A 57,671-nucleotide genomic window follows, 5' to 3' on the forward strand; every position below is an offset into this window, starting at 1 on the left:
AATGTCAAAGAACCACCAAATCCAACCCAAACCCTAAGGCCAGAGACAGACATTGGCGGACAACCAATGCTCCCCGTTTCTATCCGGGGGACTGAGTGTCCGTCTATGTTGGCGACCGCTGCCAGGCTGCAGAGCAACTCCGCTGCGGTGAGAGGCCCTCTAAACACCACTCCGATTCGCGTCAACACCATCTTGTCTCTTTTTTGAAATTTGTTGGTTTTGCCCCGGAAATCAGTGGCCTTCCGTGGGTGTACCAGTCTGCCGCAGGGCCTCTCCCAGTGCCAGCGCACTGGCGATTGCGAGGTTGAGCGAGCGTACTTGCGGGCGGATGGGGATACGTACCAAGGCATCGCAGGCCTGCGCCACCGCTTCCGGGACGCCTGCGCTTTCCTTGCCGAACAGCAGCACGTCATCGGGCGCGAACCGGAAATCGTGGAGCGATTGGCGGCCCTTGGTGGTGAAGAGAATCAGGCGGCTTGGCGTGACGGCCTGATGGAAGGCCTCGAAGCCAGCGTGGCGCACGACGCTTACATGATCGATGTAGTCCATTGCGGCGCGGCGCACGCGGCGATCGTCCCATGCAAAGCCCATCGGCTCTACCAGATCGACATCGACGCCAAAGCACGCGCCAAGACGCATGACGGCACCGACGTTTCCGGCGATCTCGGGTTCATAAAGGGCCAGACGCATCAGACTTTGCCGTTCACTGCAGAAGGGATGCCCGGCGCTTACTGTCCTGCAGGCGTGGCGGCAAGGTCATCGATCCCTGCGTTGCCGTGGACGCTGACCCGGTTTCTGCCCGCTTGCTTGGCCCGGTACATTGCCTCGTCTGCACGGCTGATGCAGGCGTGGAGGGCTAGACCTCTGTCCCACGAAGCTACGCCCAGCGATCCGGTTGCAATCATATCCTCGGGCCAATCAAGCCCGCGCATCGCGGCAAGTCCCCGGCGCAGATCGTGCGCGACCTGCACGGCCCGTTCCACCGGGCAATTGCCGAGCAGGACGATGAATTCCTCACCGCCCCAGCGGGCAACGGCACCATCACCGCGACCGACCAGATCATGCGGGCCGGCATGGCGCGCGATCACTTCTGCGGCCTTGACCAGCACCGCATCGCCGATCCCGTGCCCAAAGCGGTCATTGATCGCCTTGAAATGATCGAGATCGATCAGGATCAGGGTAAGCGGCGCCAACGCATCGTCATCGCGCACTTCCAGCGCCAGTTCCTCGAAGGCGCGGCGATTGTAGAGGCCGGTCAGGCTGTCGCGGCTCGCCAGATACTCCGCTGCTGCCAGAGCGTCAGACAGGCTGTTGGCGAGGTGCTGTTTTTCCAGCTGCGTGCGGACCATCAAGTGGTTCTGGTTGCGCACGGCACTGGCCAGCCCGATCAGCGCAGGGCCGAGCCCGAGCGTGGCGACCAGCGGGATCGGGCCGATTTCTGCCATGTGCAGTATTGTTTGCGGGATCAGACAGACCAGCGCGCCGAACAGGAAGTACCCAACCAGCCGCCGCTCTGTCGCCACGACCATGCATGTCACCGCGATCGAGACAATAATCACGACGCAGACGAACATCGAGGCGATGTTGCGGCCCAGCGTGTCGATGACCGGCAGCATGCAGGCCGACCACAACACGCCCGACAGCATCGCCAGCGCCTCGTACATGCGCCACCAGCTTATGGACTGTGCGGGGTGCTTGCCGCGCCGGATCGCACGGCTCACGAGATTCATCGCCACCAGCGTTGCGGCGTTCAGTACAAGGAACAGCGTCAGCAACCTCGCGCCTGGCAGATAGGCGCCGCACAGCCCGATAAGGCCGAGCGGGACGATGTTGGTGACCTGGTAGTGCGTTATGTTTTCAAGGAAATGCAGCCGTGAAAGCCGTGCCACGTCTGCATCGGACACGGTGGCTGGCCCAGCACCCTGCGCTGCCTTGATCGAGCGTGAAGCGGCCAACATCTCCATAATGGGGCAGTTTACCTGCCCATGCTGAAGAAATGCTTAGCAATAGTGCGCGTACGCTATTCGACCGTGACCGACTTTGCCAGATTGCGGGGCTGGTCCACATCGGTGCCCTTGGCCACGGCGACGTGGTAGGCCAGCAACTGTACCGGCACGGCATAGACCAGCGGCGCGATCAGCGGGTGGACCTTGGGCATCTCGATCGTGGCGAGGCAGCCCTCGCCCGCTTCGGCGATGCCTTCGGCGTCCGAGATCAGCACGACCTTGCCGCCGCGTGCGCGGACTTCCTGCATGTTGCTGACGGTCTTTTCGAACAGCGGGCCTGACGGCGCGAGGACGATGACCGGAACCAGTTCGTCAATCAAAGCGATGGGACCGTGCTTCATCTCGCCGCTGGCATAGCCTTCGGCGTGAATGTAGCTGATTTCCTTGAGCTTGAGCGCGCCTTCGAGCGCCAGCGGATAGTCCGCGCCGCGCCCGAGATAGAGCACATCACGCGCAGGAGCGATCAGGTGCGCCATGCCTGCGATCTCGTCATCATGGCTGAGTGCAGCGTTGAGTGCGGCAGGCACTTCGACCAAGTGCTCTACAATCGCAGCCTCTTCGGCGCGGTTCATACGCCCGCGCTTGACCGCAAGGTGCGCCGCGAGCGCTGCCAGCACGGCGAGTTGGCAGGTGAAAGCCTTGGTCGACGCGACGCCGATTTCCGGGCCGGCGTGAGTGGGCAGCAGCAGATCCGCCTCGCGCGCCATCGTGCTGGTCGGCACATTGACGACGACCGCGATGGTCTGGCCCGCCGCCTTGCAGTGGCGCAGCGCGGCCAAGGTGTCTGCCGTCTCGCCGCTCTGCGAGATGAACAGCGACAGGCCGCCGGGTTCCAGCACGGGGTCGCGATATCGGAATTCCGAGGCGACATCGATGTCCACCGGCAGGCGCGCGAACTGTTCGAACCAGTATTTGGCGACCATCGCGGCGTAGAAGCTGGTGCCGCATGCGACGATAGTGACGCGGTTGATGCTGGCGAGGTCAAAATCGATCTGCGGCAGTGCGACCGTCTGCTCTACCCGGCGAAGGTAGCTGCGCAGCGTTTGCGCTACGACCACAGGCTGTTCGAAGATTTCCTTCTGCATGAAGTGGCGGTAATTGCCCTTCTCGATCGCAGCGGCGGTTGCGCCCGATGCGACGACGGGGCGCGTCACCGCGTTGTTATCCGCATCGAAAATCTGCGCGCCGGTGCGGGTGATGACGACCCAGTCGCCCTCTTCGAGATAGGTGATGCGTTGCGTCAGCGGGGCGAGCGCAAGCGCGTCGGAACCAAGGTAGGTTTCGCCTTCGCCATAGCCCACGACCAGTGGGGAGCCGAGGCGCGCGCCGATCAGCATGTCATCGTGCTGGCGAAAGGCGATGGCGAGCGCGAAGGCTCCGCGCAATTGTGGGAGCACGGCCTTTACCGCGTCGTGCGGTGACTGCCCTGCCTCGACCAGTTCGGACACGAGGTGCGCGACGACTTCGGTGTCGGTCTCGCTTTCAAACTTGCGGCCGCGCGCGATCAGGCCTTCGCGCAGGGGTTTGAAGTTTTCGATGATGCCGTTGTGGACCAGCGCGACTTCGCCGGTGGCGTGAGGGTGGGCGTTGCTGGTGGTCGGCGCGCCGTGGGTGGCCCAGCGCGTGTGGGCAATGCCGATCAGGCCGGAGGCGGGATTGCGTTCGAGTTCCAGCACGAGGTTGTTGAGCTTGCCCTCGGCGCGGCGGCGGATCAGTTGGCCGTTTTCAACCATGCAGACACCGGCCGAGTCATAACCGCGATACTCCATCCGGCGCAGGCCATCGACCAGCCGGTCTGCCACCTGTTCCTTGCCAACGATTCCGATGATTCCACACATGGTTCTGGCTTGATCCTGAAATGTCTATTCGCACGCTGTCGCACGAAAACCTTGGGATTGTCTTTCCAATCGCGAGCAAGCGGCGGTTTGTCCAGCGAGGAATGAACCGGGGTTGAAGGAGCCGTTCCGTTCAGGTTGGCAGGGGTTTTCCTGAAGGGGTTTACACAGTTTACACAGTCCAGAGAAAGACACTCATGGGCCGGTTTGCGTTGGAGAAATCGCTTTGAGAAGGGCGCTACGGCAGGCACGGCGCAGCCCTCGGAGCGGGATTGGCAAGGGCATTGAAGGGGGTGGCAGGTCACACCAGAACCCTGCCACCTTTGCAGGGCTGTAGGAAAATGGTTTGTCGGGCAGCCGCTCGCCCCGTTCAATCGCCTGAAAGCCAGCCGCCAAGCGCGCCCAGAATGCCACCATCGGATTCAAGCCCGCCTGCGGCTGAATGAATGGTCTCGCCAAAGCCCTCTGCCGAATGCCCGCCCAGGCCCGCACCGGCGGCCCCGGCCGCAACCCCTGCCAGTCCGACAGCGCCCACGACACCGGCTGCGCCCATCGCCGCCAACCCGCCAAGACTGGTTTCGCCGCCATAGCCGACGCCCTGTGCCACGCCCATTATGTTCAGTGCCAGCCGCGCAAAGGGCACGGACTGAATCCACACCGTGCCAGGCCCGGTCAGCGCCGCATAGAACATGCCCTCGCCGCCCAGTAGACGGTTGCGGATGCCGCCACCGGCCATGACCACGCGGAAGTCCACGCCTTCGGTATAAGCGGCAACGCAACCAGTATCGATATGGATGCGCTCTCCGGCCGCAAGCTGGCGTTCAATCACTGCGCCGCCCATGTGGACGAAAGCCCAGCCATCGCCTTCGAGCTTCTGCATCATGAAGCCTTCACCGCCGAACATGCCGGTGATACCACCCCGGATCATGCCCGATAGCCCCCCACCGCGCATGCCTGGAATAAGCGTGACGCCGACAGACACGCCGCGCGCCGCCGCTAGAAAGCTCTCTCGCTGACAAATAACCTTGCCGCCATAGTCCGACAGGCGCAGCGGCAGGATATTGCCCGGCATCGGTGAGGAAAAGGCGATTTTCGCGCGTTTGGAAATCCCCACGCCATCGTTGGTGAACATTGCCAGAAACAGGTTTTCGCCCGAAAGCATGCGTTTGCCGGCATTGAGCAGCTTGCTGCCCAGCCCCTGCCCCGGCCGGTTATCGGCATCGAGCACGGTGGACGGTTCGATATCGAAGTCCTTCCAGACCATCGCACCCGGCTCTGCAATAACGCTTTCGCCCGGATCGAGTTCGATCTCGACGAACTGGAGATCGTTGCCGAGAATCTGGAAATCGATGTCATCGGCAACACCAGCCGCGCGCTCGTGCCCATAGCGCGGCTGCGCCATGCCAAAGCCGCCGGCAGAGGGCATGGCGGCAGCTGTTGGCTGGCCGGGAACCGGCGCAGTGCGCCTGCCGAATCCTCCCGGTCGTTCATTCATCGTGCAAATCCCTGCTTCCTGCCAACGCCTAGGGCTACATTGTGGCAGCGACGCCTTTCAAAAAGATTGATCGCGAAAAGCAACGAACAGTCTGCTTCCGCAACAACTGGCCGGCCGCCGTCACAAATGCGGAACACAATGGAGCCACTGCCCGTTGCCACTGGTGACCCATGCGCAGGAGCAACAGATGAGCATTTTCAGCAAGATTATGGACGCCATTTCGTGGAAGGGCACGCGCCCGACACAGACCGGCCAGACACCCAAGCCTGCTCCCGCACCGGCCCCTGCACCGACCGCACCGAGCACCCCGCCGGTCCAACATGCGCCCGCGCCCGCTGCAGCGCCAGCCGCACCTGCAGCCCCAGTTGATGTAGAAGCCAACCTCACGGAAATGGCGCAAGGCAAGTCGCTCAACTGGCGCACCTCGATCGTCGATCTGATGAAGCTGCTCGACATCGATTCCAGCCTCGCCAACCGCAAGGAACTGGCGCAGGAACTGGGCTATACCGGCGTGCTCGATGGTTCGGCGGAGATGAACATTTGGCTGCACAAGGCCACCATGCGCAAGCTGGCCGAGAATGGCGGGAAGGTTCCGGCTGATTTGATGGATTGACGAGTGATGGTGGGGTGGCGTGATCGCTGCCCCGCAACTCCGACAAGACGCAGGTTGGGCACTCCCGGACGACCTGAAACCGCAAGGCAAGCCGTACTGCCTCAGATTTTGGGAGGCATGCGTGATCTCCGACTTGCGCATGTGTCAAAGTCTCTGCACGTTTGCCCGGTGTCAGGGCGGAGATGTTGATGCGTTTGTTGGCTGTGGTTCTGGGTGTGTTGGCGTCGTCGGGAACGGTTGACTTTGCGCAGGCGGAAACCATGCCTGTGGAGACAGCGCGCAGTGCCATCGACCAAGCGGGGACGGCCATCAGAGGTGGGAAACCAACGGACGCGATTGTTGCAGTGGAGCCGGTGATTGCCGCGTTAGAGGAGCAGCAGAAGGCGCAGACCGTCCAGTGCGCTGACGGCGGTTCCCAAACGATCATGCTTCTGCTGATGCAGGCGGCGGCTTCGGAAAAGCTGCCCAAGGCGGAGCAGCGAAATGCGGTCGTGATCGACAGCGCCTTTTGCACCGCACTGTTCTTGAAAGGCTTTGCGCTGATCGACCTTCAGCGCTGGGATGATGCCGAGCCATTCCTGCGCCGCGCGCACGACGCAGCACCGCTGAACGCACAGTACCTCAACGAATATGCCGAATGGCACAATTCGATGAAGCAGCGCCAAAAGTCGCATGACCTGTTCGAGCAGGCGTTTGACCTTGGCGAATTTGACACGAACAAGGAAACCAAGACGTTCAATCAGGCCCGCTCGTTGCGTGGCATGGCTTATACCGAGATCGAGATGGGACAGCTAGACAAGGCCGAAAAGAACCTGCGCAAATCGCTGAAGCTCATCCCGAACCATCCGGGGGCCAAGTCCGAGCTGGAATATATTGCCGAGTTGCGCAAGAAGGCGAAGGAATGATGGGGTCGCAAACCCAAGGAAGCGGTTGAGAGCCTCGACTGCCTGTGATCGCATGCCTGTGATCGAAGTGGGTCTCGTGTCCCAGCCTCTCCGACAGAAGCAGGGACACTGAACCTAGAGCAGCAGCTACTAACCTCAGATCAGAACGATATCGTCTGCCTGAAGCGCCGGAAGCCCCGTCAGCACGGCGATACGCACTTGTGCGCCGCTTCCGCTACCGTCAGCATCATAGAACAACGCGCCGGTTGCCTGATTGTAGATCAGGTGCTGGGCAGCCGTGGTTGCTCTGGTCCCGAAGGCGAGTTCGCTGGTGTCGAGTGCGCCAAGGCCGAAATCGGCAAGCGCGGTGAATGCCGAGATCGACAGTTCGATACGGTCCTCGCCCGCTGTGAAATCCTGCACGGTGTCAGAATTTGCCGTCAGTTCCAGCGCAGTAAACTGGAAGGCGTCAGCACCCAAGCCACCGCGCAGTGTGTCCTTGCCGCCGCCGCCATTCAGCACGTTGTCCCCCTCGTTGCCGAGCAGCGTGTTGGCCAACGTGTTGCCAGTACCATTGATATTGCCTGCACCGCTTTCCAGCGTCAGCTTTTCGACATTGGCGGTTAGTGCGTAGCTGACCGTGGCGGTGACGAGATCGATGCCGCCGACTTCCTTGCCGGTGCCCGCATCGATGACCCGCGCCTCGATGACGACATCGCCCGCATTGTCGACCCAGTAGCTGTCTGCGCCGAGGCCACCGATCATGGTATCGGCACCCTCGCCGCCCCTCAACTGGTCGATGGCGTCGCCGCCAAGCAGCGTGTCATCGCCAAGGCCGCCGAACAGCTTGTCAGCGCCAGCGCCACCTTCGATACGGTCATCGCCTTCGCCGCCATCGAGCGTATCGGCGCCGCCGTTGCCGATCAGCACATCGCCCGATGCGGTCGATCTTTCGAGGCCGTTCAACGACGTGGTTGGCGTGATGGTGTCATTGCGGTCGGTGCCGGTAATGATGAGGCCGTCGGTCAGATCAAGCACGGTGACGGCGATTTCCTGTTCGCCGAACAGACCGCCAGCGTCGCTGGCGCGCACGACGACATCATAGACGTTGTCGCCATCCTGATCGGTGGGTACCTCGAAATTCGGCGCGGACAGGAAGGTCAGCACGCCGGTCGTCTCGTCGATGGCGAAGAGCGCGGCGTCGGTACCGCCTGCGATGGCGAAGGTGGGCGTGTCACCGTCGTCGTCGGTGGCGGTGACCGTGGTCACGTCGGTGATGTTTTCCGCGATGCTGATGGCGACGACCTCGCTCCCGCCATTGGAGGTGATGACTGGTGCGTCGGCGACCGGATCGATTACGATCTGTCGGGATGTCTGCGCGATCAAACCGCGCCCGTCGGTCACACCGTAATTTAATGTCACCGTTCCGCTGAAGTTTTCGCCCGGATTAATTGTGTAAATTCCGTTATTTAATGAAACGGAGCCAAGTCCGGGAGTGAGGCTGATGAACACTGAAAGCGGATCGCCATCGACCTCGTAAAAGCCAGCCAGCAAGTCTGCCATGCTGACGCTGTAGGGGGTTCCTTCTGAGCCGTGCGGCAGGACCAGAACCCCGTCGTCCGGGTTGAACCGTGGAAAGTCGTTGACGGGACTGAAATGGATCGTGGCCGATTCCGTGGCGCTGTTCCCCTGGCCGTCAACAACAGTGTATTCGAAAGTCACAGGTCCGTTGAAATCATCGCTGGGGGTGAGGTACAGTCGTCCGTCCGCTGACGCACCAACGTTACCCCCTGCCAGCTCGACTTCCGCACTGCCCGGAAAGATTTCGATGCCGTTGATATGGGTTACCTGCAGGGTGTCGATGGTGACATCGTTGGCGCGAACATCGAAGAAGAAGCGCTGGTCCTCTGTGCCAAAGAAAAGGTCTTCACTGGTGCGCGGGCGTGTGTAGACCGAAAGGATCTGCGCCTTGATGTCCGGTTGGGCGAAGTTGTCGGTCTGCGGTCCGAAATCGGACCAGCTTATCACGATGTCACCATTGGTCAGCGTGTCGATCGAGGGCGTGACCTGCTTGTTCAACGTCTGCGTATTGACCCGGACTTCCGTGCCGATCCTGACGCCCGTGGCGCTGAATGCTTGCACTCTGATGCCGGCGCTGCTGGTATCGCCAAGGGTGTTGCTTTCATCTTCCCAGCTGACCGCGAACCCGCCGTTCTGCAGCGCGGTGACGGCTGGAAATTGCTGATTCCTGATGGTGTCGGTGTTGATGAGGAAATCGCCGCCTCGCCGATTGCCATTGGCGTTATAGATTTGCGCTCTGATGCTGAAGCCGTCTGCGTCTTCAGTCGGGGTGCGCAGATTGCCGCCACGGTCCTGCCAGGTGATGACGAAACCGCCATCAGCCAGACCGGTGACAGAGGACTGATCCTGCGGGAAATCAACATTCGAGTTTACCGAATTCATGAAGAGTTCAAGGCTGGCCCGGCTGCCATCGGCGTTGAGGATGATCGCCCTGATATCCTTGTCGCTGCCACTGCCGACGCCTTGGGTCCAGCTGATGACAAAACGGCCATCGGCAAGTGATGCGACAGCAGGAAACGTAAGATCGTAACCCGAAGCGACATTGGCCACGAATTCGTTACCAACCTTGACACCGCTTTCGGTGTAGATCTGCGCTCTGATCGTACTGTTGATTGTGCCGAAAAAGTCGGTGCGATCGGCCCAGGTGACCACGAAATTGCCATTGTTCAACGCCGTCACGGCGGAGAACTGCTGATCACCTTGCACATTGGTGTTTACGCGGAATTCGGCACCGACCCTGCTTCCGGTAGCGTCAAAGACTTGCGCCTTGATTCCGTAGGCAACCTCACCCAGCAAACCGCTGTTGTCCGACCAGGTCACGACAAACTTCCCATCGGAAAGTGCCGTGATCGCTGGATTGACTTGCGTGCCAAGCGCAGCGGTATTTACCTGAAACTCGCCACCGACCGGGGTTCCCGAGGCATCGTAAATCTGTGCGCTGATGTTCTGGTCGATAGTTGCGCCGACCTGCCGGCCCTGATCATGCCAGGCAACTACGAACCCGCCGTTGGAGAGCGCGGTCACGCTCGAGTTGATCTGCGTGCCCCCCGTCAGCGAGTTTACAAGCAGTTCCGTGCCGACCGGCGCAATGATATCAACCACAGATCATCCCCTAACAAGTGGACGATACCATGATGCGTCCATTCTCGAGGGATATGTGGATCAAAGTGGAGTTACTGACAAGCCTGACTCTTTTTCGCCATTGAATATAGCCGTTTCAAACTGACGCAGGACTCCGCGAGCGGGCACGTTGTTGATATATATTACTTTAGTTATAGTAGTCGCTACTGGCCGCACCACAAAAAGTCTGCGCTTAATCAATAAGATAAGCACTTCGCGTCAGGCCTTCTTCTCCGCCTTCTTCTTTTTCATCGCATCGTGGAAGCGGTCGGCCCAGCCTGGTTTTACCAGTTGCTCTGCCCGCACCATGCGCAATTCGCCGTCCGCCACATCGCGCGAAACGGCGCTGCCAGCCGCCACGATGGCGTCTGCGCCGATCTTGACCGGGGCGATCAGGGCGCTGTTCGAGCCGATGAAGGCGCGTTCGCCGATGACCGTCTTGTGCTTGAAGTAGCCGTCGTAGTTGCAGGTGATGGTGCCTGCGCCAATGTTGGCACCTGCGCCCACGTCGGCATCGCCGAGGTAGGTGAGGTGGTTGGCCTTGGCGCCCTTGTGCAGGACGGCGTTCTTGATTTCGACGAAGTTGCCGACCTTGGCCTTTTCGCGCAAGTCCGCGCCGGGGCGCAGGCGGGCGTAGGGGCCGATCTGGACTCCGGCGGCGAGCGTTGCGCCTTCGAGGTGGCTGAAGGCGTGGATCGTCACGTGGTCCGCCACAGTCACGCCGGGGCCGAAGACGACGTTGGGTTCGATCATGACATCGCGGCCGATCTGCGTGTCCCATGCAAACCACACGGTTTCTGGCGCGATCAGGGTTGCGCCATCGGCCATCACCTGAGCGCGGCGGCGCTGTTGCCAGCGGTGTTCGGCCTGCGCGAGTTCGGCGCGGGAATTGATGCCAGCCACTTCATCGGCATCGTCGGTCACCACCACGGCGCAAGTGCGGCCATCGGCGATGGCGATGTTGACCACGTCGGGCAGGTAGTATTCGCCCTGCGCATTGTCGTTCCCCACGCGGGCGAGCAGGCCGAACAGGTCGGCGCTGCGCAGCGCCATGAGGCCCGAATTGCAGGTGCGGCACTGGCGCTCGGCCTCGGTCGCGTCCTTGTGTTCGACCATTTTGACGATGCGGCCATCCTGAGCGATCACGCGGCCATATTGCAGCGCGTCTGCAGGTTCGAAGCCGAGCACGACGGCGGCGGGGCTATCAGCCTCGTGCAGGCGGGCGATCATGGCTTGCATCGTTTCGGTGCGCACGAAAGGCACATCGCCATAGAGGATCAGCACATCGCCATCGAATCCTGCCAGCGCGTCTTGCGCCTGCTGCACGGCGTGAGCGGTGCCAAGCTGCGGGTCTTGCACGGCAATGTTGGCGGTGGCTCCCAGCGCCTTTTCCAGCTGATCGCGCCCGTGGCCTGCGACGACAACCTGGTGCTCCGGCGCAAGCGCTGCAGCGCTGGCCATCAGGTGCATCAGCATGGGGCGGCCTGCGATGGGGTGGAGAACCTTGTGCAGGTCGCTCTTCATGCGGGTGCCTTTTCCGGCGGCGAGGACGATGATGGCGAGAGGCGTGGTGTCAGTCATGCGGGCACCTTTGCCAGACAATTCTTGCGCTTTCCAGAACGGGAGGTCACTTGCGCACATGATGGCAAGCTTTCCTTACAACATCGTCGGATTCGATCTCGACGGGACGTTGCTCGATACCAGCCGCGATCTGTGCGTGGCATTGAATCATGCGCTGGCGCTGGCGGGGCGTCCGCCGGTGCCCTTTGCCGACGTGACGCGCCATGTCGGCGGCGGGGCTGCGCAGATGTTGCGGTCCGCGCTGACGGAATCGGGCGGGGTGGACGAGGCGGCGTTCGATGGACTGCAGGCCGAATTGGTGGCGTTCTATGCCGACAACATAGCGCACCACACCACGTTCTTTCCGGGCGGAGCGGCCATGCTCGATGCGCTTGATGCGCGCGGGGTGAAGATCGCGATTGCCACGAACAAGAAGGAAGCGCTTGCGGTTCGGCTGTTCGAGGAACTGGGCATTCTCCACCGTTTTGCCTGCGTGATCGGCGGAGACACGCTGGGGCCGGGCCGGGCCAAGCCGAAGCCCGACATGCTGCACGCAATGGTGGCGCGGTGCGGTGGCGGGGCGGCGGCGTTTGTGGGCGACACGACGTTTGATGTGGGCGCGGCCAAGGCGGCTGGACTGCCGGTGGTGGCAGTGCGCTTTGGCTTCAACGATCTGCCCGCCGACGATCTGGGGGCCGATGCAGTGATCGATCACTTCGAAGAACTGGTGCCTGCGCTGGAACGCCTCGGCTGTGTTAAGGACGCGGCATGACCGATCTTCCCCCGTTACGCGATGTTATCAACCGCCACGGCCTGTTTGCCACCAAGGCGCTGGGGCAGAACTTCCTGTTCGACGAACAGTTGCTCGATCGCATCGCGCGGGTGCCGGGCAAGCTGGCGGGCGAGAACGTGCTGGAAGTAGGCCCCGGCCCCGGCGGGTTGACGCGGGCGCTGCTGCGCGCGGGCGCGAAAGTGACCGCCATCGAGATGGACAAGCGATGCTTGCCTGCGCTGGAAGAGTTGTCGGAGGCTTTTCCGGGCCAGCTTACCGTCATTGCGGGGGATGCGACGAAGATCGATGCCGCAGGGCTGTTTGACGGTCGGTGGCATGTGGCGGCGAACCTGCCCTACAATGTGGGCACGGGGCTGTTTACCGGATGGCTTTCAGGACAGGACTGGCCGCCGCAGTGGAAATCGCTGACGCTGATGTTCCAGCTGGAAGTGGCCGAGCGGATCGTGGCGCAGGCGGGGTCTGATGCTTATGGGCGGCTTGCGGTGCTGGCCCAGTGGCGCGCGGCCCCGCGCATTGCGATGAAAGTGCACCGCAGCGCCTTCACCCCGCCGCCCAAGGTGATGTCGGCCATCGTCCATGTAGAGCCGGGCGCGATGCCCGAGGGCGTTTCGGCGCGGATGCTGGAGCGGGTGACCGAGGCGGCGTTTGGCCAGCGACGCAAGATGCTTCGGCAGTCGCTAAAGGGCCTGCCCGGTGCGATCGATGCGCTGGGGGTGCTGGGCATTGATGTGCAGCGGCGTGCCGAGACGCTGAGTGTGGAGGAGTTTGTCAGCATTGCGCGGGTACTGACGAAGTAGGGTGCTCTCAGCCCTCGGCCAGCGTGTGAGCCACGATGGCGTTGGCGTGACCGTGGCCCATGCCATGCTGGTCTTTCAGCATGGCCACAAGTTCCATGTGCTTGGCGGGAAGCGCCGCACGCACCAGCGCTTTCCATTCGGCAATGGGCTTTCCGTACTTCTTCTCAATTGAGGGGAAGTAAGACGCCGGGCCGGAAACTTTGGGTTCGGTCATGGCCGGGAAATGACCATGCCGAACACCAGATTGTCAACGCTGCTCAGGCCGGTTCCGCCACTTTCGCCATCGCTGCTTTCTTCTTGCGCCGCCATGCGTGGAGCAGCGGTTCGGTGTAGCCGTTGGGCTGTTCCACGCCGTTGAACACCAGATCGCAGGCGGCGCGGAAGGCGAAGCTTTCTTCCCAGTTGCCCGCCATCGGTTCGTAAAGCGGGTCGCCTGCGTTTTGCGCGTCGACCTTGGCCGCCATGCGCTTCAGGCTGTCCATGACCTGCGCGTTGGTGGCAACGCCGTGCAGCAGCCAGTTAGCCATGTGCTGGCTGGAGATGCGCAAGGTGGCGCGGTCTTCCATCAGGCCCACATCATTGATGTCGGGCACCTTTGAACAGCCGACGCCCTGATCGATCCAGCGCACGACATAGCCCAGTAGGCCTTGCGCGTTGTTGTCGAGTTCCTCGCACACTTCGTCTTCCGACCAGTTTGCGCCGTCTGCCAACGGAATGGCCAGCAGCGCATCGAGACCTGGTACAGGTTCTGCCGCGATGCCTTCGCGCAAGGCGAAGACCGGCACCTGATGGTAGTGCATCGCGTGGAGCGTGGCGGCCGTCGGGGATGGCACCCAGGCGGTGTTCGCGCCCGTCTTCGGGTGGCCGATCTTCTGGTCCATCATATCGCGCATCATGTCGGGCGCGGCCCACATGCCCTTGCCGATCTGCGCCTTGCCGGACAGGCCCTGCTTCAGGCCGATGCAGACGTTGCGCTTTTCATAGGCGGCGATCCAGCCGGAGGCCTTGATCGCGCCTTTGCGGATCATCGCACCGGCCTGCATCGAGGTGTGGATTTCATCCCCGGTGCGATCGAGGAAGCCGGTGTTGATGAACACGATGCGGTCCTTCACCGCATGGATGCAAGCGGCGAGGTTGGCCGAGGTGCGGCGTTCCTCGTCCATCACGCCCACCTTCACGGTGTGGCGGGCAAGGCCGAGAAGGTCTTCGACTGCATCGAACAGGTCGTTGGTGAAGGCGCATTCTTCCGGCCCGTGCATCTTGGGCTTGACGATATAGACACTGCCTGCGCGGCTGTTCCGATAACGGCCAAGGCCTTTGATGTCGTGACAAGCGATGGCGCTGGTGATCACCGCGTCCATCACACCTTCGGGGATTTCGCTGCCATCGGGCAGGAGGATCGCCGGGTTGGTCATCAGGTGGCCGACATTGCGGACGAACAACAGGCTGCGGCCCGGCAGGGTCAGCGCATCGCCATTGACGCCGGTCCATGCACGGTCTGCGTCCAGCGCGCGGGTCATGGTCTTGCCGCCCTTCTGGAAGCTTGCCTCAAGATCGCCGCGCATCAGGCCGAGCCAGTTGCGATAGGCGACCAGCTTATCCTCGGCATCGACAGCAGCGATGGAGTCTTCCAGATCGACGATGGAAGTGAGCGCGGCTTCCATCACGATGTCGGCCATGCCCGCCTTGTCATCCGCGCCCACTGGGTGCGTGCGGTCCAGCACGATCTCTACATGAAGGCCGTTGTTGATCAGCAGCAGTCCGCCTGCCTTGCGTGCGAGCAGTTGCGACGGATCGGCCAGTGGCGGATCGCCTGCGCCGTCCCAATCGCTCCAGCTGCCGGTGGTCAGCGGGAATGTGGCATCGAGGAACGCGCGGCCTGCGGCGACCACAGCGGCCCCGCGCGCTTTGTCATACCCGCCCGGTTTGGCGGGCGCGGCATCGAGCGCGTCGGTGCCGTACCATGCGTCATAGAGGCTGCCCCAGCGTGCGTTGGCGGCATTGAGGACGAACCGGTCGTTGAGCACGGGAACGACGAGTTGCGGCCCCGCCATCGTGGCGATTTCGGGATCGACATTCTGTGTGCCGATCAGGAAATTGGCCGGTTCAGGGACGAGATAGCCGATTTCGGTGAGGAACGCGCGGTATTCGGCAGCGTCGACCGGCTTTCCGCAGCGGTCGCGGTGCCAGCCGTCGATCTGTGCCTGCAACGTATCGCGCTTGTCCAGCAAGGCGCTGTTTACCGGCGCGAAACGGCTGACCAGCGCGGCGAAGCCTTGCCAGAAGACCGATGGCTCAAGGCCAAGTGGCCCCAGAACTTCGCTGTCGATGAAAGTGGCGAGGGCCGCGTCAACTTGCAGGCCATTGCGCTCGGTACGTTCGTTCATTTCACCCATATCCATACGCTCACATAAACTGCGCCCACGGGCAAACCGCCTGCGCCGAATCCGATGAACCTGGGGAGGAACTCTTGAGGCTATGCATGAACGTGCAGGCCATTGCAATCTTGTGAATGTGCGAGTGGGCCTTTCTGCCCATGCCCACCCCCGCCCCCTCCCGCCTGCGGGAGGGGAGAAGAAGAACGGCCTTTCACTCCTCGCCCGCAGGAGGGTGGGGCTGGGGGTGGGCATCTTTGGTGATCCACAAGGGGTTCACCCCGCGCGCGTGAGCGGCTAGGCTGGTTGCAGATGCAACAGATTTCCCCCACCGAACGAGCGCTGCTCGCGCCCATCGATGCCGCCGCGATGCTCGCACAGGTCGAACAATGGTGCGCGATCAACACCGGCACCGGCAATCTGCCCGGCCTTGCGCAGCAGTGGGATTTGCTGGCGGAGGCCTTTGCGGTGCTGCCGGGAGACATCCGCAAGGTCGATCCCGCCCCGGTCAGCGCCATCGCGGCTGACGGGACCGAGCGCGAGACGGCCAACGGCGCGCATCTGGTGCTGTCGGTGCGCCCGCAGGCTGCACGGCGCTACCTGCTGACCGGGCATATGGACACCGTGTTTGCCCCCACCCACCCGTTCCAGTCGCTGCAATGGCTGGATGGCGAGACGCTGAACGGGCCGGGTGTGGCCGATATGAAAGGCGGCATCGCGGTGATCCTTGCCGCGCTGAAACTGTTCGAAGCCAGCCCGGTTGCGGCGGCCATCGGTTATGACGTGCTGATCAATTCCGACGAGGAAACCGGCAGCCTGTCGTCCGCGCCGCTGATTGCAGAATTGGCAGCGGGCAAGGCGGCGGCGCTGACCTATGAGCCGTCTGCCCTGCCCGATGGTACGCTGGCGGGCGAGCGCCCCGGCAGTGGCAATTACAGTGCGGTGATCAAGGGCCGCTCTGCCCATGCCGGGCGCAATCCGCAGGACGGGCGCAATGCCATTCTCGCTGCGGCCGATCTGGCGCTGCGGTTGAAAGCGCTGGAAGCGCCGGGGCTTTCGGTGAACCCTGCGCGGATCGATGGCGGGAGTGCCAACAATGTCGTGCCCGATCACGCTGTGCTGCGCTTCAACGTGCGGCCGCGCCTGCCCGAACAGGCGGGCACATTCGAGAAAGCCTTGCGCGAGGCAATCCGCGTGATCGAAAAGCTGCACGATGTGACCATTCACCTCCACGGCGGCGTTTCCCGCCCGCCCAAGCCGCTAACGCCAGAGGCGACCGCGCTGTTCGGGCTGGTGCGCGAATGTGGCGAAGCGCTTGGCCAGCCGATCCGCTGGCAGGCGTCGGGCGGGGTCTGCGATGGCAACAACATTGCCGCGTGCGGGGTGCCTGTTGTCGATACGATGGGCGTGCGCGGGGGTGCGATCCATTCGGATCAGGAGTTCCTGATCGTACCATCGCTGGCCGAACGTGCAGCGCTTTCCGCGCTGGTCCTGCACCGCCTTTCCGGAGGAAACTGATGACCTTCCGTATCCGCGCCGCGCGCGCGAGCGATCTGCAGCCGCTGTATGAAATGGCCAAGCTGACCGGCGGTGGCTTCACCAACCTGCCCGCTGACCGCAAGGCGCTGACCACCAAGCTGGGCCGCGCGGCGGAAGCTTATGCCAACACCGAAGAAGGCGATCCGCGCAATCCTGAGGACGAACTGTTCGTGTTCGTGCTGGAAAATGCGCAGACTGGCGAAGTGCGCGGCACGTCGCAGATCTTCACCTGCGTGGGCCGCAAATCGCCATTCTACTCCTATCGCATGGCCACGCTGACCCAGCATTCAAAGGAACTGAACCGCACGTTCCGTGCCGAAATGCTCAACCTTGTCACCGATCTTGAAGGGTCGAGCGAAGTGGGCGGGCTGTTCCTCCATCCGAACGAGCGCGCAGGCGGGCTGGGCATGTTGCTGGCGCGCAGCCGCTATCTGTTCATCGCCATGCACCGCGCGCGCTTTGGCGAGAAGATCCTCGCTGAACTACGCGGCGTGATCGACGAGCGCGGCGGATCGCCATTCTGGGATGGTGTGGCGGGGCGCTTTTTCGGCATGGGGTTTCAGGAGGCCGACTATTTCAACGCGATCAACGGCCACCAGTTCATCGCGGATCTGATGCCCAAGCACCCCGTTTACATCGCCATGCTGCCCGAAACCGCGCGCTCTGCCATCGGCCTGCCCCACCCATCGGGCCGCGCAGCAATGCGAATGCTGGAGGAGGAAGGCTTTGCCTATGAAGGCTATGTCGATATTTTCGACGGCGGCCCGACGATGACCGCGCGGACCGACCGCGTGCGTTCGATCTGCGAAGCCAAGGAATTGGCAGTCGCGCATGTCCGCGCGCCCGAAGGTGAAGGCGCGGTCGTCAAGGCGTTGGTCGCCACCGGCAAACTCTCGGACTATCGCTGCGCATTTGCCGAGATTGCCGAGACGCCCGATGGGCTGACGCTTGATCCAGTCAGTGCTGCCGCGCTGGGTGTGAAGGCTGGCGATGCCGTGTGGTTCGTGGAGCGCTGACGCGATGGCTTTGGTAGAAATCAACTTCGATGGCTTTGTCGGCCCCAGCCACAACTATGCCGGGTTAAGCCTTGGCAACCTTGCCTCGTCCAGCAATGCAGGCGAGGTATCCTATCCGCGTGCCGCTGCGTTGCAGGGTTTGGGCAAGATGCGCCACAACCTGGGCCTGGGGCTGACGCAGGGGCTGTTTGCGCCCCTGCCCCGTCCCAATCCGGCGCTGCTTGACGCACTGGGCCTGAACGCCATCGATGCCGCCGACCCGGCGCAACGCAGGTTGCGCGCAGCGGCATGGTCAGCCTCGGCGATGTGGACGGCCAATGCCGCCACGGTCAGCCCCGCGCCAGATACCGCAGACGGACGCTGCCACCTGACCGCTGCCAACCTGGTGACCATGCCTCACCGGTCGCAGGAGTGGCCCGACACTGTGCGCCAGTTGCGCCTGGCTTTTGCACACAGCGCGCACTTTGCCGTGCATGACGCCGTGCCTGCCTGTTTCGGCGATGAGGGTGCGGCCAACCATATGCGGATGTGCGCCAGCCACGGCGCGCCGGGGCTGGAGTTGTTCGTCTATGGCACCACCGGCGGCGCGTTTCCGGCACGGCAGCACGAACAGGCGAGCCGCGCCGTGGCCCGCCTGCATGGCCTCAATCCCGCGCACTGCCTGTTCATTGCGCAAGCGCCGGAAGCCATTGCGGCAGGCGCATTCCACAACGATGTCGTCGCCGTAGCCAACGAGCGCGTACTGTTTACGCATGAACAGGCCTTTGCCGACCCGGATGGCACTTATACGGCGATCCGTGAGCGGCTCCCCGAGGCCGAGATCGTCGTCGTGCCTGCAAGCGCGGTCAGCCTTGCCGATGCCATCAAAAGCTACCTGTTTAACGCCCAGTTGCTAACGCTGCCTTCGGGCGAGATGGGTCTCGTTATCCCGCTTGAGGCGTGGGAGATGCCATCAGTGCGCGGGTGGCTGGAGGGGCATATCGCATCCAACGGCCCGATCCGCCGTGTGCTGCCGGTCGATGTACGCCAGTCGATGGCCAATGGCGGCGGGCCTGCGTGCCTGCGGCTGCGCGTTGTCGCTGATCCTGCCACAGTCGATCCACGCTTCCTGCTGGACGAGGCGAAGATTGCACAGGTCGAGGCGGTGGTCGCGGCAAGCTGGCCCGAACAGATCGATCCACTTGATCTTGGACGGGAATCGCTGGCACGCTCGGTCATTGGGGCGCGTGCTGCACTGCTGGATATGCTGCAATTGCCGGAACTGGCCTGAACGCTCGCGCGTATCCCTGATGCATAAGCCTTGCCCGCTTGTCGCCGCGCTTTACAGTGAAGCGTGCGTTAACCAGACGCTTTCCAGCAAAGTCTGATCTGGCACGATCGTTGCTCAGAGATTGGCAGGACAAAAGGATACCGCTCGGGATGCTTCGCAAGTTTGGTCGCCTCTTCATCATAAAGACCCGGTTCGAAGCCTTTGCGGTGATATACGCGCTGTCGTTGGGGGCAGTAGAGCGCGGCAAGGCCTACCTGACTGAGTATCCCGGATTTGGTGGCCAATTGCTGTTTCTGGCGGCCACGGGCGCGGTGTTCATAGCCGGGGCCAAGATCCTCGACGCGGTGCGGATGGAGCAGCAGGCGCGCGAGTTGGCAGAAGCCACCGTCAAGGTCTGAGCCTGCGGGTCATGCTTCGACAAGCTCAGCATGAGCGGCCTTTTGACATCAGCACCAAGTCTCGCTCATCCTGAGCCTGTCGAAGGATCGAAGGTTCAAGGCACGCCAGCAAAACGGGGAAATAGGGCGATTCTGTTGCTAGGCTCGCCCCCAGCCCCCGGTTTCCGATTCTGTTACCCGGTTCGGTCCGAACCGTGCTTTCGCTTTATAACTTCAGGGCGTTAGCCCCTAGAATTATGCTGCGAGAGCAAGTGCTTCGTTGTCGTTGGCACTTGTGAGTTGTGAGCCTATAACAGGTTACTCAGCCTGGGCAAAAACAGCGCTTTTCAACACACGTCGATCCTAGTTCGGCCCCATCAACACCCTTGCGACAACAAGGCCCGCCCCCGAAGGAAACGGTAGTGATGGTGGAGCCGCCGGGTACCGCCCCCGGGTCCGCTGTGCCTATTGCACGCCGCAGTTTATCACCATAGCCGGTCGAAACCGGCAGGGATGCATATAGGGATGCTGCGCCAAATGAAAAGGGGCAGGATTGCTCCTGCCCCTTTCCTCTTTGTTTGTCGGCCCAGTGTGACCTTCGTCATCCCCGCGCAGGCGGGGACCTAGTCCTGCAAAAGAGCCGTCGCGGTGCGACGACGTCCCTATCGCTGGATTCCCGCATGCGCGGGAATGACGAGTATTTGGGTTTACTTCTTCAGCGCGTCCCGGATCTCGGTCAGCAGGTCGACTTCGCTCGGCCCGGCAGGTGCTGCCGGTTCTTCGGGCTTTGTCATGACCTTGTTGGCCTGACGCACGATCAGGAAGATCACGAAGGCCAGGATCAGGAAGTTGATGATAGCGGTGATGAACGATCCCCAGCCGAGCATCGACACGCCCGCAGCCTTGAGCGCGGCATAAGTCATCTCACCCTTGTAGTCCGCCGGAATGGTGCCCAGCACAACGAACTTCTGGCTGAAATCAATGCCGCCAGTAATCGCGCTGATAACAGGCATGATCACGTCATCAGTCAGTGATGCGACAATCTTGCCAAATGCGGCGCCGATGATCACACCGACCGCCAGATCGAGCACGTTTCCACGTGCGATAAATGCCTTGAATTCTCCGAGCATGTCGACCAGCCCCCCTTAGAACCGTTAACCAAATTGGAGAATCGGTTTGCCATCCCCCGGCCAGCCCGACAAGACACAATCGAGTGCATTCCGGTTCATACTTGAACGGCAACATAAGCCCTCTATCTTCTGCACTATCCGGGCTGCGACTGTGGCCCACAAAAGGGGATGACTTTTCGATGGCCGCAATTCGCTTCAGCCAGATCGCATTTGCCACTGTCGCCGCCGCCAGCCTTTCGGCCTGCGGGATCAATTCGGTCCCCGCCGCCGAGGAAGAGGCCAAGGCGCGCTGGGCAGACGTGGAAAGCTCCTACCAGCGCCGCGCTGACCTTATCCCGAACCTTGTCGCCACCGCAAAGGGTGCGGCCGCTTCGGAAACGCAGATCCTGACCAACGTGACCAACGCCCGCGCGGCCGCCACGTCGATCAACATTACCACCGATGACCTGTCGAATCCGGCAGAGTTCGAGAAGTTCCAGGGCGCGCAGAACCAGCTCACGCAGGCGTTGGGCCAGTTGCGCACCGTGGTGGAAAACTACCCGCAGTTGCAAAGCCAGGCGCGTTTTTCCGATCTAATGGTGCAGCTTGAAGGGACCGAAAACCGCATCAACGTGAGCCGCACGCGCTACAATGAAGCGGTGCAGGCCTATAACACCACGATCCGCACCTTCCCCGATGCGATCGGCGCAAAGCTGATTCACGGGGCCAAGCCAATGGTTCCGTTCAAGGCCACAGCCGGCGCAGAAACCGCGCCTACGGTGAACTTCGACATGAACGCGCCTGCAGCTCCGGCAACTGGGCAATAATATGACACGCCCCGGGTGGGCGCGGGTGTCGGCGCGGGCCTTGTGGCAAGTGTGCGCGGTGCTGCTTCTGCTGATGGCAGGGGCAGCCCACGCTGCCATGCCTGCGCGGCCCACCGGCCCCGTGCTGGATCAGGCCAATGTCATCCCCGACGCGGATGAAGCAGCGCTGACGCAGAAGCTCAGTGATTACAATGCGCAAACCGGGCGGGCGATCATCGTTGCCACGGTAGCGTCGCTGGATGACATGGACGCAACCGACTATGCCCAGCAACTGGCCGAGGCATGGGACATCGGGGGCGCAAAGACCGAGCAGGGCGTGCTGTTCCTGATTGCGCCTGCCGACCGCAAGCTGCGCATTCGCACCGCACGCGGTGTGCAGGAACGCCTGCCCGATGTGCTGGCAGGCCGCATCCTGCGCGACTATGTGACACCCCGCTTCAAGACCGACGATTTCGCAGGCGGCATCAATGCCGGTGTCGATCAGATCATCGCGCAACTCAATCGCGATCCCGCCGATGCCAAGGCCGTTGCCGAAGCAGCAGCAGCGGCGAACCGGGAAGGCGCTTCGAGCAAAGGCGGTACATTTGCCAGCGCAATTTTCTGGATCGTCCTGATCGTTGTTGCCATCTCGATCTTCGGGCGGCGCAATCGCGGGTTTGGGCAGCGGAGCAGCGGTATCGATCCGGGCATCGTCCTGTGGGGGCTAAGCGAAATCGCCCGCAGTGCGTCCAACGGTGGTCACAGCTCTGGCTGGAGCGGGGGCGGTTCGGATTCCGGCGGCGGCTTTGGCGGTTTCGGTGGCGGCGGCGGCGGCTTTGATGGCGGCGGGGCTTCGGGGGACTGGTGATGGCAAAACCTGCAATGACCGCCGCTGATCACAAGCTCGTGTCTGATGCCGTTGCTGCGGCAGAGGCAAACAGCGCGGGCGAGATCGTTACCATCATCACCCCGCGCTCTGATCCCTACCATGACGTCGCCCTGATGTGGTCTGCGCTGGCGGCCTTCCTTGCGCTCTCGGCGCTGGAAATTGCGCCCGGCGCAATGCTCTCGCTGGTTGAGCGCGCCTTTGGCCTGTGGGCGTTCGACTGGACCCCGCGTGCTATCATCGGCCTCGCGCTCACCGTTACCGCGCTGAAGTTCACCGTGATGTATCTGCTGATGCGGTTCACGCCGCTGGGCCTGTGGCTCACGCCGCGCTTCATCCGCAATGCCCGCGTGCGCAAGCGTGCGCTAACCTGTTTTCGCGTCGGAGCCGAAAGCCGCACGTCCGGGCGCACCGGTGTGCTGATCTATGTCAGCCTTGATGAACACCATGCAGAGATCATCGCTGACGCTGCCATCGCGTCAAAGGTCGCGCCTGAAACATGGGGTCACGCGATGAAAGCGATGCTCGATCCGCTCCGTGCCGGACAGATCGCACAAGGCATAGCCGCAGCCGTTGCCGAAGTGGGCAAGGTTCTGGCCGAGCACTTCCCGCGCAGCGATGATGACACCAACGAGCTTCCAGACAGGTTGATCGAAGTATGAGTCTTGAACAGGAATACCGCGACCACCCCGAGGAAATCCGCTGGGAAGGCCGCTATATCGTGGCCAAGACACGCGGGCGGTGGGAATACGTTGGCCGCAATCGCAACATCAAGGCCGCAGTGATCCTTGCCATCCATGATGGCGAAGTGATCCTTGTCGAACAGTTCCGGATGCCGCTGGGACGCCCCTGCATCGAACTGCCCGCAGGCCTGATCGGCGATGAGGCAGGCGCGGAAAACGAAGACGCCGCCACTGCCGCCGCGCGGGAACTGGAAGAGGAAACCGGCTACCGTCCGGGCCGGATCGAATCGCTGGGTGAATTCCACTCCTCACCCGGCATGGTGACAGAAGCCTTCACCCTGTTCCGCGCGCACGATCTTGAAAAAGTTTCCGAAGGCGGCGGCGTGGAAGGCGAAGGCATCACCGTGCACCGCGTTGCCCTTACGGAAATCGAGAGCTTTCTGTCTGTCAAACGCACCGAAGGCTATGCCATCGACACGCGGATGCTGCTTCTGCTCTCGCCTTCGATCCTGCGCTGATACTTCTGCCGCTTGCATGAAGCGGCCTGAGTTGCTTGTCTGATCTCCAAAGCGCGCAAACACCTGCACCCCCGCGAAGGCGGGGGCCTCGGTGTTGTTACGAAACGCTTGTGTAAACCGACTGAGACCCCCGCCTACGCGGGGGTGCAGCGGATGGGTTTGGAGAGGACAAATATGGGCAGAGTTCAGGGCAAGAAGGCCCTCATCACCGGCGCAGCACAGGGACTTGGCGCGGCACACGCGTGGATGCTTGCCCGCGAAGGCGCAAAGGTGCTGCTGACCGACATCAATGGCGATGGCGCAGCATCCACTGCCAGCGCGATCAACGCCGAACTGGGCGTCGGCACAGCCTTTGCCATGCGCCATGATGTAACCAGTCCCGACGATTGGGACGCCGCCATCGCCTTGGCTGCCGAAAAGATGGGCGGGCTGTCGGTTCTCGTCAACAACGCAGGCGTGGGCGTGCGCGGCAATATCGAAACCTGCACGCTGGAGGAATGGCATCGTGGTTTTGCCATCAATGTCGACAGTGTGTTCCTTGGCTGCCAGAAAGCCCTGCCCCTGTTGCGCGACAGTCAGCCTGCATCAATCGTCAACATCAGTTCCATCGCCGGCCTGATCGCGTCCGACACCATGCCCGGCTACAACGCAAGCAAGGCGGCGGTGTGGATGCTGTCCAAATCGGTCGCGCTCTATTGCGCCAAACGCGGCTGGGACATCCGCTGCAATTCGGTCCACCCGACGTTCGTGGACACCCCGATCCTCGATGGCATCAGCGCCAACGCCAATCTGGACAAGGCCGTGGTGATGAACAAACTCGCCCGCCAGATCCCGCTGGGCCGTGTCGGCGTGCCCGACGACATCGCAGCAGGCGTGCTTTACCTTGCCAGCGACGAAAGCCGTTTCATGACCGGGGCGGAACTGAAGCTGGACGGCGGCATTTCGGCAATGTGAAATTCCGCCGCAGTTGGCTTATGGCAAAGGCGTACGCTTGAACCTTGGGCCATTGGCTGCCGGATCATCGCTTTCGATCACGATGGCCTGACTGCCCGGCACGATCCGCTGGTAGCGGCCATCGCCTTCCAGTTCGGCCAGTGACGATCCTGCGGAAGCCGACGTCACGCGATAGCGCGCCACGGCCGATCCATCGGGCGCAGTTGCCTGCACGATCTGGCCCAGCGTCAGCAGCGGCGCGCCATAGTTCAGCTGAATTTCGGTCCCTTCGTTGCGGATCACTTCCATCGGCACGAAATGGAAGGCGATCTTGCGCGCAATCGCCTGCGACATTTCCCGTTGCAGCACGCCATAAAGGCCGGGGCCGCCCTGCGAAGACGTGGCGCGGAAACCGTTGACGTTGATGTCGGAACTGACCTCGATCTTCTTGGTCACCACATCGCCATAGACGATGCGTCCGCGCGCATCCTTGACGGTGAAGTCCATCGTCACGAACATGCTGCTCGACGTGATCGAGAAGCCGCCCGGCCCCATATCTGGCGCGTCGGGGGCAGGACCGCCGGTGCCGCTGACGCGCGAAAGATGGCCAGTAACCACATAGCCGCCCGCCCGCTGTGCAAACTTGCCAGACGAGGCGAGCGCGGCCTGCAACGCCGTGCGCAGCGAAGGGAAGTTCTGCACGCAATCCTTGACCAGATAGGTGAAGAAGCTGGTGTAGGATGCATAGACATAAGCATCAGCATAGGCCGCACGCCGTCCGGCATATTGCTGATAGATGGTGCAAGCTTCTTCGGCATCGAAAGTGCCGATAGCAATGGCCGGGCCAGACTGCGCCTGTGCCGGGGGATGGGCGAGCAGGAGTACGGCAGACAAGGCAGACCCAAGCGATTTACGACGGATGGTCATGGCCGCGCCCTCACTTCTTCTTCTGCTTGGCGTTCATCAGCCTGACTTCCTCGGGCGTTGCCGGGCGAACAATTGCCCCCACGGTCGCCGCAGAGGAGAACGCGCCCATCTGCTGCGCCTTGGACACGCGGCCCAGAACGTCGGTAATGCGCAGGCCACCCACCCGCTGTTCATCGTTGGCAATGACTTCCCCCGTGGCCGGGTCGCGAATGACTTCGCCCTTGGTGAAAATCGACATCATGTCGCCCACCCGGACCGCGCCTTCGCCATAGTTGAGCACGATCACGCCATCGGATTGCACGGCGGCGATCTGGATGGGATAAATCGCGGTTACGAGGCCCGTTGCGACTTTGTCCGCCGCCGAACGCAGCAGTGCCGCAGCGTCGACCGAGGGGTTCTGCGTATCGCATGTTGTGGCAAGCTTCTGGGTTTCATCAATGCGGCGATTATAGCGGACCTCACCACTATCGGCGTCGGTGATCTTGATGTCGATTGACAGCGTCGCCTGCCCGCCAGAGCACGTTTTTCCGCCGTTGTTGTTGCTGAGCATTCCCGACAGTAGCGAACTGCCGAAGTCGGACTTGCGCACCATCGACAGGGTCGTGATCGAACCATAGATCAGATAGTCCGCGCCTTCGAACCCGCCAACTTTGCCGGGTTTGCGGCTTGTCACCAAGCCACTTTTGGCGCGGGCCTGCTCGCCCACCAGCTTGTCCAGCCGCGCGCGCTCGATCACGCGGAACTTGTTGGTCGATTCAATCGCCGACTGGATCATTGTCGAGAAGGCAGGAGCTTGGCCCGAGTTGGCCAGATCGTCCATCTTCTCAATGGCGACAATGGGCTTGGATATGACGGCCTGCGCCGATGCAGTCGAAGCGGCAAACACCAGAGCCGTGGTGGCAGCCGCCGTGCCCGCGATAAGCCGCGTGACAAACTTCGCTATCATGCGCAATTCACCCACTTGTATGCCCCGTTCATATTCGAACGCCAACAATGGCGTGCCGCCAAAACCGATTGCCAAGCAGGGCAATTGGTTCAACGAATCGAATATTTTCGAACCATAATGGCAGATAGATCCAATTGCACCGACTTAGACGACGTGTTTTTCATCACAATTTCATTGGAAAATGGCCTGCTTTAGACCGCACGCACGTTCGGAAAAAACCTCCATTGCCGAATGAAATACCCGATGCCCAACACGAAGGGCGGCCAACCACGTTGGTCGACCGCCCTTCGTTTTCACCAGCTGCTATGCAAGTATCAGAAGACCACAACCGAACGGATCGACTTGCCAGCGTGCATCAGGTCGAACGCGGTGTTGATCTCTTCCAGACCCATCACGTGCGTGATCATCGGGTCAATCTCGATCTTGCCGGTCATATACATATCGACGATCTTGGGCACGTCGGTGCGGCCTTTGGCCCCACCGAACGCGGTGCCACGCCAGTTGCGCCCCGTAACGAGCTGGAACGGGCGCGTGGCGATTTCCTTGCCCGCTTCGGCCACGCCGATGATGATGCTGGTGCCCCAGCCGCGATGGCAGGCTTCCAGCGCGGTGCGCATCACTTCGGTGTTGCCGGTGGCGTCAAAGGTGTAGTCCGCGCCGCCGTCGGTCATCTCGACGATTTTGGCGACGGTGTCCTCGCGGCTCATGCCCTTGGTGTTGAGGAAGTCGGTCATGCCGAAGCGGCGACCCCATTCCTCACGATCAGGGTTCAGGTCCACGCCGATGATCTTGTTGGCCCCAGCCATCCGCGCGCCTTGCAGCACGTTGAGGCCAATGCCGCCAAGGCCGAACACCACAACATTGTCACCAGGCTGCACGTTGGCGGTCTTGGTGACAGCGCCCACGCCGGTCGTCACGCCGCAGCCGATGTAGCAGGCGGACTGGAACGGGGCATCTTCACGGATCTTGGCGACCGCGATTTCAGGCAGGACGGTGAAGTTGGAGAACGTGCTGCAGCCCATGTAGTGGAAGATCGGCTGGCCCTTGTAGGAAAAGCGCGTGGTGCCATCGGGCATAAGGCCCTTGCCCTGCGTGGCGCGGATTGCGGTGCAGAGGTTGGACTTGCCCGAAAGGCAGGTTTTGCACTTGCCGCATTCGGGCGTGTAGAGCGGGATAACATGGTCGCCCGGCTTTACCGAGGTTACGCCTGCGCCCACTTCGCGCACGATGCCTGCGCCTTCATGGCCCAATACGCTGGGGAACAGGCCTTCGCTGTCAAACCCGTCAAGCGTGTAGGCATCGGTGTGGCACACGCCGGTTGCCATGATTTCGACCAGCACTTCACCGGCCTTGGGGCCTTCAAGATCGAGTTCGACGATCTCCAAGGGTTGCTTGGCGGCGAATGCGACGGCGGCGCGGGTCTTCATGTCGGCGGTCTCCCTTTGGAATGGCCATTATCTGTTGGGCGGGCGTTAGCATAATTGCTACGGCAGTGTTAAATTGCGCATTACGCGAAACACTGTTGCAAGACGAGAACAATGAGCAATCGCTGGGACGGGATCGATGAAGTGGTGGCCGTGGCCGATGCGGGGACGTTTGTCGCTGCGGCCAAGCGGCTGGGCACGTCAACTTCGCATGTGAGCCGCGCCGTGGCCCGGCTGGAACAGAGCCTTGGCGCACAGTTCTTTCATCGCACCACCCGGGCCGTCAGCCTCACCGATACCGGGCGCACATTGGTGGACCAGTTCCGCCGCCTGATTGCCGAGCGGGACGAGGCGATTGCCATGCTCGATCTGCAGGGAGAGCCGCAGGGGCACTTGCGCATCACCTGCCCCACCGCGCTGGGCGAGCGCTTTGTGGCACCGATCGTGCGCGCCTATGTGCAGGACTATCCGAAGCTTTCGGTGGAACTGGACCTTTCGAACCGCGTGGTCGAACTGGTGTCCGAAGGCTATGACCTTGCCATCCGCACCGGCACCCTGCCCGACAGCCGCCTGATCCGCACCCAGATCGCCACGCGCGGGATCGTCACATGCGCAGCGCCTGCCTACATCGCCGCACATGGCACGCCGCAGACGGTGGACGACCTTGAGAGCCACGATTGCATCCCGGCCACGTCAGACACATGGCGCTACGCCGTGGATGGCGAAATTCGCACGATCCGCCCGCGCGGACGCTGGCGTTGCAGCAATGGCGCGGCGGTGTTCGATGCAGCGGTGGCAGGGATGGGGCTGTGCCAGTTGCCCGCGTTCTACGTCAGCCGCGCACTGGCCGAGGGCGCGCTGGTGGAAGTGCTGGGAACGTTCCGGCCCGAAGACGATCCGATCTGGGCCGTCTACCCGCAACGCCGCCACCTTCTGCCCAAAGTCCAGCGCATGATCGAGAAGCTGCGCCGCGAATTGCCGCCTGCCTTGGCCAAAGGATAGCGCTAACCACGCCATTTTCGGCCGGGAATACCTATGCAAACGCCATGACATCGCTGACAAGGATCGCTAGACCCGCCCGATAACGGCCTGTCAGCGGTCGGCCGAGGAGAGCTTAATGTCAGCCAGTCCCAATTCGCAGAAGGCCGCGTTTGCCGCAGTCACCGTGCTGTTTTTCGCCTGGGGCTTCATCACTTCGCTGATCGATCCGCTCGTGGCGGCAGTGAAGGGCATCTTCACGCTGACCACGCTGGAAGCGCAGCTTTCGGCCTTCGCGTTCTTCATCGCCTATGGCGTGATGAGCTTCCCTGCTGCCGCCATCATCGGGCGGATCCGCGCGGTGCCGGCAATCCTGCTGGCACTGGCAACCATGACGCTGGCCTGCCTTGTCATGCTGCTCGCAGCAAACATCGCGTCGTACCCGCTGGTGTTGACCGGGCTGTTCATGCTCGCCGCCGGGATCACCGTGCTGCAGGTAGCAGCAAATCCGCTCGCCGCCGCGCTGGGCAAGCCCGAAGGCAGCCATTTCCGGCTGACATTGTCGCAGACGTTCAACTCGTTCGGCACGTTCCTCGGCCCGGCACTGGGTGCCTCGCTGTTCCTCAAGGGCGTTGAAGTGTCAGACGGCGTCGCACTGACGCCTGAGGTGCGCGCTGCTGCGCTTGCCGGGATCGACCGCGCCTATTTCTGGATTTGCGGACTGCTGATCGTGCTGCTGGCGTTCTTTTTCGTGAACCGCACCCGCATTTCTGCCGCTGCTCCGCCCGCGCAACCCACCGGCGGCATCGGCGCACTGCTGGCCCAGGCCTTCTCGTCGCGCTGGGCTGTCCTCGGCGCAGCAGCCATCTTCATCTATGTTGGCGCGGAAGTGGCCATCGGCACGCAGATGGCCTTTTATCTCAACAGTCCGGCGATCTGGAACGTCAGCCTTGAACAGGCGGGCAAAGCCGTTTCGTTCTACTGGGGCGGCGCAATGGTGGGCCGCGCCATCGGCACGGTGCTGCTCGCGCGCTTCCCGGCGGCCAAGCTGATGGTGCTGTTTGCCGCAATTGCTGCTGCGATGTGCGCCTACCTGTTCCTCGTGGGCGGGGTTTCTGCCGGCTACATTGCGCTGGCCATTGGCCTGTTCAATTCGATCATGTTCCCGGTGATCTTCACGCTGACGCTAGAGCGTTCCTCGGCCAGCGAAGAAGCCACCTCCGGCCTGCTCTGCACCGGCATCATCGGCGGGGCGCTGATCCCCGCACTGGCGGGTGCGGTAACCGATGCTGCGGGCATCTTCGCCTCGTTCATCGTGCCGCTGGCCTGCTATGTGCTGCTGATGGTCTTCGCCGCCAGTGCGGCCAAAGCTCCGGTGCTGCGCCGCGCTGGCGGTGAAAGCCTGCACTGATCTGATCCACCCGGCCACAAGCCGGTACTCTTCGCCCCGGTGAAGGTTCAACGACCATCGCCGGGGTCGATTTTTTTGCTCTGCAAGATTGCAGCATGCCGTAGCGTCAGCCTGACAAACCGCCAAAAACGCACATCCGCGCCCCTTTCCCTTTACGTAAACTTCCACTAGCTCTTTGCCAGAAGAGTCGTGGCAACACGTGGGAGAGGACATTGGAGCGACATCTTGCAGTGCCGGTTCAGGGCACCAGGCTGACAAGCGCGCCTGCGGTATGAACGCACCGCAGATGCCCCCGGCTATTGGTCTCACCGCTGCAGAAATGACCGAAGATGCAATGGCCGCGGAGGCCAGCGTATTTTCATTGCGCGGCGTGGATGGCTGGCTGCAAGGCCGCACCATGTACGGGGGCGCGTCATCGTTCCTCGCTTATGCTGCAGCCCGCAAAGCCCGCCCGGATCTGCCCCCACTGCGTGGCGGCCAGATCGGCTTCATCGCACCTGTCGGGCCAGACGTGGACATCACCGTCAGCGTGCTGCGCGAAGGCAAGAGCGTTGCCAACATCCAGACCGACATTCACAGCAATGGCAACCTTGCCCACAGGGCCGCATGGATATTCGGGCGCGCCCGGCCATCGAACGGCATGATTGCCGCGCCGCGCGCTGAAAACTTCGTGCGGTATGAGGATATGGAACCGCTTGGTTCGCCCGAAGGCCTGCATTTCGTCCACAACTTCGAACTGCGCCGGGCCGAAGCCAAGGGTGACGTGCGCCCCGGCGTGGTGCGCCGCTGGGTGCGCCTGAAGGACCGCAACGGGCTTGATCCGGTGGGCGAACTGGTGCTGATCGGTGATGCGATGCCGCCCGGATCGATCCGGGCGATGGAGCGGCAGGGACCGATAAGTTCGATCAACTGGTCATTCACGCTGCTGGGCGACAGCCCCGCCACGCGCGATGGCTGGTGGCTGCTGGAAACATCGTCGAACCATATGGCGGACGGCTTCAGCAGCGAAACCTTGCGCATGTGGAACGCCGACGGCGCAGAAGTGATGCGCGGCCTGCAGAGCGTTGCGATTTTCGGGTAAGGACAGGATGATGCAGCTTTCAGACGCGCAATCACTGGGGTTCGAGCCTGACCGTCTGAGCCGGATCGGTGCTTTTCTTGATGAGCGCTATATCGAGAGTGGCCGCCTGCCCGGGCTTGACGTGCTGGTCGCGCGGGATGGGCAGCCGGTTTATCGCCATACCAGTGGCAAGGCGCGCGCGGATGGCACGCCGATGGCATCGGATACGCTATGCCGCATCGCCTCAATGACCAAACCGCTGACCTCGGTGGCGTTCATGATGCTGGTGGAAGAAGGCAAGGTCGCGCTCGACGACCCCGTGACCAATGTGCTGCCCGAGTTTGCGGGCCTTGGCGTCTACACCGGTGGCGGCGGTGAGATGGACTTTTTGCCCGCACGTCCTGCGCCGGTGATGCGCATGGTCGATCTGCTCACGCACCAGTCGGGCCTTACATATGGCCTCCAGAACCGCACCAACGTGGATGCCGCCTATCGCAAGGGGCGGCTGGATGGCCATGCCAGCTTGCCCGGCAACGATCACTTCATTGCCGAACTGGCCAAGCTCCCGCTCGAATTTGCACCCGGCGAAGCTTGGAACTATTCGGTTGGCACCGATGTGCTGGGCGTGATCGTGGCGCGGCTTGCGGGCATGAGCCTTGGCGAGTTCTTCCGCACTCGCATTTTCGAACCGCTGGGCATGGTTGACACCGGCTTTCACTGCCCGGATGAAAAGGCCCACCGGCTGGCCGACGCCTGGGGTTACCAGGCCGGACAAGCGCCACAAATGTTCGATCCTGCCGAGAAATCCGGCACCCGCCGCGTACCCCGCTTCGAAAGCGGCGGCGGCGGCCTGCTATCCACTACAGCGGACTACCACCGCTTTTGCCGCATGCTGGTGAATGGTGGCGCTGCCGACGGAACGCGCCTGCTCAGCCCCAAGACGCTCCAACTGATGACCGCCAACCACCTCCCCGGCGGCGCGGACCTCACGCAAGTGTCGCGTGCCATGTTCAGCGAGGCCTACAACGCGGGCGCAGGGTTCGGCCTCGGCTTTGGCATGACCATCGATCCGGCACGGGCACTGGTTCCCGGCTCAGCAGGCGAATTCTACTGGGGCGGCATCTTTTCGACCGCGTTTTTCGTGGACCCTGTCGAAAAGATCCACGCGGTCTTCATGACGCAGCTCTACCCCTCATCCGTCTATCCCATCCGGCGTCAGTTGAAGACGCTGATCTACAGCGCGCTGGCGGAAAGCCGCGCCTGAACCAGCCTTAGGAGAGAACACGATGTCTGACCCTATTTCCGGCGCCAAGGACCACATCGACGCTGCCCGCAAGCTGGCCGCGACCATCGATGACATTCCCGCCGACACCCAGCTTCTGCCCATCGCGCGCGTCGGCGTGATCGGTGCAGGCACGATGGGCGGCGGAATCACCATGAACTTCCTGACGGCAGGCATCCCGGTGACCATCGTGGAGATGACGCAGGAAGCGCTGGATCGCGGCGTCGCCACGATGGGCAAGAACTACGAGAACACCGTCAAGCGCGGCAAGATGGACGCGGCCGATGCGCAGGCCGCGATGGCGCGCCTCACACCCACGCTCGATTTCAACGCGCTGGCCGAAGCTGATCTGGTGATCGAAGCCGTTTATGAAAGCATGGACGTGAAGAAGGACGTCTTCGGCAGGCTCGACAAGGTGGCCAAACCGGGCGCGATCCTTGCCAGCAACACCAGCTATCTGGACGTCGACGAAATCGCCGCCGCCACCAGCCGCCCGGAATCTGTGCTGGGAATGCACTTCTTCTCCCCCGCCAACGTAATGAAGCTGCTCGAAGTCGTGCGCGGGAAGGCCACTGGCAACGCGCAACTCGCCACTGTCATGGCGCTATCGGTGAAGATCGGCAAAGTCCCGGTCGTCTCGGGCGTATGCCACGGCTTCATCGGCAACCGCATGCTTTCCCCGCGTCAGGCACAGGCGCACGCGCTCATCATGGAAGGCGCAAACTACTGGGACGTGGACGAAGCCCTGCTCGAATTCGGCTTCCCGATGGGTCCGTGGCAGATGGCCGACCTCGCGGGCCTCGACATCGGCTGGCACCGCGATGCTGCCCGGATCGAGTCCGTGCGCGATGCGCTCTGCGCCAAGGGTCGCTGGGGCCAGAAGACCAAGAAGGGCTTCTACGATTATGATGAGAACCGCCAGCGCACTCCATCGGACGAAGTGAAGGCAGTCATCGCCGAGTTCGCCGCCAAGGAAGGCAAACCGCAGCGCGCCATCGACAAGGACGAAATCCGCGAACGCCTGCTCTATCCCATGATCAGCGAAGGCGCGCTGATCCTTGATGAAGGCATTTCGCAGCGGGCGAGCGACATCGATACCGTGTGGCTTAACGGCTATGGCTGGCCTGCATGGACCGGCGGGCCGATGTTCTGGGCGGATCATATCGGCCTCGCCACCGTCGTCGCGGGCCTGAAGAAGCACGGCCTCCCCGTCGCCCCGCTGCTCGAACGCAAGGCCGCTGCGGGCGAAACGTTCAACTGATCCGGAGCGCGGCGATGCGGATTGAGGAAATCGTCGAAAGCGAGTTCACCCCGCTCAGCGCCATAATCCGCGCCCATGCCGCAAGGCGGGGCGATGCGGTGGCGCTGGCGGACGAGAACCGCTCAATCGGCTGGGCGGAAATGGACGCCCTGCTCGACCGCATCGCCACGGCCCTCCAGCGCGAGGGCGTTGCGAAAGCCGAGCCTGTCGCCATCGCAGCGATGAATTCGGTGGCAACGGGCCTCGCTTTCCTCGGTGCGATCCGGGCGGGCGCGGTGGCCGCCCCCCTCACCTCCACCGCCACGCCCGAAACCATCGTCGCCATGCTCAAGGATAGCGGCAGCCGGGTGCTGCTGCTGGACAAGGACATCGCCGAGCGGTTGGCCGGGCTGGATCTACCCTCGCACGTCAAACGCATCGCGCTGGACGATAGCGATGCGGGCGAGGCGTTCAGCACATGGATGGCCCCCGCAGGCGCAAAGCCCGAAGACCGCATCGCAGCCCCCGCCGACCCTTTCAACATCATCTATTCCTCGGGCACCACCGGCGCGCCCAAGGGCATCGTGCAAAGCCACAAGATGCGCCACGAATATGCCCGCCGCACGATCCCCGCTGGCTATGGCGATGATACGGCGGTGATCTGTTCGACCCCGCTCTATTCCAACACCACACTCGTTAGCTTCCTCCCCGCGCTCACCGCTGGCGGCAAAGTGGTGCTGATGCGCAAGTTCGATGCCCGCACGTTCCTTGAACTGTCCGAGCGCGAGCGGGTGACGCACGCCATGCTGGTGCCGGTGCAATACCGCCGGATCATGGAACTGCCCGATTTCGACAGCTTCGACCTGTCGTCCTACAAGCTCAAGTCCTGCACCTCCGCCCCCTTCCCGGCATGGCTAAAGGCCGATGTGCTGAAGCGGTGGCCGGGCGGCCTGACCGATGGTTATGGCATGACCGAGGGCGGGGCGACCGCGATCCTGCTGGCGCACCTCTATCCTGAGAAGCTGCACACCGTCGGCCAGCCCTCGCCCGGCCATATCATCAAGATCATCGATGAAGACGGCAACGAACTGCCGCAAGGCGAAGTGGGTGAAATCGTCGGCCATTCGCCGATCATGATGAACGGCTATCACGGCAAGCCTGCCCAGACCCGCGAGGTCGAGTGGCACGACGCGCAAGGCCGCCGCTACATCCGGCACGGCGACGTGGGCAAGTTTGACGAGGACGGCTTCCTGATCCTGATGGACCGCGCAAAGGACATGATCATCTCGGGCGGGTTCAACATCTACCCCAGCGACCTTGAAGCCGAACTGACCCGGCAGAGCGCGGTGAAGGACGCGGCGGTCGTCGGCGTGCCTTCCGACGCGTGGGGGGAAACCCCACTTGCCGTGGTAGTGCTGGCCGATCCCTCGGCTGACCCAAAGGCGATCCTAGCCGAAGCCAACAGCCGCCTCGGCAAAACGCAGCGCATCTCCGCAATCGAGGTCGTGGATGAACTGCCGCGCAGCCCCATCGGCAAGGTTCTGAAGCGCGAGCTTCGTGACAAATTCGGCGGCAACCCCATTCTTGCCGCCACATCCCTTGAAAAAACCACAAATCCAGCAGGAGCATGACCATGCGTGACGCCGTAATCGTATCCGCCGCCCGCACGCCCATCGGGCGCGCCTATAAGGGTGCCTTCAACGCCACGCCGGGGGCTACGCTCGGCGCGCTTTCACTTGAAGCTGCCGTCGCCCGCGCCGGGATTGATCCCGCCGAAGTGGACGACGTGCTGTGGGGCGCGGCGCTGCAGCAGGGCGCACAGGGCGGCAACATCGCGCGGCAGGTTGCCCTGCGCGCAGGGCTGCCGATCACCACTTCGGGCATGAGCATGGACCGCCAGTGCTCATCCGGCCTGATGACCATTGCCACTGCCGCCAAGCAGGTGATCATCGACCGGATGGACGTGGTGGCCGCAGGCGGTCAGGAATCGATCAGCCTTGTCCAGACCAAGGACATGCGCATGGCCCCGGACAAGAGCCTGATGGCGATGCATAAGGCCGTCTACATGCCGATGCTGCAGACCGCCGAGATCGTCGGCCAGCGCTATGGCATCAGCCGCGAGGCTTGCGACGAATACGCGCTGCAATCGCAGCAGCGCACCGCCGCCGCACAGGCCGCAGGCAAGTTCGATGACGAAATCGTCGCCACCGACAGTTCGATGGGCGTGCAGAACAAGGAAACCGGCGAGATCACGTTCCAGGATGTCCACCTGACCAAGGACGAAGGCAACCGCCCCTCGACCACCATCGAGAACCTTCAGGCGCTCAAGCCGGTGATCGAAGGCGGCATCGTGACCGCAGGCAACGCCAGCCAGCTTTCCGATGGTTCAGCCGCCGTGATCGTGATGGAAGCCGCCCTCGCCGCGCAAAAGGGCCTCACCCCGCTGGGCCGCTATGTCGGCATGGCGGTTGCGGGCACAGAACCTGACGAAATGGGCATCGGCCCGGTCTTCGCGATCCCCAAGCTGCTGCAGCGCTTCGGCCTGAAGATGGACGACATCGGGCTGTGGGAACTGAACGAGGCCTTCGCCGTGCAGGTGCTCTATTGCCGCGACAAGCTGGGCATTCCGAACGACCTGCTCAACGTCAACGGCGGCGCCATTTCCATTGGCCACCCCTATGGCATGACCGGCGCCCGCGCCACGATGCACGCCCTGATCGAAGGCAAGCGCCGGGGTGCCAAGCACGTGGTCGTGACGATGTGTGTCGGCGGCGGTATGGGCGCTGCCGGGCTATTCGAAGTCCTCTGATAACGCAAAAAGCCCCGGACGTCGCAACGTCCGGGGCTTTTTCATGCCTCCAAATGTCAGGTCAGAACTTGACCGTGCCGGTCAGCCAGAACGAGCGCGGCTGAATGGCCACGATGCTCAGCAACTGGTTCGGGTTGGCATCAACTGCGGCCTTGGTCAGCCCCTGACGGTCAAGCGAGTTCAGGAACCCGCCAGCCCGCGCCCACGACATGATGCCGAACTGGTTGAACACATTGTTGACGTTAGCCTGCAGCTTGAAGCGCTTGTCCGTGCCGAATTCGTACGATGCGCCAAAATCAAACGTGTGGAAGCCCGGCATGTACCACGCATTCGCCCGGTTGGCGGCGCGCTTGCCGGTATAGCTGTGCGTCAGGAACAGCGCGAGGCTGTCCATCGGCGTCAGCGTTGCCGTGGTGCGCGTCAGGATCTTCGGGTTGTTGTCTGCATCGCCCTTGGGCGTCGATTCCAGGGTATCGTCAGCCATGCCGGGCGCATTGGCCAGCCACAGACCGAACTTCGAAGCCTTGGGATTCTGCAGCGTGATCGCGGTGCGCAGGTTCAGCATGTCCCCGAAATCGGCATCGGCATCAACTTCGACACCATACGTCTCGATCTGCCCATAGATGGTCGGCGGCGTGTAGAACTGGCCATTCTGGTCGGTAAAGGTCTGGGTCGACCCGACGTTCGAAAGCTTCGAATAGAACGGAAACACGCCCACGCGCACACCGGCAGAACGATACTTCAGGCCCAGTTCGATCTGCGTGATGACTTGCGGTTCGGGGAACTGCGTGGCGATCTCGCTGGGTGAATCAATGTCGGCAATGCCACGGAAATCCGGTGCCTTCTTGCCGCGCGTGTACCGCAGATAGGCCTGGAAGGTGTCACTGACTTCGTAATTCACCGCGCCGGTATAGTTCAGATAGTGGAAGTTGCGCTTGGTGTTCGTCGGCGCAAGATAGGTGTTGCGCGTGTTGTCCCACAGCGTCAGCGGATTGCCGTCTGCGCCCGCGCCGCCGTTGACCGGGGCCGCGGCACCCAGCGTCAGGTTGGTCACGTCATAGCGAATGTCTTCGTAGCGGATGCCACCGTCGATCGACAGGCGGTCGGTCACCTGCCATTCGTCGCCTGCGAAGAACGAGATCTGGCGCTGTGTGCCGCTGGTTCCATCGCCATCAAGGATACCGCCGCCCTGCGCGGCAAAGCCTGCCGGGTCAGTCACCTGCAGCACCGTGCCATTGGGCAGCGTGTGGGTGATGTCATAGACCTGCGGCGTCGGCGTCAGGCCCGAAATGCCGATGCCCGCTGCGCCGCCCATCTGCGAATAGCGCGAATGGGCAAATGAAGCGCCCACCGCCAGCGCATGATTGCCAAGGCTCGCCGAAACGGTGAACTGGTCCTGGAACGTGCGCGACCGGTACTTCGTGGAAAGCGCAGCCTGCGAGAATACGCCGTTCTGCAGGATGTTCTGGTTCGGCAGGTTATTGGTGACCACGGTGTGATCAAAGCCAGAGAATGACAGCACCTCTGCTGCAACCGTGTTGGTCCCGCGCTGCTTGTAGGTGGTGGTGCCGGGCAGACCCAGCGTGCCAGTCAGGATCGACAGGAAGAAGTCATCCAGCGATAGCGGGAAGATCAGGCCGCCGGTGCTCCAGTCGGTCTTGTTCTCGCTGTACCGGGCACGATTCTGCAGACTGATGCCATCGGCCAGTTCGTGATCCCACGTCATGCCGAACGATAACGTGCGCGCATGGACAAGGTCCGAACCATCCCACGAACCGGTCGAGCCATCGGGGTTGGTGAAGCTGTGCGGATTGGCTGGCGGCAACACCGACGACGTGTTGGTAAAGCCCCCGGCAATCTTGGGATCCCTGAAATCGAAGGCCGGGGTAAATTCGAACCAGCCGTTGTGATCATCAAGATATTTCGTATCGAAACGCACCGAGCCGTTGCCGTAGTCCCACAGCAGGTTGGCGCGGATCTGGCCGCCCTTGTTCAGGGCATAGCCCGGATCGCGCGAACCGTCGCTCTTCCGGTAAAAGCCGCCGATTGCGTAATACAGGCCATTGCCCAGATCGCCGCCAGCATAGGCATCCATGCGATAGTAGGGGTTCTTGCCATCGCCTTCGAGGCCGACCTTGCCCTGCACTTCAAACCCGGGGTGGGATTTGCCGGTTCGCGAGATGTAGTTGAAAATGCCGCCCGGCGCGTTGTTGCCGGTAACCGTGGCCGTGCCGCCGCGCAGACCTTCCAGCCGGTCGAGCATGATGTCGGGGCGCGAGAAGTAATCGGGGCCGAAGTTGCCCACCGTCACCGGCTCCACCGGCAGCCCGTCTTCCTGCATCGAAACGTAGTAATAGCCGCCATCACCATCAAGCGAGTTGGCCGAAACCCCGCGTGAAAACACCACGTTGCGGATTTCGCCAAGCGACGAGTTCACGAACACACCCGGCACGTTCTTGATAAGATCGGCAGCACTGTTGGCCACCTGCTGCGACAGTTCCTCTGCCGTAATGGCGGAAATCGAGATCGGCGCGTTCTCAATCGACTTGGCGCTGAACACCCCGGTGACGACGATCTGCTTTGCGGCATCTGATGAGCCTTCGGCCTGCGCGGACATATCCTGCGCAAAAATCGGGCTGGTCAGTGCGCAAAGCGCAATGGCCGCCACGGACGCGGAAAATCGGATGGAGTTTGCTCGGTTCATCAGGACACCCCTCGTGGAATCGAGACTCTTGTTTGAGTCTTCACCGCTGTCGGTAGTCAAAATTGAACGATTGCGAAAGACTAATAATGATTGCTTATGATTATTTTTATTCCATATCTGCAAAAATGAGCGACCTTGCCTGAACGACGTTCTTTGACATAGGCTCGCCAGATGAACGCCGAAAACGATACTCGCCCCCATCCCCAATCCGGGCGCGAGCGTATGATCTACCCTTCGCCCGTGGGCTGGAAGGGCACCGATTACGTTGATAACGAAGAAGAACTGCTGCGGCGGCTGAACCCCAAAACGGTGTTCATGATGGGCGACAATCCCGCCCTGCCGCGCATGCCCGAACGCCCGCGCCTGCTCGATTTCTTCCGCTGCCGCTTTGGCGATATCACCGTGCGGCACCTGCTGGTCAGCGCCAAGCGCGCACTGGACGATGGCCTGCCAGACAAGGTGGTGATCGCCTGCCTGCTCCACGACATTTCCAACGGCTGCCTGATCCGCAGCGACCACGGATACTGGAGCGCCCAACTGATCGCACCCTATGTCGATCCCGAAGTCGCCTTCGCGGTGAAGTACCATCAGGCGCTGCGCTATATACCCGATGAAAGCGTCGGCTATGCCTACCCGGACAGCTACCACAAGTTCTTCGGCCCCGATTACGAAGTGCCCGAATACCTGCTGCGCGATGCCGAATATGCGCGCGGCCACGAATGGTACATGACCGCCCGCCAGGTCACGCTCTACGACACCTATTTCTTCGATGATTTCCCGGCTGTCGAACCCGAAGCCCTGCAAGACGTCATCACCCGCACCTTCCGCGAACCGGAAGAAGGACTGGGCTTCGACGGTTCACCCACAGCCCACATGTGGCGCACGATGATCTGGCCGAACAACTTTTTGTGAGGGGTGGATTTCGTGCGGGTGGGACGAAATGTTGCCGTTCTGGTGACGCCGGCATTGCGGACATCATGCGAACCCATCAAACTAGCGCGATGGAACTGCCACCGATACGACCTGACGAACCCCAATGGCTTCAAGCCAAGCGTCGCCGCATTTCAGAAGAACGGGCATGGAACTATGGCGGCTGGGCAGCGATGGCGCTGTTCCCGGTTCCTTACGCTCTGATGCAGACCCTGCTTCAGAACGCCACCGGTGCGCTTCTTGCGACAGCTTCTTTGCTAACCGTTACTGCGATAGTGGTCCTGCGACGCTCAGAAAAAGAAACCTTTCAGCGCGGCTTCTCGATTTGGAGCGTGCCGGTGCACGGGTTGGCGGTATTAGTCTTTCTGGCGAAGATGTTTCAGTAACTTGCGACAGCAATCCACCCACAATCAGCCCCTCAACCGCGAATTCATATCCCCAAAACCCGCCGTCACCCCGGGCTTGACCCGGGGTCCCGCTTTTTGTCTTGGCTATCAGCGGGATCGTCAAACTTGCGCGGAAGGAGCGGGACCCCGGGTCAAGCCCGGGGTGACGAGGTCTGGCTCTTCACTGCAGGGGACAATCCCCCCACCCCTCAGAACTTGTTATCCCTCGGAAACCCGTTCGGCGGCAGCCTGCCCGCAGCGCCGCGCGCAACCTTCCACGGCAGCAGGTCCTTCTCCACCCGCGTGCGCCCTGAATCACCGCCCATCGCCCACGTCAGCCCGTCTTCCAGCCGCAGCGTGATGACGTCGGCCATGTCGCCGTCCTTGTAGCGTTGCAGCGTCACGCCCTGCCCCTTGGCGAGGATCGGCACTTCGGACAGGGCAAAGATCACCAGCTTGCGGTTCTCGCCGATCACGGCCACGTGATCGTGCTCAGCCGCAATCTCGCGCACGGCGGCCAGCTTCACGCCGGGTTTGGTCGAAACCACGCCGCGTCCTTTGCGCGTTTCGGCCAGCAGTTCGTCCATCTCGGCGGCAAAGCCGCGTCCGGTGTTGGCCGCCAGCAGCAGTTGGCCCTTGGGCTTGTAGACTACGACGCTGACGATCTGTGCATCGGAATCGATGTCCACCATCGTCCTGATCGGTTCGCCAAAGCCGCGCGCGCCGGGCAGTTTGTCGGCCCCCAGCGTGTAGAACCGCCCGTTGTCCACCGCCACCAGCACCTTGTCGGTAGTCTGGCAATGGAACGCAAAGGCGGCGCCATCGCCTTCCTTGAACTTGAAATCGCCATCCAGCGCCAGATGCCCCTTGGCCGCCCTGATCCACCCCTTGGCCGAAAGGATCACCGTCACCGGCTCCTTCTCGATCATCGCGTCCATGTTGAATTCACGCGTCGGCGCAGCCTCGGCAATCGTCGTGCGCCGCCGCCCCAGCACAGTCGTCTCGGCATAGTCCTTGCGCAGCGCGTTCAGATCGCGCTTCAGCCGCGTGCGCTGCTTCGCCGGACTGTCGAGCAGCTTCTGCAGCTCCTCCTGCTCGGCCAGCAGCGCATCGCGCTCCTTGCGCAGCTCCATTTCCTCCAGCTTGCGCAAGGACCGCAGCCGCATGTTGAGGATCGCTTCGGCCTGCCGGTCGGTCAGCTCGAACTCGGCCATCATCACCGGCTTGGGCTCATCCTCGGTGCGGATGATCTCGATGATCCGGTCAAGGTTGAGGTAGGCGATGATATAGCCGCCCAGCAGTTCCAGCCGGTTCAGAATCTTGTCCAGCCGGTGCTGCGAACGGCGCAGCAGAATGTCGATCTGGCTGATCACCCATTCCTGCAACACCAGCTTCAGCCCCAGCACGCCGGGCGTCCGCCGCGAATCCAGCACGTTGAGGTTCAGGCCGAACCGCGTTTCCAGATCGGTCAGCCGGTAGAGCGATTCCTTCAGCAGTTCCGGGTCAACATTGCGGCTTTTGGGCACCAGCACCAGCCGGATCTGCTCGTCGCTCTCGTCGCGAATGTCTTCAAGGATCGGCAGCTTCTTGTCAGCGATCAGCTGGGCGATCTGCTCGATCAGCTTGCCCTTCTGCACCATGTAGGGGATTTCGGACACGACCAGCTGCCACTGCCCGGCACCCAGCTTTTCAACGCCGCTTTCCTCCCAGTTGCCAGCCTCGTCCCGGCCCGTGGAGAACCGCCCCCGCACCCGGATCGCCCCGCGCCCGGTTTCATAGGCGTTGGAAATCGCCGCCGGGCTTTCCACCACAATGCCGCCGGTTGGCAGATCAGGGCCGTGGAACACTTCCATCAGCGCGCTGTGTTCAACGCCCGGATTGTCGATCAGCAGCAGCGTGGCATCGATGATCTCGGCCACATTGTGGCTCGGGATGTTGGTCGCCATGCCCACCGCGATCCCGCTGGAACCATTGGCCAGCAGGTTGGGGAAGATGCCCGGAAAGATCTCCGGCTCCTCGTCCTCACCATTGTATGTCGGGTGATAAGTGACCGTGCCTTCGTCCAGCCCGGCCATCAATTGCATCGCGGTCTTGGTCAGCCGCGCTTCGGTATAGCGATAGGCCGCCGCATTATCGCCATCGATATTGCCGAAGTTGCCCTGCCCCTCGACCAGCGGATAGCGCAGCGCCCAATCCTGCGCCAATCGCACCATCGCGTCATAGACCGAAGCATCGCCATGCGGGTGATACTTGCCGATAACGTCGCCCACCACGCGCGCCGATTTCTTGAAGGCATCGGTGGGGTTCAGCTTCAGCTGCCGCATTGCCCACAACAGCCGACGATGCACCGGCTTCAGCCCATCGCGCAGGTCTGGCAGCGACCGCGCCGTGATCGTGCTTAGGGCATAGACCAGATAGCGTTCCGACAGCGCGGAATCGAACGGGGCATCGACGATGGCGTCGAAAGGATCGGGTTCTGTGGTTTCAGTCGGCATGGCTGGAACGTCCTAGGGTCCAAACTCGCTCAAGTCACGTTCGAGGCGTGCAAATGGCGAACATATCGGGCGGAGCGGCCCGCCGCGAAGGCTGGTTGCCTTTGCAAGGGTCGGTTCGTCCTAGATGGAAGCCATTTGAACGCCCCGAAGGGGTTCGACCAGAATGGCCCATCGCTGCGTCGGCAGGACTTGAAATATCGACATATTCCTGCGCCCTGCCTCCTTGCGCTGAGCCATTCTGCCTCGAACCTCGAACGTGACTTGAGCGAGTTTGGACCCTGACAACACGATAGCCAGAGCGAAAGTCATGGAACCGCAGCACTCCCCGGCAATTGTAGGGACATTCTGAACAAAGGAAATCTTCATGACCAAGCGCGTCCTTATCGTCGCGACCGACGGCTTCGAGCAGTCCGAACTCGAAGGGCCGAAGAAAGCGCTGGAAGACGCCGGCATCGAAACCGCCGTCGCCAGCCTGAAACCCGGATCAATCACCGGCTGGAAGGACAAGAACTGGGGCGATGCCGTGGCGGTAAACTTCACCATCGATGAAGTGGAAGCGGCCGATTACGACGCGCTGCTGCTGCCCGGCGGCCAGATGAACCCCGATATCCTGCGCATGGAAGACGCGGTGATCGATCTGATCAACGACTTCGACGATCTGGACAAACCCATCGCCGCCATCTGCCACGCCCCGTGGTTGCTGATCGAAGCCGACATCGTCGATGGCCGCACCGTCACCAGCTGGCCCTCGATCCGCGTCGATCTTGCCAATGCCGGTGCCGATGTGGTGGACGAGGAAGTGGTCGTCGACGGCAACCTCATCACCAGCCGCAACCCGGATGACATTCCTGCCTTTTCCAAGGCGTTGATTGCGGCGCTGGCGGACTGAGCCGGGGGAAAGCCCACCCCCAACCCCTCCCGCCCATCCTGAGCCTGTCGAAGGGGGGAGGGGAGCCGGGAAGCGCCAGCCTGTGCCCTCCCGCAGGCGGGAGGGCCGCGAGACTTACTGAGCCAAGGGCGAAGTTAGTCGCAGCGGGGTGGGCAATCCGCGTACCGCTTCACCCAAACACCTCAGCATAAAGCCGCTCAATCTCCGCCGCATCGGCCACGCGCGGATTGTTCCCCGGCGATCCCGAAGCAATCGCCTGCCGCGCCATTTCCGGCACCACCGCAAACCACTGCTCTTCTGAAATCCCATGCGAACGCGGCGTCGGCACGGCAAGATCACGGTTTAGTGCCGCCAGCTCCTCCAGCAACCGCGCCACCGCCGCCTGATCGCCCTCAGCCTCACCGGCCACGCCCATCGCCCGCGCACATTCGGCATAACGCCCCAGCGCCGATGCAGCCGAAAACGCGGTCACCGCAGGCAGCAGCATCGCGTTGGAAAGCCCGTGCGGCACATGGAAAAACGCCCCCACCGGGCGGCTCATCCCATGCACCAGCGCCACGCTGGCGTTGGAAAACGCAATCCCCGCATGATGCGCTCCCACCATCATCGCCTCACGCGCGGCACGGTTTCCCGGCTCGGCACAAGCAGTGCGGATATTGGGCGCAATCAGCTTCATCGCAGAAATCGCCATCGCATCGCTGAACGGATTGGCTTTGCGCGAAACATAGGCCTCAATCGCATGGGTCAGCGAATCGATCCCCGTATCCGCCGTCAGCCGCGCAGGCTTGCCCATCGTCAGTTCGAAATCGACGATGGCCACCGTCGGCAAAAACGCCAGCCCCGCACAGAGCATCTTCTCGCTCGTCGCCTCGTCCGTCACGATGGTGAACTTGGTCGCTTCCGATCCTGTCCCTGCCGTCGTCGGCACCGCAATGATCGGCAAGCCACCATCGTCGGTCTGGACCGGAGCCTTGAGCGAGGGGATAGGCCGGGGATCGAGCGCCAGCGCGGCGATCACCTTGGCGGTATCGATGGGGCTTCCCCCGCCAAAGCCGATCACGCAATCCGCCCCGCTCCACCGCAAAGCATCCAGCGCCTGCTCCACCACTGCCACGGTCGGATCGGGCACGGTATCGGCAAAGACCGTTGCAGTGATGCCAGCGCCTTCCAGCACTTCCAGCAACCGCGCCACCATGCCGCTGCTCACCAGAAAGCCATCGGTGACGACGAACGGCCGCGTCAGGCCGCATTGCGCCATCGCGGCAGGCAATTCTGCCAGCGCCCCGCCGCCCACCCGGATAATCCGGGGAAGATTGATCGCCGCCATTTGCACCCTCGTTGATAAACTCGCCCCATCGGACCGCAAAAAGCGGCCATGAGCAAGCCATCAAAAGCGCAGCCGCGCCCCTCTCCACAAAACCAGCACCCCCGCGCAGGCGGGGGCCTCAGGCCTTAACCGAAACCTCAGCGCAATCCGCCAGAGGCCCCCGCCGGCGCGGGCGCGCGCGGTTCATCGTCAGCCGGATCAGCATAAGGCATGATCAGCGTCCCATCGGGCGCCGCTGTATAGGACGTCTGCGTGGGATAGGCCAAGCTCACACCCTCAGCCACAAAGCGCTCGATAATCGCCACCAGCAGCCGGTCGCGCGTGGGATGCGCAACGTTCCAGTCCGCGCCCGGCACATCAACAATGAACGAAAAATCCAGCGAACTCGCACCAAATGCTTCAAACCCAGCCCGGGCCACTTTCACATTCTCGGCCTCACCCATCTCCTTCAACATCGCAGGGATGCGGGCAAGCGTCTCGGGCTTGGTCTCATACGTCACCCCCAGCATGAAGCTCAGGCGGATGTGATGGCGCACCGTTACGTTGCGGATTTCCTTGTCGAGCAGGTTCTTGTTCGAAACGATCAGCAACTCGCCCGTAAACAGCCGCACGCGCGTGGTGCGCATGCCGATCTGCTCCACAGTGCCGCTGGTTTCACCCCAGCTGATGTTGTCGCCCACCTTGAAAGGCCGGTCGAAAAGGATCGAAACGCCTGCAAACAGATCGGAAAAGATGCCCTGCGCAGCCAGACCGATGGCGATGCCGCCGATGCCAAGGCCAGCGACCAGCCCCGCCACGTTCACACCCAGATTGCCAAGGATCAGCACCAGCGCGATGGCAAAGACAAGGAAAGTCACCAGCGCCCGGATAATGCTCATGGCCGAAGTCAGCGCGCCATTGGCGTGTTGCGCATCGCCCGCGCGGTGTTCCACCACGCCCAGCACCAGTTCACGCGCCCAAATCGCGGCCTGCACCGTCATGCCGATGGTGAACAGGAACGTAATCGTCGTGTCCAGCCACGCCGGAGCCGCGGCGTAATTATCGACGATCCTTGCCGCCAGAATGACCAGAAACCAGAACTTGGTGCGCGCAGCCAGACGCCCCAAAATCGTCCGCCAACTCACCAGCGCCTCACCTTCACGGCACAGCCGCTGCGCCAGTTTCTGCACCGTCAGCAGCAACAGCACAATCGCCGCCGCAACGCCGACGGCAATCGCGATACGCAGCCAATTCTCGGCAAGCCAGCCGCTCGTCTCGGCAATCAGGAGTTGGGGATTGGGCGCAGCAGACGGGGCGTGGGCGGCGGGCGTCGGGGCACTGGGAGAAACTTGCATGCTGTTCGGAAAACCTCAACGCGTGACAGGTTCCCGACTATTCCGGGCCTTTACGCTCAACGCCCCTGCATATCGCGCGCCTCGGACGGCACGTGAACCACCAGTCCATCAAGCGCTTCGGTCAGTTCGATCTGGCACGAAAGGCGGCTGGTGCGGGTCACCCCGGCGGCCAGATCAAGCATGTCTTCCTCGTCATCCAGCGCGGGCATCAGCTTTTCAAACCATTCCGGCGCAATCACCACGTGGCAGGTGGAGCAGGCCATCTGGCCTTCGCAGGTGCCTTCCAGCGGCATCCCCACATTCTGGCCAATCTCAAGCAAACGCTGCCCCGCTTCGGCCTTCACCGAAACCTTTTCACCTTTGGCGGTGACGAAGGTGACACTGACCATGCTTAAATGACTCCCTGCGCCCGTGCTGCAGCGTTGATCGCCGCAGCGGCCTGTTCCAGTTCATCATCCCCCGTATAGCGTCCAAAACCGATGCGGATGGCGCTTTTGCTATCCCTGTCCGAAAGTCCGAGCGCGCGCAAGACATGGCTTGGCCTGCCAGAGCCGCTGGCGCATGCCGAACCTGCTGAAAATGCAATGTTGCGGCATTCTGACAACAGTCTGCTCACGTCCATGCCGGGCAGTCGCAAATTCAGATTGCCATGCCAGCGGGCATCGGCACTGCCGTTCAGCGTCCATCCCTCAAACAGCGCCAGTGCCTTTTCCCACAGTCTTTCCACATGGCTCCGGTCCGTTTTCGACAGACTTGTGCACAGCGCCGCTGCCGCGCCAAACCCGGCGCAGAGCGCGGGGCTGAGCGTGCCGGACCGCAATCCGCCCTCCTGCCCGCCGCCGTGGATCAAGGGCGCAAGCTGCACGCCATTGCGCACCCACAGCGCGCCGATACCTTTCGGCCCGTAAAGCTTGTGCGCCGAAATCGCGATCAGGTCGGCCCCTTCGGGCGCAGCGATCTTCCCCGCCCCCTGCACCGCGTCGCAGAGGAACAGCGCGCCCATATTCTTTGCGCGGTGGACAAGCGTATCGACCGGCTGCACCGTGCCGATCTCGTTGTTGACTTGCATTACCGCAACAAGATCAGTGCCTTGCGGAACTGCCACGTCGGGATCGACCAGCCCTTCACCATTCACGGGCAGCACCGCCACATCGGGATCGAGGAACCGCGCAGTATCCAGCACGGCAGCATGTTCGATGGCCGAAACCGCCAGCTTCTTAGCGCCAAACCCCACCAGCGCCAGATTGATCGCCTCGGTCGCGCCAGAAGTGAACACCACGCGCCCGCCCGGCGGCAGCAGCGCCGCCACTTGCGCCCTTGCCACTTCCACAGCAGCAGCAGCCGCGCGGCCATAGCGGTGCGGGCTGTGCGGGTTGGCAAATCCGGCCTCGCCCGGCCCGGCAAGCCACGGCAACATCGCCGCACGCGCTTCTGGGGCGAGCGGGGTCGTCGCCTGATAATCGAGGTATATCAACCCCGTATCTCCTTCCACACGGCCACGAACCGCGCAATCTCCGCCTCGGTCGTCTCCCGCCCGATCGACACGCGGATCACTTCTCCGGGGTGGGCATAGCCCATTGCGGTCAGCACGTGGCTGGCCTTCAAGGAACCGGAGGAGCACGCGCTGCCCGCCGAAACGGCGATTCCCGCGCCATCGAAGCGGATCAGCTGCGCCGCACTCGATTTTCCGGGCATGCGATAGGCGGCAATCGTCGGGATGCGCAGCGCCTCACCGGCCACGATTTCCGCTCCATTTTCAATCAGTTGAGCGGTCAGCGCTTCCCGCATCACCGAAGCGTTCTCAAGCCACGCATTCCCCGCATCCAGCGCCGCCACCATGCCCAGCACCAGCGGCAAGGACTCGGTTCCGCCGCGATAGCCACGCTCCTGCCCCCCGGTCGGCCCCAGCAGCGCATAGTCGCGCACCAGCAGCGCGCCGACGCCGACCGGGCCGCCGAATTTGTGCGCAGAGAGGACCGCCATGTCGGCCTCGGCGGGAATATCCAACTTGCCCGCCCCTTGCGCGGCGTCGCACAGCAGCACCCCTTCGGCCGCGTGAACGGCCTCGGAAATTTCGGTGATGTTCTGCACCACGCCGGTCTCGCTATTGACCTGCTGAACCACCGCTAGAGGTCGCTTGGTGTCATCTAGGTGCATCTTGGTGCTGTTCAGGATTACCAGCCCATCTGCGCCCACATCGAGCCTTTGGGCATCCCCCGCCGCCCGCAGTGCCGCGTCATGTTCCACCGCTGAAACAAGCACTTGCCCGCATTTCGCGCGGCCTATGCCCAGCGCCAGCGCCTCGCTCGCCCCGCTGGTAAAGATCACTTCGCCTTGCCAGCCAAGCGCAGCCTTCAATCGCGCCCGCGCACTCTCCAACGCCGCCCTTGCAGCACGACCAGCAGCATGAGGACTTGATGGATTGGCCCACATCCGCCAACCGTCCTGCATCGCCAACAAAGCTTCGGGCAGAAGCGGCGTGGTGGCGGCGTGATCGAGATAGATCGGATTTTGTGGCAACGCGAATCCCGGAAATGCGTGGAAAGATTGCTTTCGGACGGTGCGTTTCTATATAGCCATTAACGCAATTCCCAGCCCCGGCATTCCGTGCCGTGCGGCCAGACCACAGGATTACCGCACAGGCAATGCCCGCAGTCATTTTTCCCGGCCCAGAAGGCCGCCTCGAAGGCCGTTTCCAACCCGCCGCACGCGCCCGCGCGCCGGTCGCCATGATCCTGCATCCGCACCCGCAGGCAGGCGGCACGATGAACGATCGCATCACGCAGGCGATGTACAAAACCTTCGTCGCGCGCGGCTTTGCCACGCTGCGGTTCAACTTCCGTGGCGTCGGGCGTTCGCAGGGCAGCTTTGACAACGGCATTGGTGAACTGTCCGACGCCGCAGCAGCGCTCGACTGGGTGCAGTCGATCCACCCGGAAGCCAGCACCACCTGGATCGCAGGTTATTCGTTCGGCGCGCTGATCGGCATGCAGTTGCTGATGCGCCGGCCTGAGATTCGCGGCTTCATTTCGGTCGCCCCGCCGGCCAACATGTACGATTTCAGCTTCCTGGCACCTTGCCCCGCATCGGGCATCATCGTGCAGGGCACGGCGGACACGGTCGTCACGCCCAACGCCGTGCAGAAGCTGGTCGACAAGCTGCGCACGCAAAAGCACATCACCATCCATCACGATGAAGTGCCCCGCGCCAACCACTTCTTCGAAAACGAAATGGACGACATGATGCGCGCGGTGGACAACTACCTCGACATGCGCCTCTCGCCGGATTGCCCGATCCGCTGAGGTTTTGGTCGCAGGCGCGTAGGCCGCAAGGCCCACCCCGCTGCGACTAAGGCTTGCTGCGCAAGCCCAAGTCTCGCGACCCTCCCGTTTACGGGAGGGCAAAAGATGGGCTGGCAACTCCCCTCCCGCAGGCGGGAGGGGTTGGGGGTGGGCACTTCACAACACGAAGTGATCCCCAGCCGCGCGCACGGTGACTTCCGAGATCGAAACGCCCCACGGTTGGTCAATAGCGTGGATCACCGCATCGGCGATATGATCGGGCGCAAGGCTGGCATAGTCCATCGCCTCGGGATCGAGCCGTTCGGCGGGGAAAGTTCCCGCGCCCATCTGGCCGACCATGTCCATGAAATCGGGCATATTGTGCGCGACGATGCCGATGCCCGCCGCCTGATTCACCACCGTGCCCGAAAGGCCTGTGCTGGGAACGCCCGTAGGCTTGATCGTCGTCACCTTGATCTTGCCCCGGCTTTCCACACGCAGCGATTCCGACAGGAAGTTTACTGCCGATTTGGACGCGCCATAGACCGCCGCGCCGATTACCGGGAAATTGCCGTAGATCGACGAGAGGTTGACGATCTGCCCGCGCCCTGCCGCGATCATGGGATCATAGGCGGCGACCATGCCGTTCAACACGCCCTTGATGTTGATGTCGATACAGCGCTCCCACGCGGGGTAGGCGGCTTCGTGATCCGAGAAGAACGCCAGCGGCATGATCCCGGCGTTGTTGATCATCACATCGACGGCGCCATACGTCGCCAAAGCTTTGGCGACGAGCGTCTTGACCGCGCCCAGTTCTCGTACATCCACCTGCACCGCCTGCGCCTTTCCGCCGCCTGCGGTGATGTATTCGACCACGGCTTCGGCGGCGGCAAGGTCGATGTCACCACACGTGACGTGCGCACCAAGCGCTGCGGCCTTGCGCGCCACAAGGCTGCCAAAGCCCCCGCCCGCGCCGGTGATGACGATGGATTTGCCCGCAATGTGGCCAGTCATATACTCTCCTGTATCAAAGCTTTTTCGGCATTCCGTCGATCAGGATGGTCTTCATTTCGAGGTATGGGAAGAGGCCTTCCGGGCCGCCCTCGCGCCCGATGCCCGATTGCTTGAACCCGCCGAAGGGCAGGCCGAAGTCCATGCGCAGACCGTTCTGCCCGAACCCGCCGGTGCGAATGCGGCGTGCGATGCGATAGGCAGCATCGGCGTCATGCGTGAGCACCGAACCGTTGAGACCATAATCGCTGGCGTTCGCGGTGCGGATCGCGTCTTCCTCGTCCTCCACCGGGATCAGGCTGAGGACCGGGCCGAAGATTTCCTCCTGCGCAATGCGGCTGTCGTTCTTCACGTTGGCGAACAGGGTGGGTTCGATGAAATAGCCCTGATTGAGATGCGAGGGACGCCCACCGCCCGTGACGAGATCGGCAGTGGCCTTGCCCTCTTCGATATACATTTCAATGCGTTCGAGCTGGCGCTTCATCGCCACCGGGCCAAGCTGGGTTTCAGGATCGTCCGAATGGCCGATGCGCACCTGCTGCATTTCCGCCGCGATGGCAGCGGCCAGTTCATCATGCCGATGGCGCGGCACGATGACGCGGCTAAGCATGGCGCAGACCTGACCCGACATCATGGTAATGGTGCCCGCCAGCATCTTGGCCGCAGCTTCGATGGGAAAATCATCTCGGATGATCGCGGCAGATTTGCCGCCAAGTTCCAAGGTGCAGCGGGCCATGCGCGCGCCACAGACGCTGGCGATGCGCCGCCCCGCAACGGTCGAGCCGGTGAAGCTGACCTTGTCTACGCCTTCATTGCAGACGAGGTGGTCGCTGGCTTCACGGTGGCCGGTGACGAGGTTCAATACGCCTGGCGGAATGCCCGCTGCCTCTGCCGCTTCGGCAATGATATAGGCCTCCAGCGGCGTTTCGGGCGATGGCTTCATGATGACCGTGCAGCCCGTCAGCAGGGCATAGGCCACCTTGTTGGCCATGATGCCGAACGGCCCGTTCCACGGCGCGATGGCGGCGACAACGCCAACGGGCTCATAAGCGATCAGCGCGGTATCGGCGGCCATGCTGGGGCGGCGCTGGACGAATTCGAACTGTTCGGCAAAGCCCGCGATCTGGCCGAGCGCCATCACGCTGCCGCCGTGCATGGGGCCTGCGAACGAGGCGAGGCCGCCCATCTGCGCGGTCCATGCCCTGGCCAGTTCCGGCACGCGGGTTTCCAGATGCGCGACCATGCGGCGGAAGGCGGCTATGCGCTGCGCAGGCGGCGTGGTGGGCCAAGGGCCGTTGTCAAACGCATCGCGCGCGGCGGCGACGGCTGCGTCCATATCGGCCTCGTCGGCTTCGGCCACGCGGCCCACGACCTGTTCGGTGTTGGGCGAGATCAGATCAATCATCCGGCCAGAGTGCGCAGGCACCCAGCGTCCACCGATGTAAAGCTGGTCAGGATGGGCGACGTTCACGCCTTGGGGGTTCATCGGGGTCATTCCTCTCAAATCGGTGCCAGCGCGCATTCCACGCGCTCGATCAAACCGTTGTTGATCGTGTAGAAAATAAATTGCCGCATTTCCTGCACTTCGCCCACGGCAATCGGGAAGAAGCCATGCAAGCCTTGCGCATCAAGCGCTTCGCGGGTGAGTGGCCTGATGCCCTCAACCCGGACTACCGCATCAATCGCGGTGAGCGTTTCAGACGCGGCAAAGTTCAGCACGCGCACGCTTTCGTTCACATGATCGTGCAGGAAGGCGTAGAAATCCTTCAGCGCCTGCCGCGAGCGGATCTCGACGCCGAAGAACGTCATCAGCGGCGGATCGACATAGAAAGCGGCCACCGCATCATAGTCCTTCGCGTTGAACGCGGCGACATAGCGGTCATAGGCTTCGCGGCTGAGCAAGCGGTTTCTCCCGATCACGGCCGGATTCGGCTCGCTCACAAACGCTAACATTTGATATTGTTTACGCCAACAGAAAAAGGGGCGGCCATTGCTGACCGCCCCCGTTCCCTCATGACTGAGAAACCAATCAGAACGTCTTGCGTACCGAGAGCGCCCATTCGCGGGGGCGGCCGACGTTGGAATATGACGTGCCGACGAAGGAATAGACCGCCGAGAAGCGCAGCGGCAGGAAGTAGTAGTTGTTGAACACGTTCTGGACTTCCAGCGAGACGGCCAGATCCTCGTCCGCGTTCTTCCACGTCAGGCGCGCGTTGCCGAGCGTGATTGACGGGTTGTACTGCAGTTCGGTGAACACGCCGGCGTTGATCAGGCGACCGATGGTCTGGCGACCGGTGTAGGACAGATCGAAGCGCGGGGTGATCGAACCTGACGTGCCCATATCCGCCTTGTACTGCACGCCGAGGCTGGCGCGCCATGCGGGCGTGGTGATGGGATCTTCGATACGCAATGCGCCCTGTGCAGCCGCATCGATCCGCTTCCACTTGCCATCAATCCAGCTGAGCGAGCCATCGATGTCGAGGCCTTCGACCGGGCTGGCCTGCATTTCCAGTTCGAGACCGTACATTTCACCGTCACCAGCGTTCTGGATGGCGGCGCAAGGGAACGGACCAGTGCCTGGCGCAAAGCCATCAAGCACCGAACAGTCACCAATCGGCAGCTGGATGTTCCGGTAATCGTTGTAGAATGCCGAGAAGTTCAGGCGCAGGCGACGATCCAGAAGATCGGTCTTGAGGCCGAATTCATAGGCGGTGAGGGTTTCAGGATCGAACGTGCCGTTGATCGCCTGATTGCGGGTGAACGGACGTGCGGTAACGCCGCCGCCCTTGAAGCCGGTGCTGACAGTAGCATAGGCCAGCACTTCGGGGCTGAAGCGATAATCGAGCGACAGACGCCAATCGACCTTGCTGCCATCATAGACCGACGTTGTGCCGTTAAGCGCGCCGACACCGAAGATGTCGTTCAGCGTGCCGCCATCCCACTGGGTGCGCACGAAGGTGTAATCCTTGTGCTCATCGGTGTAGCGGACGCCTGCGGTGATGGTCATGTTCTCAACCGGGCGGACGAACACGGTGCCGAATGCAGCCTTGCTGTTCGCCTTGATCGGATCGTCACCCTGGAACTGCAGGAACAGCGACGGCACGCCGATCGGCACGATGTAGCGGATGTCCTGACGGGTGAAGTAGACCGAGGTCTGCGTGTTGTAGAAGCCGCCGATGGTCCAATCGACCATATCGCCGATCTTGCCGTTCAGGCGCAGTTCCTGGCTGAAGAACTTGAAGCTGAGGTCATTGAAGCCCGCGCCGCCGATCAGGCTGTAAGGCGTGTAATCATCGTCGGTGCCGAAGACCTGCGTGTACTTGCGATAGGCGGTGATCGCCTGCAGGCTCAAATCGTCACTCAGGCCGACGGTGAGGTTGCTGGACACGCCCCAGCCTTCGAATTCGGTGTTGTTCGGGCTGTAATAGGCCTGCGTGGCCTGGCCGCCTGCGGGCATGTACCAATCGGCATACGTGCAGAACTTGCCACAAGTGAAATCAACCCCACCGGTCAGCGCAGGGTTGGTTGCGCCGATAACGCCAGCGGCGTTTGTGCGGTTTTCATAGGTGTAGTCACCCGTCACGATCCAGTCGATCGTGTCGTTCGGGTTATAGCGCAGCGATCCGCGCAGGCCCGCGTAATCACGCTCGCCCAGCTTGTCGACGACGCAGTCCTTGGGGGTGGTGGCATTGCCGCCGATGCCAAGCGAATTGCCCGGGTTGGCGCAGCCGAAATCGACCTGATCGACATAGCCTTCCTGACGCTTGTAAACGCCGGAAATGCGGGCCGAAAGCCCTTCGGCCAGCGGGAAGTTGGCGGTGGCGCGCAGATCGGTGCGCTGGCGCGAACCGTAGACTGCCTCAACGGTGCCGCTGCTTTCCTCGTTCGGCTTGGCCGAGAACAGCTTGATCGCGCCGCCGATGGAGTTACGCCCGGTGAGCGTGCCCTGCGGACCGCGCAGCACTTCGACCCGCTCAAGATCGAGCAGATCCATGACCGAACCGGTCAGCGTGGCGAAGTAGACGTCGTCGATATAGATGCCGACGCCCGGCTCATACGCAGGGTTGAAGTCATACTGGCCGATGCCGCGGATGTAGGCTGCCATCGAAGAGCCGAATGCGCCGCCCATCTGGGTCAGCTGCACGTTCGGTGCTTGGGCCGCGATCTGCGAAATGTCGGTCTGGTTGCGCGAGGCAAGCAGCGCAGCATCGACAGCGGTGATCGACAGCGGCGTGTCCTGCAGACGCTGTTCGCGGAACTGTGCGGTTACGACGATTTCGTTGGTGGTCGGCGCGTCAGCAGCCTGTGCATCCTGCGCATCCTGCGCAAAGGCCGGCATGGCGGTGCCGAGCGAAAGAGCCGCAAGGCTTCCTGCGGCAAGAAGGCGCACGTGTGACGTGGTACGTGTTGATTTGGCCATAGCCCCTCTCCTGAATGGTCCTCTTCGGAACCAGCTGATGTTTGTTAGTAAGACATACTAATTCATGGTTTGCAAGCCTAACATTTGCGCGTGTTGCAACGAGGCTGATGTGGTGCAGGTTTCCCACACTTCGACACTTGCCCCGCTCCGCCAACACGGCGATAGACTGGCTGCATGAGCGTTGACCCCGCAATCACGGATGCATCCGACACCCCGACCTTTGAGCGCGATGTCGCCCTGCTGGTCGATCTCCTGAAGCTTGGCACGTTCATCGGCACGCCGATGCGCGAAGGGGTGGCCGATCCATTGGGCCTGACCACCACCGACTTGCGCATCGTGCTGGCGCTGGGCGGAGAAGGTGAACTGGCCGGCCACGACCTGTCCGAAATCATGGGTGTTCCGCCGATGAACGTCAGCCGCGCGATTGGCGTCCTGACCGAGCGCGGCCTGGTGGAGCCGGGCCACAACCGCAGCAACCGCCGGCGAAAGCCGGTGCGGCTGACCGAAGCCGGCGAGGCGCTGTTTGCCCAGACCGTGCCCGCAATGGAGCGGGTGGGTGCAGACCTGTTCAAGGGCGTGCCCCAGCGCGACCGTGACGCCTTCCGCCGCGTGGCCGCAGCAGTGCTTGTGCGGATCGGGCGCTGGGGCGGTTGATGCGCCTCAGGGCCATTGCTTCTGCAGCTTGGTAAAATCGCCCACGGCAAAGGATTTGGCCAGTACCGGATGGGCAAAGCTCATCGGCACTTCGGCACGGTGCGGCCAAGTCTGGCGGACTTCGGTTTCCGGCAGCAGACGATCAGGGCCGATGGGGTTTTCAGGGAAGCACTGCACGGCAGGTTGCAGGTGGGCGACGGTCTTTGACCAGCCAGTTTCGTAATCGGCCTGCCACTGCATCATGTAATCGAGCCGCTGGATCTTCCAGACGCCGTCCTCTTTTACATAATCGTTCTCATACATGCCGCTTTCCCAGAACTGCTGGGGCGTGCCTTCCGGCTTGTCTTTCAGGATATCGTCGTGCCACCCACCGGCAAGGATGCCACGGAAGCGGCCCTTGGCGGTCTGCCCATCGGGCGCGATGGTGATGACGTCCTGCAGCTGGAAATGATCGAGCAGAAGGCCGTGGACCGGGCCGCGTTTGCCGCCGGTAAACAGGTTCTGGAACCACGTGCCGTAAAGCCGCATCACGCCTTCGTAGCCGACGTATTCGCCCGACAGGAACACGACCGCGCCGTCTTTGGCGAACAAGCCCGCCACTTCCTCGGGCCGGTTGTAGTCGATGTAATAGCCATAGGCCCATTGCAGGCGGCGAATCGCGTTGAGGTCTTCCAACTCGGTCACGCGCGCTTCGAGCGCGGCGAGGCGGCTCTCTGTTGCAGCTCCAGCTTCTGACATTTCGACTCTCCCAATCGTTTTATTTGTATGTAATACTAACAATCTTGAGAGCGATGGCGAGAGGAAAAATGATGGGCGGCTGGACGGGACAGGTGGCCTTCGTCACCGGCGGCGTGACGGGCATTGGTCTGGGCGTGGCACAGGCGTTGAGCGATGCCGGGCTGCGGCTGGCGCTGAGCTACCGCAACGAAGACCACCGCGCGCAGACCGCCGAATGGTTCGCCGCCAAGGGGCGCGAAGCCCCGCTGTTCGTGAAGCTGGACGTGACCGACCGGGCCGCCTTTGCCGATGCGGCCGCGCAAGTGGAGACGCATTTCGGAGCGGTGCATGTGCTGGTGAACAACGCAGGCGTCAGCGTGTTCGGGCCGAGCGACGAGGCCAGCTATGACGATTACGACTGGATCATGGGTGTGAACTTCGGCGGCGTGGTCAACGGGTTGGTCAGCTTCCTGCCCCGGATCAAGGCGGCGAGCGGGTTGCGCCATGTCGTCAATGTCGCGTCGATGGCGGCGTTCCTGCCGGGGCCGCAGGCGGGGATCTACACCGCCAGCAAGTTTGCAGTGAGGGGCCTTACCGAATCGTTGCGGTACAACCTTGCGCCGCACGGCATCGGCTGTTCGCTGTGCTGCCCGGCGCTGACGCGCACCAACGCGTGGGATTCTGCGCTGAAGCGGCCCGATGCTTTTGCGGAAAGCGGCTTTGCCCCGGCCGACCGGGCGGAACTGGAGC

Annotated in this window: 49 protein-coding genes, 1 other RNA gene and 1 pseudogene (1 of these 51 running past the window's edge); 26 read left to right on the forward strand and 25 right to left on the reverse strand. The window is 62.4% G+C overall.

The genetic code is table 11. From position 1 onward, the window contains the following. Positions 1–231: 231 nt before the first annotated feature. The 4 genes from Q8R81_RS06685 to Q8R81_RS06700 all read right to left on the reverse strand — a co-directional run bounded on the left by Q8R81_RS06685 (position 232) and on the right by Q8R81_RS06700 (position 5,336). Positions 232–690 carry a tRNA (cytidine(34)-2'-O)-methyltransferase gene (locus Q8R81_RS06685; protein ID WP_305616648.1) on the reverse strand — a complete coding sequence of 153 codons (459 nt, stop codon included), beginning with the start codon at positions 688–690 and terminating at the stop codon, positions 232–234. Positions 691–728: 38 nt separating this feature from the next. Continuing rightward, the gene (locus tag Q8R81_RS06690) at positions 729–1,958 is read right to left on the reverse strand and encodes a GGDEF domain-containing protein (protein ID WP_305616649.1); all 1,230 of its coding nucleotides are present in this window, start codon (positions 1,956–1,958) and stop codon (positions 729–731) included. A gap of 62 nt (positions 1,959–2,020) precedes the next feature. Continuing rightward, a complete protein-coding gene (gene glmS / locus Q8R81_RS06695) occupies positions 2,021–3,844 on the reverse strand; it encodes a glutamine--fructose-6-phosphate transaminase (isomerizing) (protein ID WP_305616650.1) in 1,824 nt (607 codons plus the stop codon). A gap of 367 nt (positions 3,845–4,211) precedes the next feature. Further along, on the reverse strand, positions 4,212–5,336 hold the full coding sequence (locus tag Q8R81_RS06700) for an AIM24 family protein (RefSeq protein ID WP_305616651.1): 1,125 nt from the start codon (positions 5,334–5,336) through the stop codon (positions 4,212–4,214). Between the two features lie 187 nt (positions 5,337–5,523). On the opposite strand from Q8R81_RS06700, the gene Q8R81_RS06705 reads away from it, so the two are divergent. Next, the gene (locus Q8R81_RS06705) at positions 5,524–5,949 is read left to right on the forward strand and encodes a DUF3597 domain-containing protein (RefSeq protein WP_305616652.1); all 426 of its coding nucleotides are present in this window, start codon (positions 5,524–5,526) and stop codon (positions 5,947–5,949) included. 188 nt (positions 5,950–6,137) lie between these two features. Continuing rightward, positions 6,138–6,854, forward strand: a complete 717-nt coding sequence (locus tag Q8R81_RS06710; RefSeq protein WP_305616653.1) for a tetratricopeptide repeat protein — start codon at positions 6,138–6,140, stop codon at positions 6,852–6,854. Positions 6,855–6,989: 135 nt separating this feature from the next. Here the strand turns inward: Q8R81_RS06710 and Q8R81_RS06715 are convergent, their stop codons facing one another. Both Q8R81_RS06715 and glmU read right to left on the reverse strand, forming a co-directional pair. Beyond that, positions 6,990–10,016 (reverse strand): tandem-95 repeat protein, encoded by a 3,027-nt coding sequence (locus tag Q8R81_RS06715; protein WP_305616654.1) that lies wholly within the window; start codon positions 10,014–10,016, stop codon positions 6,990–6,992. A gap of 237 nt (positions 10,017–10,253) precedes the next feature. Then, positions 10,254–11,615: a bifunctional UDP-N-acetylglucosamine diphosphorylase/glucosamine-1-phosphate N-acetyltransferase GlmU gene (glmU, locus tag Q8R81_RS06720; protein WP_305616655.1), complete on the reverse strand. Its 1,362-nt coding sequence runs from the start codon at positions 11,613–11,615 to the stop codon at positions 10,254–10,256. A 61-nt stretch (positions 11,616–11,676) separates the two neighbouring features. Here glmU and Q8R81_RS06725 point away from each other — a divergent pair, with 61 nt between their 5' ends. Both Q8R81_RS06725 and rsmA read left to right on the forward strand, forming a co-directional pair. Further along, positions 11,677–12,366, forward strand: coding sequence for an HAD-IA family hydrolase (locus Q8R81_RS06725; protein ID WP_305616656.1), 690 nt, complete (start codon positions 11,677–11,679; stop codon positions 12,364–12,366). After that, on the forward strand, positions 12,363–13,184 hold the full coding sequence (gene rsmA / locus Q8R81_RS06730; RefSeq protein WP_305616657.1) for a 16S rRNA (adenine(1518)-N(6)/adenine(1519)-N(6))-dimethyltransferase RsmA: 822 nt from the start codon (positions 12,363–12,365) through the stop codon (positions 13,182–13,184). The genes Q8R81_RS06725 and rsmA overlap by 4 nt, the downstream gene beginning before the upstream one ends. 7 nt (positions 13,185–13,191) lie before the next feature. On the opposite strand, the gene Q8R81_RS06735 is transcribed toward rsmA, so the two are convergent. Continuing rightward, positions 13,192–13,398, reverse strand: a complete 207-nt coding sequence (locus tag Q8R81_RS06735; RefSeq protein ID WP_305616658.1) for a DUF4287 domain-containing protein — start codon at positions 13,396–13,398, stop codon at positions 13,192–13,194. Positions 13,399–13,441: 43 nt separating this feature from the next. After that, complete coding sequence (locus tag Q8R81_RS06740) at positions 13,442–15,571, reverse strand: malate synthase G (protein ID WP_305616659.1); 2,130 nt, start codon at positions 15,569–15,571, stop codon at positions 13,442–13,444. Positions 15,572–15,871: 300 nt separating this feature from the next. Here Q8R81_RS06740 and Q8R81_RS06745 point away from each other — a divergent pair, with 300 nt between their 5' ends. The 4 genes from Q8R81_RS06745 to Q8R81_RS06760 all read left to right on the forward strand — a co-directional run bounded on the left by Q8R81_RS06745 (position 15,872) and on the right by Q8R81_RS06760 (position 19,782). Continuing rightward, on the forward strand, positions 15,872–17,077 hold the full coding sequence (locus tag Q8R81_RS06745; RefSeq protein ID WP_305616660.1) for a hydrolase: 1,206 nt from the start codon (positions 15,872–15,874) through the stop codon (positions 17,075–17,077). Next, complete coding sequence (locus Q8R81_RS06750) at positions 17,077–18,114, forward strand: arginine N-succinyltransferase (RefSeq protein ID WP_305616661.1); 1,038 nt, start codon at positions 17,077–17,079, stop codon at positions 18,112–18,114. The genes Q8R81_RS06745 and Q8R81_RS06750 overlap by 1 nt, the downstream gene beginning before the upstream one ends. A gap of 4 nt (positions 18,115–18,118) precedes the next feature. Then, on the forward strand, positions 18,119–19,384 hold the full coding sequence (locus Q8R81_RS06755) for an N-succinylarginine dihydrolase (RefSeq protein WP_305616662.1): 1,266 nt from the start codon (positions 18,119–18,121) through the stop codon (positions 19,382–19,384). Between the two features lie 149 nt (positions 19,385–19,533). Then, positions 19,534–19,782: a hypothetical protein gene (locus tag Q8R81_RS06760; protein WP_305616663.1), complete on the forward strand. Its 249-nt coding sequence runs from the start codon at positions 19,534–19,536 to the stop codon at positions 19,780–19,782. 159 nt (positions 19,783–19,941) lie between these two features. Here the strand turns inward: Q8R81_RS06760 and ssrA are convergent. Together ssrA and mscL are read right to left on the reverse strand one after the other, a co-directional pair. After that, positions 19,942–20,309: a transfer-messenger RNA gene (gene ssrA / locus Q8R81_RS06765) on the reverse strand. Positions 20,310–20,468: 159 nt separating this feature from the next. Continuing rightward, on the reverse strand, positions 20,469–20,891 hold the full coding sequence (mscL, locus tag Q8R81_RS06770; protein WP_305616664.1) for a large conductance mechanosensitive channel protein MscL: 423 nt from the start codon (positions 20,889–20,891) through the stop codon (positions 20,469–20,471). A 179-nt stretch (positions 20,892–21,070) separates the two neighbouring features. On the opposite strand from mscL, the gene Q8R81_RS06775 reads away from it, so the two are divergent. The 5 genes from Q8R81_RS06775 to Q8R81_RS06795 all read left to right on the forward strand — a co-directional run bounded on the left by Q8R81_RS06775 (position 21,071) and on the right by Q8R81_RS06795 (position 24,717). Beyond that, the gene (locus Q8R81_RS06775) at positions 21,071–21,697 is read left to right on the forward strand and encodes a LemA family protein (RefSeq protein ID WP_305616665.1); all 627 of its coding nucleotides are present in this window, start codon (positions 21,071–21,073) and stop codon (positions 21,695–21,697) included. Between the two features lies 1 nt (position 21,698). Continuing rightward, a complete protein-coding gene (locus Q8R81_RS06780; protein ID WP_305616666.1) occupies positions 21,699–22,544 on the forward strand; it encodes a YgcG family protein in 846 nt (281 codons plus the stop codon). Further along, complete coding sequence (locus Q8R81_RS06785; protein ID WP_305616667.1) at positions 22,544–23,224, forward strand: TPM domain-containing protein; 681 nt, start codon at positions 22,544–22,546, stop codon at positions 23,222–23,224. Before Q8R81_RS06780 ends, Q8R81_RS06785 begins: the two co-directional genes overlap by 1 nt. Then, positions 23,221–23,763, forward strand: a complete 543-nt coding sequence (locus Q8R81_RS06790) for an NUDIX hydrolase (RefSeq protein ID WP_305616668.1) — start codon at positions 23,221–23,223, stop codon at positions 23,761–23,763. Before Q8R81_RS06785 ends, Q8R81_RS06790 begins: the two co-directional genes overlap by 4 nt. Positions 23,764–23,937: 174 nt before the next feature. After that, complete coding sequence (locus tag Q8R81_RS06795) at positions 23,938–24,717, forward strand: SDR family oxidoreductase (RefSeq protein ID WP_305616669.1); 780 nt, start codon at positions 23,938–23,940, stop codon at positions 24,715–24,717. 18 nt (positions 24,718–24,735) lie between these two features. On the opposite strand, the gene Q8R81_RS06800 is transcribed toward Q8R81_RS06795, so the two are convergent. The 3 genes from Q8R81_RS06800 to Q8R81_RS06810 all read right to left on the reverse strand — a co-directional run bounded on the left by Q8R81_RS06800 (position 24,736) and on the right by Q8R81_RS06810 (position 27,996). After that, complete coding sequence (locus tag Q8R81_RS06800) at positions 24,736–25,623, reverse strand: hypothetical protein (protein ID WP_305616670.1); 888 nt, start codon at positions 25,621–25,623, stop codon at positions 24,736–24,738. Between the two features lie 10 nt (positions 25,624–25,633). Then, complete coding sequence (locus tag Q8R81_RS06805) at positions 25,634–26,644, reverse strand: CsgG/HfaB family protein (RefSeq protein WP_305616671.1); 1,011 nt, start codon at positions 26,642–26,644, stop codon at positions 25,634–25,636. A gap of 239 nt (positions 26,645–26,883) precedes the next feature. Continuing rightward, positions 26,884–27,996 (reverse strand): S-(hydroxymethyl)glutathione dehydrogenase/class III alcohol dehydrogenase, encoded by a 1,113-nt coding sequence (locus Q8R81_RS06810; RefSeq protein WP_305616672.1) that lies wholly within the window; start codon positions 27,994–27,996, stop codon positions 26,884–26,886. 111 nt (positions 27,997–28,107) lie between these two features. On the opposite strand from Q8R81_RS06810, the gene Q8R81_RS06815 reads away from it, so the two are divergent. From Q8R81_RS06815 to Q8R81_RS06845, 7 genes and pseudogenes are all read left to right on the forward strand, one after another. After that, positions 28,108–28,995 carry a LysR family transcriptional regulator gene (locus tag Q8R81_RS06815; protein ID WP_305616673.1) on the forward strand — a complete coding sequence of 296 codons (888 nt, stop codon included), beginning with the start codon at positions 28,108–28,110 and terminating at the stop codon, positions 28,993–28,995. A 115-nt stretch (positions 28,996–29,110) separates the two neighbouring features. Next, positions 29,111–30,382 (forward strand): MFS transporter, encoded by a 1,272-nt coding sequence (locus Q8R81_RS06820; protein WP_305616674.1) that lies wholly within the window; start codon positions 29,111–29,113, stop codon positions 30,380–30,382. Positions 30,383–30,668: 286 nt separating this feature from the next. Further along, on the forward strand, positions 30,669–31,463 hold the full coding sequence (locus Q8R81_RS06825) for a thioesterase family protein (protein ID WP_305616675.1): 795 nt from the start codon (positions 30,669–30,671) through the stop codon (positions 31,461–31,463). Between the two features lie 10 nt (positions 31,464–31,473). After that, complete coding sequence (locus Q8R81_RS06830; RefSeq protein WP_305616676.1) at positions 31,474–32,706, forward strand: serine hydrolase; 1,233 nt, start codon at positions 31,474–31,476, stop codon at positions 32,704–32,706. A 37-nt stretch (positions 32,707–32,743) separates the two neighbouring features. Beyond that, positions 32,744–33,985, forward strand: a pseudogene (locus Q8R81_RS06835) (3-hydroxyacyl-CoA dehydrogenase NAD-binding domain-containing protein); the annotation flags it as partial. Positions 33,986–33,999: 14 nt separating this feature from the next. Beyond that, the gene (locus tag Q8R81_RS06840) at positions 34,000–35,595 is read left to right on the forward strand and encodes a class I adenylate-forming enzyme family protein (protein ID WP_305616677.1); all 1,596 of its coding nucleotides are present in this window, start codon (positions 34,000–34,002) and stop codon (positions 35,593–35,595) included. Positions 35,596–35,597: 2 nt separating this feature from the next. Further along, positions 35,598–36,773, forward strand: a complete 1,176-nt coding sequence (locus tag Q8R81_RS06845; RefSeq protein ID WP_305616678.1) for an acetyl-CoA C-acyltransferase — start codon at positions 35,598–35,600, stop codon at positions 36,771–36,773. A gap of 61 nt (positions 36,774–36,834) precedes the next feature. Here the strand turns inward: Q8R81_RS06845 and Q8R81_RS06850 are convergent, their stop codons facing one another. Next, the gene (locus tag Q8R81_RS06850; RefSeq protein WP_305616679.1) at positions 36,835–39,477 is read right to left on the reverse strand and encodes a TonB-dependent siderophore receptor; all 2,643 of its coding nucleotides are present in this window, start codon (positions 39,475–39,477) and stop codon (positions 36,835–36,837) included. 171 nt (positions 39,478–39,648) lie between these two features. Here Q8R81_RS06850 and Q8R81_RS06855 point away from each other — a divergent pair, with 171 nt between their 5' ends. Further along, a complete protein-coding gene (locus tag Q8R81_RS06855; RefSeq protein WP_305616680.1) occupies positions 39,649–40,389 on the forward strand; it encodes a hypothetical protein in 741 nt (246 codons plus the stop codon). An 89-nt stretch (positions 40,390–40,478) separates the two neighbouring features. Beyond that, complete coding sequence (locus tag Q8R81_RS06860; protein ID WP_305616681.1) at positions 40,479–40,793, forward strand: hypothetical protein; 315 nt, start codon at positions 40,479–40,481, stop codon at positions 40,791–40,793. A gap of 209 nt (positions 40,794–41,002) precedes the next feature. Here the strand turns inward: Q8R81_RS06860 and parC are convergent, their stop codons facing one another. After that, complete coding sequence (gene parC, locus Q8R81_RS06865) at positions 41,003–43,288, reverse strand: DNA topoisomerase IV subunit A (RefSeq protein ID WP_305616682.1); 2,286 nt, start codon at positions 43,286–43,288, stop codon at positions 41,003–41,005. A 364-nt stretch (positions 43,289–43,652) separates the two neighbouring features. Here parC and Q8R81_RS06870 point away from each other — a divergent pair, with 364 nt between their 5' ends. Beyond that, positions 43,653–44,177: a type 1 glutamine amidotransferase domain-containing protein gene (locus tag Q8R81_RS06870; RefSeq protein ID WP_305616683.1), complete on the forward strand. Its 525-nt coding sequence runs from the start codon at positions 43,653–43,655 to the stop codon at positions 44,175–44,177. Positions 44,178–44,346: 169 nt separating this feature from the next. On the opposite strand, the gene Q8R81_RS06875 is transcribed toward Q8R81_RS06870, so the two are convergent. The 5 genes from Q8R81_RS06875 to Q8R81_RS06895 form a co-directional block, all read right to left on the reverse strand. Next, complete coding sequence (locus Q8R81_RS06875; protein ID WP_305616684.1) at positions 44,347–45,504, reverse strand: iron-containing alcohol dehydrogenase; 1,158 nt, start codon at positions 45,502–45,504, stop codon at positions 44,347–44,349. Between the two features lie 137 nt (positions 45,505–45,641). Then, positions 45,642–46,838, reverse strand: a complete 1,197-nt coding sequence (locus tag Q8R81_RS06880; RefSeq protein WP_305616685.1) for a mechanosensitive ion channel family protein — start codon at positions 46,836–46,838, stop codon at positions 45,642–45,644. 56 nt (positions 46,839–46,894) lie between these two features. Beyond that, on the reverse strand, positions 46,895–47,227 hold the full coding sequence (locus tag Q8R81_RS06885; RefSeq protein ID WP_305616686.1) for a 2Fe-2S iron-sulfur cluster-binding protein: 333 nt from the start codon (positions 47,225–47,227) through the stop codon (positions 46,895–46,897). Between the two features lie 2 nt (positions 47,228–47,229). Next, positions 47,230–48,312 carry a cysteine desulfurase family protein gene (locus Q8R81_RS06890; RefSeq protein ID WP_305616687.1) on the reverse strand — a complete coding sequence of 361 codons (1,083 nt, stop codon included), beginning with the start codon at positions 48,310–48,312 and terminating at the stop codon, positions 47,230–47,232. Then, positions 48,309–49,358, reverse strand: a complete 1,050-nt coding sequence (locus Q8R81_RS06895) for a cysteine desulfurase family protein (protein ID WP_305616688.1) — start codon at positions 49,356–49,358, stop codon at positions 48,309–48,311. Before Q8R81_RS06895 ends, Q8R81_RS06890 begins: the two co-directional genes overlap by 4 nt. A gap of 125 nt (positions 49,359–49,483) precedes the next feature. On the opposite strand from Q8R81_RS06895, the gene Q8R81_RS06900 reads away from it, so the two are divergent. Then, entirely contained in the window at positions 49,484–50,140 is a 657-nt protein-coding gene (locus Q8R81_RS06900) for an alpha/beta hydrolase (RefSeq protein ID WP_371135321.1), read from the forward strand. A gap of 156 nt (positions 50,141–50,296) precedes the next feature. Here Q8R81_RS06900 and Q8R81_RS06905 read toward each other — a convergent pair whose 3' ends face one another. The 4 genes from Q8R81_RS06905 to Q8R81_RS06920 form a co-directional block, all read right to left on the reverse strand. Beyond that, positions 50,297–51,133, reverse strand: a complete 837-nt coding sequence (locus Q8R81_RS06905; RefSeq protein ID WP_305616690.1) for an SDR family oxidoreductase — start codon at positions 51,131–51,133, stop codon at positions 50,297–50,299. Positions 51,134–51,146: 13 nt separating this feature from the next. After that, positions 51,147–52,616: an aldehyde dehydrogenase gene (locus Q8R81_RS06910; protein WP_305616691.1), complete on the reverse strand. Its 1,470-nt coding sequence runs from the start codon at positions 52,614–52,616 to the stop codon at positions 51,147–51,149. Positions 52,617–52,630: 14 nt separating this feature from the next. Next, positions 52,631–53,032, reverse strand: coding sequence for a nuclear transport factor 2 family protein (locus tag Q8R81_RS06915; RefSeq protein ID WP_305616692.1), 402 nt, complete (start codon positions 53,030–53,032; stop codon positions 52,631–52,633). Positions 53,033–53,159: 127 nt separating this feature from the next. Next, positions 53,160–55,550, reverse strand: a complete 2,391-nt coding sequence (locus Q8R81_RS06920) for a TonB-dependent receptor (protein ID WP_305616693.1) — start codon at positions 55,548–55,550, stop codon at positions 53,160–53,162. Positions 55,551–55,724: 174 nt separating this feature from the next. Here Q8R81_RS06920 and Q8R81_RS06925 point away from each other — a divergent pair, with 174 nt between their 5' ends. Beyond that, positions 55,725–56,204, forward strand: coding sequence for a MarR family winged helix-turn-helix transcriptional regulator (locus Q8R81_RS06925; protein ID WP_305616694.1), 480 nt, complete (start codon positions 55,725–55,727; stop codon positions 56,202–56,204). Positions 56,205–56,210: 6 nt separating this feature from the next. Here Q8R81_RS06925 and Q8R81_RS06930 read toward each other — a convergent pair whose 3' ends face one another. After that, positions 56,211–56,942 (reverse strand): nuclear transport factor 2 family protein, encoded by a 732-nt coding sequence (locus Q8R81_RS06930; protein ID WP_305616695.1) that lies wholly within the window; start codon positions 56,940–56,942, stop codon positions 56,211–56,213. A 71-nt stretch (positions 56,943–57,013) separates the two neighbouring features. Here Q8R81_RS06930 and Q8R81_RS06935 point away from each other — a divergent pair, with 71 nt between their 5' ends. Continuing rightward, positions 57,014–57,671, forward strand: the 5' portion of a protein-coding gene (locus Q8R81_RS06935; protein ID WP_305616696.1) for an SDR family oxidoreductase. 260 nt of this gene lie beyond the right edge of the window; 658 of the gene's 918 nt are visible here — the first part of the coding sequence; its start codon is at positions 57,014–57,016; its stop codon lies beyond the right edge, outside the window.

The organism is Novosphingobium sp., from assembly GCF_030696665.1.
Taxonomy (GTDB): domain Bacteria; phylum Pseudomonadota; class Alphaproteobacteria; order Sphingomonadales; family Sphingomonadaceae; genus Novosphingobium.

Coding starts and splice junctions, on each gene's coding strand:
- Q8R81_RS06840 (WP_305616677.1), top strand. CDS start 34,000: ATGCGGATTGAGGAAATCGTCGAAAGCGAGTTCACCCCGCTCAGCGCC.
- Q8R81_RS06900 (WP_371135321.1), top strand. CDS start 49,484: ATGCCCGCAGTCATTTTTCCCGGCCCAGAAGGCCGCCTCGAAGGCCGT.
- Q8R81_RS06690 (WP_305616649.1), bottom strand. CDS start 1,958: ATGTTGGCCGCTTCACGCTCGATCAAGGCAGCGCAGGGTGCTGGGCCA.
- Q8R81_RS06925 (WP_305616694.1), top strand. CDS start 55,725: ATGAGCGTTGACCCCGCAATCACGGATGCATCCGACACCCCGACCTTT.
- Q8R81_RS06810 (WP_305616672.1), bottom strand. CDS start 27,996: ATGAAGACCCGCGCCGCCGTCGCATTCGCCGCCAAGCAACCCTTGGAG.
- Q8R81_RS06905 (WP_305616690.1), bottom strand. CDS start 51,133: ATGACTGGCCACATTGCGGGCAAATCCATCGTCATCACCGGCGCGGGC.
- Q8R81_RS06755 (WP_305616662.1), top strand. CDS start 18,119: ATGGCTTTGGTAGAAATCAACTTCGATGGCTTTGTCGGCCCCAGCCAC.
- Q8R81_RS06820 (WP_305616674.1), top strand. CDS start 29,111: ATGTCAGCCAGTCCCAATTCGCAGAAGGCCGCGTTTGCCGCAGTCACC.
- Q8R81_RS06845 (WP_305616678.1), top strand. CDS start 35,598: ATGCGTGACGCCGTAATCGTATCCGCCGCCCGCACGCCCATCGGGCGC.
- Q8R81_RS06920 (WP_305616693.1), bottom strand. CDS start 55,550: ATGGCCAAATCAACACGTACCACGTCACACGTGCGCCTTCTTGCCGCA.
- Q8R81_RS06740 (WP_305616659.1), bottom strand. CDS start 15,571: ATGAACGAACGTACCGAGCGCAATGGCCTGCAAGTTGACGCGGCCCTC.
- Q8R81_RS06780 (WP_305616666.1), top strand. CDS start 21,699: ATGACACGCCCCGGGTGGGCGCGGGTGTCGGCGCGGGCCTTGTGGCAA.
- glmU (WP_305616655.1), bottom strand. CDS start 11,615: ATGACTGACACCACGCCTCTCGCCATCATCGTCCTCGCCGCCGGAAAA.
- Q8R81_RS06910 (WP_305616691.1), bottom strand. CDS start 52,616: ATGAACCCCCAAGGCGTGAACGTCGCCCATCCTGACCAGCTTTACATC.
- rsmA (WP_305616657.1), top strand. CDS start 12,363: ATGACCGATCTTCCCCCGTTACGCGATGTTATCAACCGCCACGGCCTG.
- Q8R81_RS06875 (WP_305616684.1), bottom strand. CDS start 45,504: ATGGCGGCGATCAATCTTCCCCGGATTATCCGGGTGGGCGGCGGGGCG.
- Q8R81_RS06860 (WP_305616681.1), top strand. CDS start 40,479: ATGGAACTGCCACCGATACGACCTGACGAACCCCAATGGCTTCAAGCC.
- Q8R81_RS06685 (WP_305616648.1), bottom strand. CDS start 690: ATGCGTCTGGCCCTTTATGAACCCGAGATCGCCGGAAACGTCGGTGCC.
- Q8R81_RS06795 (WP_305616669.1), top strand. CDS start 23,938: ATGGGCAGAGTTCAGGGCAAGAAGGCCCTCATCACCGGCGCAGCACAG.
- Q8R81_RS06785 (WP_305616667.1), top strand. CDS start 22,544: ATGGCAAAACCTGCAATGACCGCCGCTGATCACAAGCTCGTGTCTGAT.
- Q8R81_RS06885 (WP_305616686.1), bottom strand. CDS start 47,227: ATGGTCAGTGTCACCTTCGTCACCGCCAAAGGTGAAAAGGTTTCGGTG.
- Q8R81_RS06880 (WP_305616685.1), bottom strand. CDS start 46,838: ATGCAAGTTTCTCCCAGTGCCCCGACGCCCGCCGCCCACGCCCCGTCT.
- Q8R81_RS06930 (WP_305616695.1), bottom strand. CDS start 56,942: ATGTCAGAAGCTGGAGCTGCAACAGAGAGCCGCCTCGCCGCGCTCGAA.
- Q8R81_RS06870 (WP_305616683.1), top strand. CDS start 43,653: ATGACCAAGCGCGTCCTTATCGTCGCGACCGACGGCTTCGAGCAGTCC.
- glmS (WP_305616650.1), bottom strand. CDS start 3,844: ATGTGTGGAATCATCGGAATCGTTGGCAAGGAACAGGTGGCAGACCGG.
- Q8R81_RS06725 (WP_305616656.1), top strand. CDS start 11,677: ATGGCAAGCTTTCCTTACAACATCGTCGGATTCGATCTCGACGGGACG.
- Q8R81_RS06745 (WP_305616660.1), top strand. CDS start 15,872: ATGCAACAGATTTCCCCCACCGAACGAGCGCTGCTCGCGCCCATCGAT.
- Q8R81_RS06850 (WP_305616679.1), bottom strand. CDS start 39,477: ATGAACCGAGCAAACTCCATCCGATTTTCCGCGTCCGTGGCGGCCATT.
- mscL (WP_305616664.1), bottom strand. CDS start 20,891: ATGCTCGGAGAATTCAAGGCATTTATCGCACGTGGAAACGTGCTCGAT.
- Q8R81_RS06825 (WP_305616675.1), top strand. CDS start 30,669: ATGCCCCCGGCTATTGGTCTCACCGCTGCAGAAATGACCGAAGATGCA.
- Q8R81_RS06815 (WP_305616673.1), top strand. CDS start 28,108: ATGAGCAATCGCTGGGACGGGATCGATGAAGTGGTGGCCGTGGCCGAT.
- Q8R81_RS06855 (WP_305616680.1), top strand. CDS start 39,649: ATGAACGCCGAAAACGATACTCGCCCCCATCCCCAATCCGGGCGCGAG.
- parC (WP_305616682.1), bottom strand. CDS start 43,288: ATGCCGACTGAAACCACAGAACCCGATCCTTTCGACGCCATCGTCGAT.
- Q8R81_RS06760 (WP_305616663.1), top strand. CDS start 19,534: ATGCTTCGCAAGTTTGGTCGCCTCTTCATCATAAAGACCCGGTTCGAA.
- Q8R81_RS06830 (WP_305616676.1), top strand. CDS start 31,474: ATGCAGCTTTCAGACGCGCAATCACTGGGGTTCGAGCCTGACCGTCTG.
- Q8R81_RS06710 (WP_305616653.1), top strand. CDS start 6,138: ATGCGTTTGTTGGCTGTGGTTCTGGGTGTGTTGGCGTCGTCGGGAACG.
- Q8R81_RS06750 (WP_305616661.1), top strand. CDS start 17,077: ATGACCTTCCGTATCCGCGCCGCGCGCGCGAGCGATCTGCAGCCGCTG.
- Q8R81_RS06775 (WP_305616665.1), top strand. CDS start 21,071: ATGGCCGCAATTCGCTTCAGCCAGATCGCATTTGCCACTGTCGCCGCC.
- Q8R81_RS06705 (WP_305616652.1), top strand. CDS start 5,524: ATGAGCATTTTCAGCAAGATTATGGACGCCATTTCGTGGAAGGGCACG.
- Q8R81_RS06700 (WP_305616651.1), bottom strand. CDS start 5,336: ATGAATGAACGACCGGGAGGATTCGGCAGGCGCACTGCGCCGGTTCCC.
- Q8R81_RS06790 (WP_305616668.1), top strand. CDS start 23,221: ATGAGTCTTGAACAGGAATACCGCGACCACCCCGAGGAAATCCGCTGG.
- Q8R81_RS06735 (WP_305616658.1), bottom strand. CDS start 13,398: ATGACCGAACCCAAAGTTTCCGGCCCGGCGTCTTACTTCCCCTCAATT.
- Q8R81_RS06800 (WP_305616670.1), bottom strand. CDS start 25,623: ATGACCATCCGTCGTAAATCGCTTGGGTCTGCCTTGTCTGCCGTACTC.